The 52,971-nt window shown below is 64.1% G+C and carries 37 protein-coding genes (1 of these 37 cut by a window edge); 24 read left to right on the top strand and 13 right to left on the bottom strand.

Annotated elements, in window-relative coordinates:
- Positions 1–626 precede the first annotated feature (626 nt).
- The 4 genes from H8S62_RS15260 to H8S62_RS15245 are packed head-to-tail and all read right to left on the bottom strand — an operon-like array spanning position 627 to position 5,475.
- On the bottom strand, positions 627–2,045 hold the full coding sequence (locus H8S62_RS15260) for a hypothetical protein (RefSeq protein WP_207723573.1): 1,419 nt from the start codon (positions 2,043–2,045) through the stop codon (positions 627–629).
- Positions 2,046–2,055: 10 nt separating this feature from the next.
- On the bottom strand, positions 2,056–3,438 hold the full coding sequence (locus H8S62_RS15255; RefSeq protein WP_186920160.1) for an MBOAT family O-acyltransferase: 1,383 nt from the start codon (positions 3,436–3,438) through the stop codon (positions 2,056–2,058).
- Positions 3,435–3,689, bottom strand: coding sequence for a hypothetical protein (locus tag H8S62_RS15250; protein WP_186920158.1), 255 nt, complete (start codon positions 3,687–3,689; stop codon positions 3,435–3,437). The genes H8S62_RS15255 and H8S62_RS15250 overlap by 4 nt, the downstream gene beginning before the upstream one ends.
- Positions 3,682–5,475, bottom strand: coding sequence for a leucine-rich repeat protein (locus tag H8S62_RS15245; protein ID WP_186920156.1), 1,794 nt, complete (start codon positions 5,473–5,475; stop codon positions 3,682–3,684). Before H8S62_RS15245 ends, H8S62_RS15250 begins: the two co-directional genes overlap by 8 nt.
- A 149-nt stretch (positions 5,476–5,624) precedes the next feature.
- Between H8S62_RS15245 and H8S62_RS15240 the strand changes: the two genes are divergently transcribed.
- Positions 5,625–6,329, top strand: a complete 705-nt coding sequence (locus H8S62_RS15240) for a LytTR family transcriptional regulator DNA-binding domain-containing protein (RefSeq protein ID WP_186920155.1) — start codon at positions 5,625–5,627, stop codon at positions 6,327–6,329.
- Positions 6,330–6,505: 176 nt separating this feature from the next.
- Here H8S62_RS15240 and H8S62_RS15235 read toward each other — a convergent pair whose 3' ends face one another.
- Positions 6,506–8,347 (bottom strand): sensor histidine kinase, encoded by a 1,842-nt coding sequence (locus H8S62_RS15235; RefSeq protein WP_155152342.1) that lies wholly within the window; start codon positions 8,345–8,347, stop codon positions 6,506–6,508.
- Here H8S62_RS15235 and H8S62_RS15230 point away from each other — a divergent pair.
- The 5 genes from H8S62_RS15230 (at position 8,333) to H8S62_RS15210 (ending at position 23,956) form a co-directional block, all read left to right on the top strand.
- Positions 8,333–10,327, top strand: a complete 1,995-nt coding sequence (locus tag H8S62_RS15230; protein WP_186920153.1) for a hypothetical protein — start codon at positions 8,333–8,335, stop codon at positions 10,325–10,327. The two genes, H8S62_RS15235 and H8S62_RS15230, sit on opposite strands and share 15 nt — an antisense overlap.
- Positions 10,328–10,600: 273 nt before the next feature.
- Complete coding sequence (locus H8S62_RS15225; RefSeq protein ID WP_173023909.1) at positions 10,601–11,335, top strand: response regulator; 735 nt, start codon at positions 10,601–10,603, stop codon at positions 11,333–11,335.
- Positions 11,336–11,353: 18 nt separating this feature from the next.
- Positions 11,354–12,658 (top strand): sensor histidine kinase, encoded by a 1,305-nt coding sequence (locus H8S62_RS18190; protein WP_243255746.1) that lies wholly within the window; start codon positions 11,354–11,356, stop codon positions 12,656–12,658.
- A 71-nt stretch (positions 12,659–12,729) separates the two neighbouring features.
- On the top strand, positions 12,730–12,993 hold the full coding sequence (locus H8S62_RS15215) for a hypothetical protein (protein ID WP_155146196.1): 264 nt from the start codon (positions 12,730–12,732) through the stop codon (positions 12,991–12,993).
- Entirely contained in the window at positions 12,986–23,956 is a 10,971-nt protein-coding gene (locus H8S62_RS15210) for an InlB B-repeat-containing protein (protein ID WP_186920151.1), read from the top strand. Before H8S62_RS15215 ends, H8S62_RS15210 begins: the two co-directional genes overlap by 8 nt.
- A 157-nt stretch (positions 23,957–24,113) precedes the next feature.
- On the opposite strand, the gene H8S62_RS15205 is transcribed toward H8S62_RS15210, so the two are convergent.
- Entirely contained in the window at positions 24,114–26,504 is a 2,391-nt protein-coding gene (locus H8S62_RS15205) for a PAS domain-containing hybrid sensor histidine kinase/response regulator (RefSeq protein WP_186920150.1), read from the bottom strand.
- A 160-nt stretch (positions 26,505–26,664) separates the two neighbouring features.
- Between H8S62_RS15205 and H8S62_RS15200 the strand changes: the two genes are divergently transcribed.
- From H8S62_RS15200 to H8S62_RS15190, 3 genes are all read left to right on the top strand, one after another.
- A complete protein-coding gene (locus tag H8S62_RS15200) occupies positions 26,665–28,119 on the top strand; it encodes a GntR family transcriptional regulator (protein WP_173023647.1) in 1,455 nt (484 codons plus the stop codon).
- A gap of 111 nt (positions 28,120–28,230) precedes the next feature.
- Positions 28,231–29,106, top strand: a complete 876-nt coding sequence (locus H8S62_RS15195) for a polysaccharide deacetylase family protein (RefSeq protein ID WP_155146187.1) — start codon at positions 28,231–28,233, stop codon at positions 29,104–29,106.
- Positions 29,107–29,231: 125 nt separating this feature from the next.
- Entirely contained in the window at positions 29,232–29,945 is a 714-nt protein-coding gene (locus H8S62_RS15190; RefSeq protein WP_155146185.1) for a YesL family protein, read from the top strand.
- Between the two features lie 208 nt (positions 29,946–30,153).
- Here H8S62_RS15190 and H8S62_RS15185 read toward each other — a convergent pair whose 3' ends face one another.
- On the bottom strand, positions 30,154–30,840 hold the full coding sequence (locus H8S62_RS15185) for a GDSL-type esterase/lipase family protein (RefSeq protein ID WP_186920148.1): 687 nt from the start codon (positions 30,838–30,840) through the stop codon (positions 30,154–30,156).
- A gap of 184 nt (positions 30,841–31,024) precedes the next feature.
- On the opposite strand from H8S62_RS15185, the gene H8S62_RS15180 reads away from it, so the two are divergent.
- From H8S62_RS15180 to H8S62_RS15135, 10 genes are all read left to right on the top strand, one after another.
- Entirely contained in the window at positions 31,025–31,723 is a 699-nt protein-coding gene (locus H8S62_RS15180; protein WP_155146181.1) for an N-acetylmannosamine-6-phosphate 2-epimerase, read from the top strand.
- Complete coding sequence (locus H8S62_RS15175; RefSeq protein WP_186920146.1) at positions 31,720–32,604, top strand: ROK family protein; 885 nt, start codon at positions 31,720–31,722, stop codon at positions 32,602–32,604. The genes H8S62_RS15180 and H8S62_RS15175 overlap by 4 nt, the downstream gene beginning before the upstream one ends.
- A 39-nt stretch (positions 32,605–32,643) precedes the next feature.
- Positions 32,644–33,507 (top strand): MurR/RpiR family transcriptional regulator, encoded by an 864-nt coding sequence (locus H8S62_RS15170; RefSeq protein WP_186920144.1) that lies wholly within the window; start codon positions 32,644–32,646, stop codon positions 33,505–33,507.
- 292 nt (positions 33,508–33,799) lie between these two features.
- Positions 33,800–35,197, top strand: a complete 1,398-nt coding sequence (locus H8S62_RS15165; RefSeq protein ID WP_186920142.1) for an ABC transporter substrate-binding protein — start codon at positions 33,800–33,802, stop codon at positions 35,195–35,197.
- 172 nt (positions 35,198–35,369) lie between these two features.
- Positions 35,370–36,257 (top strand): carbohydrate ABC transporter permease, encoded by an 888-nt coding sequence (locus H8S62_RS15160; RefSeq protein WP_186920167.1) that lies wholly within the window; start codon positions 35,370–35,372, stop codon positions 36,255–36,257.
- Positions 36,258–36,269: 12 nt separating this feature from the next.
- The gene (locus H8S62_RS15155; RefSeq protein WP_186920141.1) at positions 36,270–37,154 is read left to right on the top strand and encodes a carbohydrate ABC transporter permease; all 885 of its coding nucleotides are present in this window, start codon (positions 36,270–36,272) and stop codon (positions 37,152–37,154) included.
- Positions 37,155–37,328: 174 nt separating this feature from the next.
- Positions 37,329–38,243, top strand: coding sequence for a dihydrodipicolinate synthase family protein (locus H8S62_RS15150; RefSeq protein WP_186920139.1), 915 nt, complete (start codon positions 37,329–37,331; stop codon positions 38,241–38,243).
- Positions 38,244–38,423: 180 nt separating this feature from the next.
- A complete protein-coding gene (nagB, locus tag H8S62_RS15145) occupies positions 38,424–39,149 on the top strand; it encodes a glucosamine-6-phosphate deaminase (RefSeq protein WP_186920137.1) in 726 nt (241 codons plus the stop codon).
- Positions 39,150–39,229: 80 nt separating this feature from the next.
- Positions 39,230–40,348: an N-acetylglucosamine-6-phosphate deacetylase gene (gene nagA, locus H8S62_RS15140; RefSeq protein WP_155146167.1), complete on the top strand. Its 1,119-nt coding sequence runs from the start codon at positions 39,230–39,232 to the stop codon at positions 40,346–40,348.
- A 184-nt stretch (positions 40,349–40,532) separates the two neighbouring features.
- Complete coding sequence (locus H8S62_RS15135) at positions 40,533–41,327, top strand: MerR family transcriptional regulator (protein WP_186920136.1); 795 nt, start codon at positions 40,533–40,535, stop codon at positions 41,325–41,327.
- 45 nt (positions 41,328–41,372) lie between these two features.
- On the opposite strand, the gene H8S62_RS15130 is transcribed toward H8S62_RS15135, so the two are convergent.
- The 4 genes from H8S62_RS15130 to H8S62_RS15115 form a co-directional block, all read right to left on the bottom strand.
- Positions 41,373–42,167 carry an ABC transporter permease gene (locus tag H8S62_RS15130; protein WP_155146163.1) on the bottom strand — a complete coding sequence of 265 codons (795 nt, stop codon included), beginning with the start codon at positions 42,165–42,167 and terminating at the stop codon, positions 41,373–41,375.
- Complete coding sequence (locus tag H8S62_RS15125; protein WP_155146161.1) at positions 42,164–42,796, bottom strand: ABC transporter ATP-binding protein; 633 nt, start codon at positions 42,794–42,796, stop codon at positions 42,164–42,166. Before H8S62_RS15125 ends, H8S62_RS15130 begins: the two co-directional genes overlap by 4 nt.
- Before the next feature lie 40 nt (positions 42,797–42,836).
- Positions 42,837–43,964: an SLC13 family permease gene (locus tag H8S62_RS15120; RefSeq protein ID WP_186920134.1), complete on the bottom strand. Its 1,128-nt coding sequence runs from the start codon at positions 43,962–43,964 to the stop codon at positions 42,837–42,839.
- Positions 43,965–44,050: 86 nt separating this feature from the next.
- Positions 44,051–44,299, bottom strand: coding sequence for a TIGR03905 family TSCPD domain-containing protein (locus H8S62_RS15115; RefSeq protein WP_155146158.1), 249 nt, complete (start codon positions 44,297–44,299; stop codon positions 44,051–44,053).
- A 135-nt stretch (positions 44,300–44,434) separates the two neighbouring features.
- Between H8S62_RS15115 and H8S62_RS15110 the strand changes: the two genes are divergently transcribed.
- Positions 44,435–44,989 carry a TetR/AcrR family transcriptional regulator gene (locus H8S62_RS15110; protein ID WP_155146155.1) on the top strand — a complete coding sequence of 185 codons (555 nt, stop codon included), beginning with the start codon at positions 44,435–44,437 and terminating at the stop codon, positions 44,987–44,989.
- 197 nt (positions 44,990–45,186) lie between these two features.
- Here the strand turns inward: H8S62_RS15110 and H8S62_RS15105 are convergent, their stop codons facing one another.
- Positions 45,187–46,326: an Mbeg1-like protein gene (locus H8S62_RS15105; RefSeq protein ID WP_186920132.1), complete on the bottom strand. Its 1,140-nt coding sequence runs from the start codon at positions 46,324–46,326 to the stop codon at positions 45,187–45,189.
- A 178-nt stretch (positions 46,327–46,504) separates the two neighbouring features.
- Here H8S62_RS15105 and H8S62_RS15100 point away from each other — a divergent pair, with 178 nt between their 5' ends.
- From H8S62_RS15100 to H8S62_RS15085, 4 genes are all read left to right on the top strand, one after another.
- Positions 46,505–48,241 carry an ABC transporter ATP-binding protein gene (locus H8S62_RS15100; RefSeq protein WP_186920130.1) on the top strand — a complete coding sequence of 579 codons (1,737 nt, stop codon included), beginning with the start codon at positions 46,505–46,507 and terminating at the stop codon, positions 48,239–48,241.
- 87 nt (positions 48,242–48,328) lie between these two features.
- Positions 48,329–50,185 (top strand): ABC transporter ATP-binding protein, encoded by a 1,857-nt coding sequence (locus H8S62_RS15095; protein ID WP_186920128.1) that lies wholly within the window; start codon positions 48,329–48,331, stop codon positions 50,183–50,185.
- A gap of 67 nt (positions 50,186–50,252) precedes the next feature.
- A complete protein-coding gene (locus H8S62_RS18410; protein WP_173023570.1) occupies positions 50,253–50,696 on the top strand; it encodes a MarR family winged helix-turn-helix transcriptional regulator in 444 nt (147 codons plus the stop codon).
- 150 nt (positions 50,697–50,846) lie between these two features.
- On the top strand, positions 50,847–52,691 hold the full coding sequence (locus H8S62_RS15085) for a family 10 glycosylhydrolase (RefSeq protein WP_186920127.1): 1,845 nt from the start codon (positions 50,847–50,849) through the stop codon (positions 52,689–52,691).
- A gap of 57 nt (positions 52,692–52,748) precedes the next feature.
- Here the strand turns inward: H8S62_RS15085 and H8S62_RS15080 are convergent, their stop codons facing one another.
- A protein-coding gene (locus H8S62_RS15080) for an LrgB family protein (protein WP_173023918.1) crosses the window boundary here: on the bottom strand, positions 52,749–52,971 show its 3' portion. The gene runs 458 nt beyond the window's last position; the window shows 223 of its 681 coding nt (coding positions 459–681); its start codon lies beyond the right edge, outside the window — the gene reads right to left on this strand; it ends in the stop codon at positions 52,749–52,751.

The following is a 52,971-nucleotide window of genomic DNA, read 5'->3' as shown; positions in this document are numbered from 1 at the left end:
GGTGCTGGCGGACGGCGACGCGTCCGGCGTCTTGCTGGGTGACGGGCTGCCGCCCGCGGGCTTGTCGCCGCAGCCGGCCAGTGCGGTCATCAGAAGCGCGCCGCTGAGTGCAAGAGCAAGAAGGTTTTTCTTCAATTTAATTCCCCCTACGTTAGATTGCAGATTACTGGAAACGTTTCATTGGAAACGTTTCCAGTAATCTATACTATTATTTTACTGCGCGGTTATTTATAATACAAGATGAAATGTCGTCAAATGTCGAATTTTGTCTAAAAGCGGCAAAGCGGTTTGTGAATTTTTATACAAAGTGCCGATGCACACACCAGTACTGATGGGATGGACTGCCCTCAGTCAGGGATAAAACCGTCCAATTACATGCGCGTGAGAAATGACGCTTCTTATGGCGGATGGGGCGGCTTTTTCCCTGGAAATCGAGCCTCATCCGCCATACAGCCTGCCGTCAAAGAAGCCACGAGGGGCTTCTTTGACAGGCTAAGGCCGCGTATCGAAATTCGATACGCGGCCTTTTTGACGGCTGGAGCGCCGGACGCGGCAAAAGAGCGGCAGGGCTGATACGATTCCCGCTGGAAATCCGTAGCATCCCGACTTGCCGGCTCATCCCCGCTTCAGGGTGCGTCCGGCAGAACCCTCTGCCCCCAGACGGACCAGAAATAGTCGGTCCGGTAGTCGGATAGGGCATCCGCGGGCACATAGACCGCCGCATCGGTCCCCTCCAGGAGGCCCTGCCCGACCCGGCACCCGGCGGGGGAGCCGGTCCGTATGCGAATCCGATCCAGGGCGGGGCAGCCGGAGAAGGCTCCGTCTGCGATCTGGGTGATATTCTGCTGAACGACTACCTCGCGCAGACGGGCCCCGCCGGCAAAGGCCCCGCCGCCGATAGCGGTGACGGGGAGGCCGTTCCACGCCGAGGGGACGGTCAGCGCTTCCCGCGCCAGCCCCCCCGCCGAGAGGCCCACCACCGTGAGAAGCCCGTCCGCCTCACGGTACAGGAAGCAGTCCGCGTCACGGTCGTCCCCGCTCCAGGTATCGGCGCCGGCCGGCGCCGGCTGCCGGGGGAGCGCAATTTCCGTGGGGCTGCTGTCACCCAGCACTGCCTTGATGTTTCGGACCAAAAGCCGGGTATACACGATTTTACCGCTGGCGTTGAGATGAAAATTGGTGTCGTAAAACCAGCCGGACTCCAGGATGCTCTGATTCGGGTCCCCGATGACGGGAAAGCGAAGGGCTGCCTGCAGCGCGTCGTAAAATTCATCCGGCCCCGCGTCTCCTACCACAGCCGCGGCGTTCATGGGACAGAAGGCGTACCACATCGTCGCACCCCGCTCCTCCACGGACCGGGCGTAGGCGTTGACCCGCGTCAGGAAAGCATCTGTGACCAGCGCGCTGTCGAAGCGGATGGGGGTGTTGGGGTCGTATCCGCCGGACATGATATTGCGCGAGCACAGACCGGAGACCACATCCCCGGCGGCGTTGAAGGAGGCGCGGCTGTATACCCCCCGGGGCCGGGGGGTCCGGCCCTGCAGAAGGTCCGCGTATTTCTGCGCCGCAAAATAGGGAAACTGCCCCGCCAGAGCGGACCGGTACGTCCCAGGCAGCCTGCCCAGCAGGGGAAAGGCCCCGTCCAGGGCCTGCCACATGACCGCGGGGTCGAAGAAGTCCGAAAGGGTCTGTTCCTGCTGCTCGGGGATGAGAATCACAATGTCGCCCGGGCGGATGAGGTCCTCCGACAGGTCCAGCATCACCGTGGTCCCCAGCGCGGCGTACATACCGAAGTTTACTACGGTGTAGTCGGGCAGCTCCCGCTCCATCAGCGCACTGTCCACCCCGAAGGCAACGCCGCTGCCGCCCACGAGGACGATGCGCGGCCCCTGGGCCTCCTCCAGATACTGAACCTTGTATTTCAGCTCCCCCAGGAAGGTGTCGCCGTACTGTGGGGGCAGGAGAAAGCCCCACCCCAGCAGCACGGCGGGGATGGACAGCAGCAGCAGCGCGGCGGTGACAACGGTTAAAACTCTCTTTTTCATACTCACCGGCCTAAAATTGAAAATAGATGAAGGCGTTTGTACCGCTGGAGGCCAGGGAGATCCACCAGCCCAGGCCGATGGCCAAAAGGCAGGAGAAAACGGTCATATCCCTGGCTGCGTCCCGCCCCTGTGTCCCGGGCGGCAGGCGGTCCAGGCGGGAGAGGCACACCAGCATCAGCAGGGGCGGCAGCAGGGCGGGCGCGGCGGCGCCCAGCAGCGCCGGGAGGGTCGTCCACCCGGTCCCCAGGCGGGAGAGGAGGGTCAGAGCGTCCGCCACGGTCTCCGCCCGGAAGAAGACCCACGCAAAGGTGACCAGCGCGAAGGTCCGCAGCCGCTGCAGGGCCGCCGTCCACCGCCCGTCCGGGAGCCGCGCGGGACAGCAGCGCTCATACAGGATACCGCCGATTTGGTAGAGTCCGTGGACGCCGCCCCAGAGGACAAAGGTCCAGTCCGCGCCGTGCCACAGGCCGCTCAGAAGGAAGACCGCCATAATATTCAGGCAGCGACGGGCCGTGCCCCGGCGGCTTCCCCCCAGGGGGATGTAGACATAGTCGGTGAACCAGCTCGTCAGGCTGATGTGCCAGCGCCGCCAGAAGTCCCGGATGGTCCGGGCGGAATAGGGCGCGTGGAAATTCTCCATGAGGTCGATGCCCAGGAGCTTTGCGGCGCCCCGCGCAATGTCCGTGTAACCGGAGAAATCACAGTAGATTTGAATGCCGAACAGAACCGTGGCCGCGGCGATCTGCGGGCCCAGGGCGGCCCCGGGGCCTGCGTAGACGCGGTCCACCAGCGGAGCCAGAAGATCCGCGACGACCAGCTTTTTGAAGTAACCGGTCAGGAGCAGCCAGCCGCCGGAGGACAGGTCACGGACAGAGAACCGCCGTTCCCGGCGCAGCTGAGGCAGCAGATGCTCCGGCCGCTCGATGGGGCCCGCAACCAGCTGGGGAAAAAATGAGACAAAGAGGGCGTAGTAGCCGAAATGCCGCTCGGGCTCGGTTTTCCCCCGGTATACGTCCAGCACGTAGGAGAGGGTCTGAAAGGTATAGAAGGAGATACCCACCGGGAGAATGAGCCGAAGGGAAAGCTGTGCGCCTGCGATGGAGGCAAAGAAACCGGCGTATTTGAAGAGCGCCAGGCAGCCCAGAGGCACCGCCAGGGCCGTGAGCAGACAGAACCGCCGCACCCGGCCCCTCTGCCCGTGGACGCCCAGTGCGCACAGCCAGGAGACCAGGGTCGTGCCCACCAGCAGCAGCCCGGCCCAGGGCGCCCACCAGAAGTAGAAGAGCCAGCTGGCGAGCAGCAGCAGCGGCCAGCGGAAGCGGTGGGGGAGACTCCAGTGGAGGAGAAACACCGCCGGGAAAAACAACAGAAATTCCAGCGTTTGAAAGCTCATGCCCCGCGGCCCCCCTCTCCGCGCGTCAGTCCGATAAGAGAGACTGCGGCGACCGCCAGCACCACGGTCAGCGCCTGCTCCAGGGTTTTGCCCCGGGCCAGCGCGTCCAGAACGGCGGCGGCCGTGCACAGGCCTGCCGGAAGGGCCCAGTGCAGCGGCCGCGTCCTTCCAAATGCCGCCAGCCCGGCAAAGAGGAGCGCGCCGGCGATCAGCGCCCACTGGAGCGCCGGTGAGAGCAGTATATCAGCCATCATATCCCACCAATCCGTCCTTTTCCATCTGGGCCCTGAGCAGCGGTATGATCCGCCGGGTGTGGAGCGTGGCCCCCTCCGTGGAGAGGTGGTTGTCCGTGCCGTAGAGGTAGACGCCGCTCCAGAGCGAGTCCTCCAGCGCGGAGATCACCGGCGCATGGAGGGCCTCTCTCAGGCAGGCGTCCAGGCCGGCGCGCGCCTGGGGCGTGCTGTCCTCGGAGACCGCCAGGGCGTTCCGGGGAGCGTAGGAGAAGTACACCCTCACGCCCCGCTGTGCGAACCTGTCGTACATCCGGTTCAAGGGGTCGATATACCGCTCCTTCGGGAACGCAGCCGCCGTATACTCCACGGGCAGGCCGTAGACAGGCGTCTCGGAGTCGGCGTTGGGCCGGTAGACCACATAGTCCCCATAGGCGTTGTAGCTGGGACTGTCCACGGGATAGCCGTCCTCGTCAAAATCCGCCGGGGACAGGGCGTAGCTCTTTTTGGTCATACCGTCCCGGATGGTCAGATAGCGCTCCAGGGCGCCGAAGACGTTGGTACAGCGCCGCAGGTCGAGCAGAGCCAGGGTGTCGTAATTGGATTCCATCATGCTGTAGAAGTGCTCGTCCAAATCGGTGGTGGTGCAGAATTGCCGCTTGGCCGCGTCGAATTCAGGACAGTGGAGCAGAATATCCCCCGGCTGCATGCACGGGAGGATCAGCTCCATCTGGGGCAGGGCGTTGGTGTAGGCGAAGACCCCCATGTTGACGATTTCATAGTCCGGGAAGGCCGCGTCCAGCGCGGCGCAGTCAAAGCCGAAGCGGGTTGACGAGCCGGAAAAGAGGACGATTTTCCTCCGGCTCTTCAGCGAGAGCAGGCGGTCGAATTTGTCCTGAAAGGTGTCGTAATAGGTACCGCTGTAGACCGGCCGCTCCGCCGCGTTCAGATGGAGCGTGGCCAGATTCCCGCAGCCGGAGAAGGCGCTGTTGCCGATGTGCCGGATATTATCAAAGAGATAGAGCGTGGAGAGCGCGGCGTCGGAGAACGCCCCGTCCTCAACGGTGTCCACGGTGTCGGGCAGGATGACGGTATCGCACCCGGCTTCCTGAAAGGCGCCCGCCGCGACGACACGTACGGGCAGACCGCCCAGCTCGCCGGGGACGGTGACGACGGCCTCATCCCCGCAGTATCCGGTGATGACTGCGCCGTCCTGCCCCGCCTCCCACCGGAACAGCCCGGACGGGGACCACCGGCTCCACTGGGCGTAGAGCGTCGTGCCCTCCTCCGGCGCCGCCCGGCTGCCCAGGCCCACGGCGGTGCCGGAGCCGTCAGGGCGGGTGTTCCAGCCCAATTGGGTGTGCCCCTCCCGATCAAAAAGGTCCGTGGCGGTGTTCCAGCGCAGGTGGGAGGGCGTCACCGGCACCGGGACGGGGGCGCGGCCCGAGCCGTCGTTGGGTTCGTAGAGCAGGCGGGCGTCGCTCTTCTCCACGGTCAGGGAGACGACGGTGGAGTAGCGTACCGCGGGCACGGTCAGCAGGACGCCGCCGCCCTGGCCGGGAGCCAGAGCGGCGTTTTCGTAGTCGGCGCCGACGATTTCGTAGCCGTCGGCGCAATTCAGGTAGAAGACGGCGTCGCCTCCACGGGAGACGGACTGGGTGTAGTCGGCGCAGGTGAAGCCCTCGCCCTCCTCCAGAACCACGCTGCACAGCCTGGCACCCTGCTCCGGCACGGCGGAGCAGGCGCACAGGCACAGCAGGCAGAACAGAAAGGGGAGGCTCTGAAAGGGAAACCGCTCGTGCTGCATCCTCGGCGCGCTCCTTTCCTGCATATACGGGATATAAAAATTTAGCTCCATTATAATAAAGAGCCCGGGGTATTGCAAGAAATATGCCCCTTGAAGCCGGCGGTCCCCCTGTGGTAAAATGAGCGAAACATGCGGGGAGGCGAGGGGCTGTGTATCATCTTGCGGTGTGCGACGATGTGGAGCAGGATCTGGCCGATGCGGTGGCGGTGGCCGCCTCACTCCTGAAGGAGCGCGGCGTGGCGTACGAGCTCCAGCGTTTCCGCACTCCGGCGGCGCTGTCGGCGGCGCGGGAGCGGGGCGCCGCCTGGGACCTCATTCTGCTGGATATTATGATGGACGGGCAGGACGGCATTGAACTGGCCGAGGCCCTGCGCGAGGCCGGGGACGAGACCGACCTGGTGTTCATCACCAGCAGCCCGGAGTACGCCCTGGCGGGCTACCGCAGCTACCCGGTGAGCTACCTGCTCAAACCCCTCACCCGGGAGAAGCTGGGCCCGGTGCTGGAGCGCTGTCTGGAGCGGCGGCAGAAGCTGCCCTCCCTGGTGCTGGACGCTCTGGAGGGCGGAAAAATAACCGCCCCCCAGGGGGACATCCGTTACATCGAGGTCTTCCGGCGGGAGCTGGTGGTCCACTGCGGGGACAGAAGCCTCTCCTGCGCCGGGACGCTGAGCGCAGCGCTGGACACCCTGCCGGCGGAGGGCTTTTACCGCTGCCACCGCAGCTTTGTGGTGCATCTGGCCTATGTGAGCGGAATTCAGAAATACCGCTTCCTCCTCCGCGGCGGGGGGGAGGTCCCCATCGCCATGCGGCACTACCAGGAGGCCCAGGAGCGCTGGCTGGCATATTTAAAATGAAGCGGAAGGAGCGGGCTGCGGCGAATAGGCGTGATGCCCTGCGGCGCGGGACGGGCGCCCGCACTGGGGCCGCCGCTGCAAACCGGCGCGTGTGCCGGCGCGCAGGCCGCATTCTCAGCTCAAACACAGCGGGAAACCGATGGGGCCGATTTGCACAGGCAAATCGGCCCCATCGGTTATTCTGACGGCTGAGGGACGCGGAGGGCGGCCCGAAGGGTGAATACGCCGCCCTCCTGCCTAAGCTCCAGCGCGCCGTCGCAGCGCTCCGCCACCCGCCGCATGGCCGGAATGCCCAACCCGTGGCTCTCAGAGTCTGCCTTGGCGGTGGCGAAGGGTGCGCCCGCCTCCGGCCGGGGCGGGGCGGAGTTGACACAGGTGATGAGCAGCAGCTCCCGCTTGACCTCCAGGGACAGGGAGATGAAGCGGTCCGCCCCCGGGGGCAGGCGCTCGCAGGCCTCCACGGCGTTGTCCAGGAGATTGGTCAGCAGGATGCACAGGTCGCTGTCGGCGATGGGCAGGCGCTCCGGAACCGCCGCGGCGCACTCCACCCTGATGCCCCGCTCCCTGGCCGGTCCAAGCCGCCCGGCCAGAAGGGCGTTGACCAGGAAGTTCTCCGCGTAGTAGAGGGGCGGCAGCGCTTCCGTCTCGCCGCTCAGCCGGGCCAGGTAGGCGCCCAGACGCTCGTCGTCCCCGGCGGCGTGGAGGGCCCCCAGCGTCTCCACATGGTGGCGCAGCTCGTGCTTGAGCCCCCGGACCTGGGTGATGGAGGCGCGCATCTGGGCGGCGCTCTCGGCGGCAAAGCGGTTTTGCAGCTTCACGGACTGCAGCTCCGCGTTCTGGCGCAGCAGAAGACCGTTGCGCCGGACCATCAGAGCGCCGAAGAGGAGCACCAGGGCGAAGCCCGCGTACTCGTTCTGCCAGGCGCCGCAGATGGGCTCGTAGGCGTTGGAATCCCCGATGCCCGCCGCCAGGCTGACCCCCAGCACGCCGCAGGCGGCGAGGACGAAGAAGGCCGTCCACCCCGCGCGCCGGGCCAGTCCCAGCCCGGCGCAGAGGGCCAGCCACGCCCAGACCGCCAATTTATAACAGTCAATAACCGCCCCATAAAAATTGACGAAATTACCCGCATTTGGTATGATGAACAGAACCGAAACTGTGCAGAAGAGGCAGAGAAGGAGCGTGGCCGGGCGGAGCAGCCGCCGGTACCAGCTCTTTTGCTCCAGCCCCGCGCACAGCGCGGCCAGCGCGGCCGCCTGGGCCAGCACCAGCAGCCAGGAGGCGTCCTCCACGGCGTACCAGAGCCTGGAGTATCCCCAGAGCTTCCACACAAAGGGGTGCGCGCAGTGGACGGCGAAGGCCAGACAGAGCAGACCGAACTGGCGGAAGAGGGCGTCCCGCGCCCGGGAGACCCACAGCACCAGGGAGAAGAGGGCCAGCGTCAGAGCCGCGGCGCACAGCGCCGCGTAGACCAGCGTGCGGACGGAGAAGAGCCGGTCCATCACCGCCGCCGTGCCCAGGGCGGGGGGATAGGTGAGTCCGCTGTAGTAGTGGGAGCGGTTGACGGTATGAAGCTCCAGCACCGTATCGCCCTCCCCCACGCTGACGACTGCCGTGCCGCCGCCGCCCGTCTCAGCCGCTGCCGCGCCGTCTACATAGAGGATGTACTCCGTAAAGACGGGCGGAATCTCCAGCAGGAGGGTCGTGGGCGCGCCGCTGTAGCGCAGGGTGAGGCGGTAATTCCCCTCCCCGAAGGGGGAGGTCCCGCCGCTTAGGTGGGAAAAATTGGAGTACTGGCCGATGAAGACCTCCCGGCCGTTCAGGAGCCAGCCGTCGATGAGAAAGAGGGGGCGGTCCAAATCGGCCTCGGTAAAGGCGAACACGCCGCCCTCCCCGTAGGGGGGGCCGGCGGTATATTTGTTGTCAAAGCGGTACGTGAGCGCCAGGAGCACGGAGAAGGCCGCCAGCACGGACAGCGTAAACACAACGGGTAGGAGACTGTTTTTATGAAGCTTTTTCAACAGGTGTGCCTCCTTTCTGCCTGTGCGGCGCTGCTGCTGGGCCTTGCGGGGACTGCCTGCGGAGAGGAGGGGCCATCGGGCCGCGTCTATACGGTGGGGTCCAATGGGGAAATCCCCGGCGTGCTGTTCCCGCGGGAGGTGGATTATGAGGAATTTCTCGCCCAGTGCGGCAGCCAGGAGCTGTACTGGAGCGAATGGGACAGCGACGTCTTCGCCATCGAGTGGAACCGGGAGGCGTTTGACTCCGCCGTCAGCGGCGGCAAGACGGAATTTTCAATGGAGGGGACCTATGCGCTGCCCGGGGACTGCCCGGAGGAGCTGAGAGAGCTCTGGGACGCCGGGCTGGTGACGATGCCGGAGCCTCCTGAGACCACGGTCTGGGTCAGGCCCAGGGATTTTGTGACGACCTATTTTCAGGAGCCCGAGGACCTGCCCGCCGTTGAGGTCTACCGGGGCGCCGGCTTTGAGGAGGCGGTGCGCTTTGCAGGCATGGTGGAGCTCAGGCAGGGGGAGGAGGAGAAGGTCTACGACCCGGTCACGGCCTGGTTTCGGGTCTCCTGGTCCCGGGAGGACTATGAGCTGGGCATGGCGGACGGCGAAAAGACCTCTTTTGAAATCAGCGGCAGCTATCTCGGGCCGGACGACACGCGGCTGGAGGGATGGGTGCAGGCCGCGGGCGCGCCCAGGCTGGTGGTGAACGTCAAGCAGCCGCCCGCCGAGGCGGAGGTCTATTACGATCCCGCCTATGGCGGGGCGGGCGCGGCCGTCCGTACGCTTTACGTCACCCCGGACGCCGATTTTGACGCGCTGGCCCTTCCGGATGAGGTGACGCTGATGCGCCTGGGGCAGAACGGAAACTACCGCGATTTTGCCGTGACCTGGAACCGGGACGAATTTGAAGACGGACTGGCCTCGGGCGCGGACAGCTTTGCGGTCTCCGGGGCCTACGGCCCCGGGGCATCGTGGCCGCAGGAGGAGCTGGACTGGTGGGGCAGCCTGATTCTCCTGGATGAGGGCACGCCGGACCCGCAATTGACCGTCCATGTGGTGCAGGAGAAGAAGTACCCCTTTACCGCCGATATCGTGAACGAGGGGGATCTGGTGCCCCTCTTTACCTTCCCGTGGCTCAACGGGGCGGAGGAGGTGGCCTGCGCCTTTTCCCTGGACGATGAGACCTGGTATCAGGAGGCCACGGACTGGGCGTGGAGCGGAGATCCGGCCACGGGCCGGGTGGCGTTCACCGTGAGAATTTACGACGATGACTACGATATCCTCCCCATACCGCCGGACGCAGCGGTGTATGTCAAGCTGATTGTGACAGGCTCCGCCCTGGCGGGGGAGACCGACGTCTTCGTCCTCAAGCCGCCTGCGGACGGGGGAGGCAGCTGGGACATGACCCCCTATGACGATCAGGGCGGCGACCACGGCGGCGGCGGCCAGGGCGAGCACGACCGGCCCGGACGGGAGGACGGCGGCTCTGGCGCTGCCTCCGGGCTGACCTTCCGGGAACTGCTGGAGATGGTGAAGCGGCTGCTGCCGGCCCCTGCGCCTGTGCAGCCGCTGAGCCCGCCGGAGGTCCTTGAGCCCAGTTACAGCGCCGCGCCTGCGCCGGAGCCGGAGGAGCGCCCCGCTCCGTCTAAGGCGCCGGAGCCGGCGGACAGCGCGGCCCCCGCGCCTGCCGGGCGGCCGCAGAAGGAGGACGGAGGACAGGCCGCCCGGCTTCCCGCGGAGGTGCGGCAGCCGGAAGCGGAGCAGGCGCTGGCGGCCGCACCCGAGGAAGGCCCGCAGGCCGTGCCGCCGACGGACGCCTCCCCCGAGGCGGCGCCGCCTGCGCCCGCGCCCGGTCCGGAGGCCGCTCCCGAGCCGGTGGCAGTGCAGGAGGGCGTCGCAATTCCCGGCTACGCGGTGGCCGTCGCGGCCACCGCGGCGCTGATTCTGGGCGGCGCGGCGCTGTTTTGCCGCCGGGACAAGGGCAAATAATGCTTCCACAGGCGTCCCCTCTCCTTTCAGGAGAGGGGACGCTGTTTTACTGCCTATACCGTATCACGGAAGCGCGCCGCCCGTCAACCGCCCTGCGCTGCATTCGTACCGTATATGGTGCATTGGTGCAAAAACGCTCTCTTCGGCGCGGTCCTCTGATATGATGTCGACGAAAATGAGTCAAATATCCCGAAAAACCCGTCGAATGTCCCCTGTGACGCGGGGGGGGGCCGGCGCAGTGCTAAAATACCGGAGGGAAAAGGAGGGATGGGCGTGCTCCGCATCGCAATCTGCGACGATCAGCCATCAGAGCGTGAACTGCTGGGCCGTTTTTTGCGGGCCTATTTCGCGGCCCATCCCTATGAGTACGAGCTGACCGAGTACGCCGGCGGCGAGCCCCTGGTGGACGACTATGAGGACGGCTGCGCCTGTTTCGACCTCATCTTCCTGGACATCTTTCTGGACGGCATCCTGGGCATGGAGGCCGCCCGGAGCCTGCGGCGGTTCGCCCCCCGGGTGCCCATCATCTTTCTTACCGCCAGCCCTGACTATGCGCTGGAGAGCTACGACGTGCGGGCCTACGGCTACCTGGTCAAACCCCTGGACGCCGGACGGGCGGGCGCACTGCTGGAGCGCTTTCTCCGGGAGGAGTACGACGGCCGCCAGAAGACCCTGCTCCTCCGGGAGGGGGGCCGGGGGCGCCGTATCGCCTACCGGGAGATTGAGTGCATTGAGAGCCGCCGCAATGTGCTTCTGGTCCGGCTGGACAACGGCGAGGAGCACCGGGTGTACGCCAGGCTGGACGATGTGGAGCGGGAGCTGGAGGGACACGGCTTTATCCGCTGCCACCAGAGCTACATCGTCAATATGGACCGGGTGCGGACGGTGGAGGACGACTTCCTGATGGCCTCCGGCGAACGGGTTCCCATCCGCCAGCGGGGGGCCAAAACCATCCGCAGCGCCTACTTTGAGTATCTGCTGAGTCAGGCGGAGCTGACGCGCATTTGACCGGAAGGGGGGTATGCTATGCTGGGCGTCGCCGCAGCCTCCGTGGTGGGGGCCGCCATGATGTGCTTCTCCGTGTGCATGGCCCATATCTTCTGCCGCTCCAGGCGCAGGCGCTGGCAGACCGTTCTGGCCTGGATGCTCTGCGCCCTGGTCTGCATCCCTTTGGGAGAGGCTCTTCGGCCCGTCGTCGGCAACTGCTCGGGCCAGTTCACCGGCTTTCTGGCCGTGTTCGTGTATCTCTATCTCTTCGATGTGCCGGTCAAGCAGCGGTTTTTCACCTACTTCTTTGTGGACAGCTCCATGTACCTCACGGCGGTGCTCGCCCGGTACACGGTGCTGCTCTTCCACGGCCTGCGGCCGGACTTCAACCCCCGGATTGCCTTTGTGGCGGTCTATTTCGTCCTCACAGCCGCCTATGTCCTCCTGTTCTTCCGTGTCCTCAGGGACCTGATGGTGGAGCGGCTGGCCCAGTTTGAGGAGCATCTGGGCAGCCTCGCCGCCTTCGCCTGCGTGGGCTATGTGCTCATGCTGCTCCTCTTCGACGCCTGGCAGATCCGCGACGCCGTGTCCCCGGGGGAGTATCTGCGGCTGCTGCTCTATGTGGTGCTGCTCTCCTGCGGCTACTGGCTGTCCTTCTATACCATGACGGCGGTGAAGGAGGGTGTCCTGGCCCAGGCCCAGGTGCGGGAGCTGACGGCCCAGGTGCGGCAGTCGGAGCAGTATTACGTCACCCTCACCAGCCATATCCAGGAGGTGCGGCAGATTCAGCACGACAGCCGCCACCATCTCCGGGTGCTGGACGGCTACCTGCGGGACGGCGAGTACGGCCGCCTGCGGGGATATCTCGCCGAGCTGATGGAGCAGGCGCCCGACACGGGCAGCCTCATTTACTGCGCCAACTATACGGCCAATATCCTGCTGGGGTTCTACGGCGAGCAGGCCCGGAGCGATGGGATCGACTTCCGCTGCGACGCGCAGATTCCGGCGGAGCTCTGCTGCTCCCCGGTGGATATCTGCGCGGTGCTGGGCAACGCCCTGCAAAACGCGCTGGACGCCTGCGTCCGGCAGGCCCCCGGGGAGGCGCGGTATCTCTCTCTCCTGGCGCGGATGGTGGGGCCGAACCTGACCCTGGAAATCAAAAACAGCTACGACGGCGTGGCGGTGGAGGCGGGCGGAAAGCTTCTCACCCGGAAGGACGAGCCCGGCCACGGCCTGGGCTTGGCCAGCATCGAGCGGGTGGCGGCACAGTACCACGGCTACTGCAGCGCCACCCGGACGGAGCGGGAATTCACCCTGCGGGTGGTCCTAACCATGGGTACATAAAGATACGCAGCGCGGCGGGTGGTATGGTAGGTCCGAACGTATAGAAGCGGGGGAAGGAGGCGTATGCGTCAATGAAGGAGGAACGGGCCCGCGGCATGGTGGTCGGCGTCACGGACGAGGGCTGTCCCATCGTGACGGAGGACTACAGCTGTCCCAGCTGGACGGGGTCCGGCCGGGGGTTGTCCGCCGTGCGGGAGTGCTGGTACTGCAAGTACGCGGACTTTCGAAAACGGACGGATGTGACCCTCTCCGTAAGCATCTGCCGCTGCCCGGTCAACCGGGCGGCGATCCTGCGCGACAGTGAAAACGAGAAACAGGAGGTACGTTATGTTTGAGCAATGGTACGCCCGGCTGACAGGAATGATGGAGACGCACCCGGGGCTGCACCGGCTTGCGGCGGCGCTGCTTGCAGCGCTGTCTGCCGGGGCGGCGCTTTGGAGGTGCGCAGGGCGTCTGGCCCGCCGGGCCGCGCCTTGTGTGCGGGCTTTCGGCGGGGAGCTGGCCGCCCTGGGGCGGGAAGCGGCTGAGCACCTGCGGGAGACCGGGACGATGCTCGCCGGGCTGGCCCGGCGGCTGATGGGGCTGTACCGGGCGCACTGGTTGCCCTTGGTCATGACCAAGGGCCGCGCGGTATTCCATTGCCGCGCGGTATTCCATACCGCGCGGCAATGGACGCCTGAGCGCATCCCGGCGGTAAGAGAGGCCGCCCCGCTGTGCCGGGCGTGGCCGGTCCGTGCGGCGGGTATCTCCGCGCGCCGGGCCACGGCCCTGGGGCTGACGCTGTGCATGGTGCTGTCCCTGCTGCCCGTAAGCGCCCTGGGGGCCGATGCGCCCGCCTGCAGCCATGTCCATGACGACAATTGCGGCTATGTGGAGACCCCATGCGACAAGGGCTGTGCGGATACGAACGGAGACGGGGCCGCCGGCCACGCGCCAGACTGCGGCCATGTCCCGGCGACGGGGGGCGCGTCCTGCGCCCACGTCCACGACGGGGACTGCGGCGGCCTGCCGTCCGAGACGGCGGAGGAGAGCGCGGCATGTGAGACCTGCGGCGGGGAGCACGCCCCGGCGGTCTGCCCCGTGGAGCATGTGCGCGGGCTGATGTCCGCCCTGCCCGACCCGGCGGAAGCGGCGGCGCGGATGGCCGATGAAAACGCCGATTGGGATCAGATTGCCGCCTGGGCCGCCCAGGCCCAGACCGCCCAGGACGCCTATGACGCCCTGACCCTGGAGCAGCAGGCCCTCCTGCCGGAGGCACAGGAGATTTTCGCCGCCCTGACGTCTGCCTTCCGGGGAGACGCGGCAACGCTGGCGAGCACTTCGGGCACCTCGGAGAGCGACCCTATTATAATTAGCGACAAATACCAATTGGAGGCCTTCCGGGATAGGGTCAACAGCGGCGACAATCAGATCTACGGCAAGCTGACGGATGACATCAATCTGGGAAACGAGGACTGGACTCCGATTGGGTACTATATCCTCATGTCTGCGAAGGATCTCTACCCCTTTAAGGGCGGCTTTGACGGGAACGGCTATACGATTTCCGGATTGAATGTCAGCTGTGGCAACGCGGGCCTGTTCGGCACCATTGCCAAGGGCGGCGTGGTAAAAAATCTGGCCGTGGAGGGCGCCGTATACGTTAACTATGGCACTTATTCCGACGGCGGCGGTATCGCTGGCGTCAATCATGGCACCATTGAGGGCTGCATCAACCTGGCCGACATCACAAATAAAGCCGGCGCAAATTCCGAAACCCCCTGCCTGGGCGGCATCGTGGGTAATTGTAATTACGACGGCATCATAAAAAACTGCTATAACGGCGGCAGCGTCACCGGAGTCGGCTTCACCTATGCCGGCGGGATCGTGGGGTTCCTGGGGGGCGGTGAGACGCTCCAATGCTTCAGCACAGGCACGGTAACAGGAGGATTTCAGGATGCTGGTGACCCGGGGAAGGGGGTCGGAGGCATCTCCGGATCGCAATATGATGATACCGCCAGCGAACTTTCGGACTGCTACTATCTGCAGGGCTCTGTCGCCGGCGATGGCAATGGGATTCCCGCGCTCACGCTGGAGCAGATGACCGGCCCCAACGCCATGGGCACAGGCAATATGGAAGACTTGAACTATGACAATAAACACCCAACCAGCTTCAAATGGCTGGCGGGCGACTACGCGGGCCAGGTGCCCATGGGCGAGGTTTTTAACGGCAAGCGCGCCTACTACAGCCCGGTACACAGCCACAGGGCCTGCGGGAACTATGTCTGCTCCCACAGCGGTCACAGCGGCAATATCACCTACGAGATCTGGGACGGCACCTCCGTCGCCCTGAGCGCGGGCAATTACTACCTGAAGAACAACGTGACGCTCTCGGGGGATCTCACCATCACGGGCGAGGTGAACCTGTGCCTGAACGGCAAGACCCTTACCCTGGGCGCCGGGTCCATCAAGCCCGAAGCGAACGCTGTCCTCAACCTGTGCGACTGCGGCAAAAACGGCAAGGTCACCTCCACCGGCAGCACCGTTTCCTTTACCAATGCCAGCGCCCAGGTGAACCTGTACGGCGGCACGGTGGCCGGCACAAGCGGAGCCGACACCGTCACCGACACCGCCGAGGGCTGCGCGTTCACCCTCTACGGCGGCGCAGTGAGCAACACCAATCTGGGCTGCGCCATCAAGGCGAACCGGCTCACAGTCACGCTTTGGGCCGGCACGGTGAGCGCCCACTCTGAGGACGGCGTGGCCCTCACGGAGGACAGCAAACTCAACCTCTGGGGGAGCGCCGCCATCACGGGCGGCGCATATGACGGAGCCTCCATTCGGACCCCGGGCACCGGTAGGATCGACATGAACGGCCACACCGGACCGGCGGTGACCATCAAGTTTACCAAGGCAAATCCCCAAGACGGCGACATCGTGGTCACCCATGGCACAACAAAAATGGCCAAACTTTACTCCGACTATAGTACAGACCCAAATCAAACGCTTCGCCAGGACGCCGACGGCAATCTGCTGTACCATCTGCACAACTACACCTACGCCGCAAGCGGCACAGTCATCACCGAGCGCTGCACCTGCGGCCATGAGGAGACCGCCACCCTCAAACTGGACGGCGGCCCCTATTACTATACCGGGAGCCCCGTCACCCCGGCCAAGGTCGGGTATACCTCCGGCTGGCTGGGCGGCGACCTGACCGTCGGCTATCAAAACAACACCGCCCCCGGCACCGCCGCCGCCTCCATCACCAAGGACAATGCGACAGCCAGCCTGAATTTTACCATTGCGGCGGGCTGCACCGTCAAGTATCACCTCAACGGCGTAAACGCATGGAACTATGGGTCCAGTGGGATCCCTTCGACGCTGATCAAGCAGGTGGCCCAGGGCGCGGCGCTGACCGCGCCGGCCGAACCCAAAGCCGACGACTACGAGTTCGCCGGCTGGTATAAAGACGCTGATTGTACCGCTGGGCAGGAGTGGAACTTTGCCGCCGACACAGTGACAAGCAATGAGACGATCCTCTATGCCAAGTGGACGCCCAAGCCCGCCATCGCGCCGACCATCACCAAACAGCCCCAGAGCCTGGACCTTGCCTATGGCGCCGGCGGTTCCCTCAGAGTTACGGTTGGCGACACGCCCTACAGCCACACCAGAAGCATCCAGTGGTATCAAAACACGCAAAACAGCACCAGCGGCGGCACGCCGATCTCCGGAGCCACGGATCCCTGGTACGACATCTCAGAAAAGCTTGCGTCGGGCACCTACTACTATTACTGTGTGATCACCTATACCCGCGATGAAACCAAGCTGGCCGCCTCCGCCACCAGCGATGTGGCTGTCGTGACCATCAGCAAGGGCGGACAGACCGCTCCGGCGGAAAACGAGGGCTACGCCATCAGCTGTGCGGACGAGACCATCACCGTCACGGAGAGCTACGAGGTCTATACCGCCCAGACCGGCGGAACCAAAGTGGAAAGCGGCGGTCAAATTACCCCCGGCGCGACCTATTACATTCGCAAAACGGAGACCGGCACGCAGGCCCCCTCCGACTGGATGGCAATCACGGTGCCGCCCCGCCCCGCCGCCCCCGGCGGCGCCGTCGCCGTCACGGATGAGACCATCAAGGGCAGGAAGGACGGCAAGATCACGATCCCAGCGGGGATGGAGTACCAGGCGCAGAGCGGCAATTGGTTTTCAGACAAAACTGAAATGAGGGGCCTTACCGGCAATGATCAGGTCAAAATCCGTGTCGCGGCCACCGCCGGCGCCTTCCACGGAGAGGAGCAGACTTACACCGTGAACGCCGGGAGAACCCTCTCCGTGACCTTCGACGCCAACGGCGGGTCGCCCGCCCCGAATCAAATCACCGGTCTTTCCTATCAAGAGAAGATTACCGCGCCGGAGGAGCCAGCCAGACCGGGCTATACGTTTGAAGGCTGGTATCTGCAAAATGTTGCAAAATGGGACTTTGAACAAAACCTGGTCGCGGACGATATCACCCTCGCCGCCAGGTGGACGCCCGGCAGCTATACCGTGACCTTCGACCTGAACGGCGAGGACGCCGCGGTGAGTCCCGTCTCGATGCTGGTCGCCTACGGCGGGACCTACGGCACCCTTCCCACCCCTGCCGGAGCTGAAAAGAAGTTTGTCGGCTGGTTCACGGCGGCGGACGGCGGCGCGGAGGTGAAGACGGGGGATACGGTGACCATCACAGGAAACGCCGTCCTCTATGCCCACTGGACGGAGAAGGTGGCCATCACTCTGGATTTGACGGGCCAGACCGTACCCTACAGCGGCGCGGCGCAGTCCTTCCAGCTCCGGGGCGCGGACAGCGGACTCACCGGCTTTGCGGTGGCTTACGCCAGAAACGGCGCGGCTGTGACCGGCCCCGCCGACGCAGGAGTCTATACGGTTACCATCACACGGCCCGCCGACGGGGACCACCAGCCCTACAGCGCGGCCACAACCCTGTCCATCACCCGAAAGCCGCTGGCAGAGGCCATGCTCACCGTCACCGGCGAATATACATACGACGGCACAAAGCAGACAATCCAATACACCGTGGATGACGGCGGCGCGCTGAAAGCGGCCGACTATACCGCCGAGGTCACCGGCAATCAAGACGCCGGAACCGACACCGGCAGGATAACCGTCACCGCCACGGAAAGCGGAAACTACTCGGGTACTATCTCCAAGGCCTTCTCCATCGCTCCCAGACCCTATGGCGACGGCAAGGGCTTTTCCATCGCGGACATCCCCGACCAGTCCTACTCGGGGGCGGCCGTCACCCCGGAGCCGGAGGTCAGGTACGGCGAGACCATGTTGGTCAAGGGGACAGACTTTACGTACACCTATCAAAATAATATAGAGGTGGGGACCGCTGCAATTCAGATCAGCTTCCAGGGCAATTTCTCCGGTACGGCCAGCAGGGCGTTCTCCATTCAAAACGCCGTTCTGCCGGACGGTATTTCCCAGGATGACATCTTCGCCATAACGGGCGCAGAATTGATGACTTGGCACAGGGACAATATCACCCTGTCCGCCAAGGACGGCTGGACGGTGGGGACCGCCCCGGACGCCCTGGGCGTATCTGTCACCCTGAGCGGCGAGAGCGCCCGAAACGCCCAGGGGGAGATTGTCCCCAGCAGCGCCGCGCTGTATGTAAAAACCGGCAATACGATCTATGTGACCACCGTGACCTATCTGCTGGATAAGACCGCCCCGACCGTCTCCTACCGATCGGGCAACCCCTCCGCGTGGACCAATCAAAATGCCGAAATTACCTTCGTCACCGACGACGGACTCTCCGGCGTGGCGGACGTTCAGGTAACGCGGGACGGAACGGTGGATTATCCCGTCAGGGAGAACAGTTTTACCGCAGACCAAAACGGCGCTTATCTCATTGCCGTTACCGACAAGGCGGGCAACACGGGGACCGTGGCCGTCGCCGTGGAAAAAATCGACAAGACCAACCCGGCGGTGGCGCTGACGCCCGGCGGGACAATGGGGGAGAACGGCTGGTACACCTCCGCCGTGACGGTGGCTGTCTCCATCGAAGAGGCGCACCCCGGCAGGTGGGAGTACACCCTGGACGGCGAGACGTGGACCCCGGGTACGGCCGACGGCTTTACCCTCTCCGCCAGCGGCGACTATACGGGCAAAATAGGGGTCAGGGCCGTCGATCTGGCCGGAAATACAGGGGAGGCCGAACTGCCGGAAATCAGGGTGGACCGGGAAAAACCCGCCGCGCCCGCCGTCTCCGCCCTGTCCGGGGGTAAGGCGTACCAGTCCGGCCAGTGGACGGCCCAGGATGTGGTATTCACCCTCTCCGGCGACCCCACCGCCTCCGGCCTCCAGAAATATCAGTACTCCGTGGACGGCGGCGCTTGGCGGGATGTGACCGGGAATCCGCCGACCCACAGCGGCATGGCGGCCGGCGAGACCGCGGTTTACCGCTTCCGGGCCGTCAACAACGCGGGTACGCCCGGCGCTGAGGGCGCGGAATTCACCGTCAGGTACCGCCGCCTGAGCGGCGGTACCGCCGACAGCCCGGAGAACAAGTACAGCGAGGCCGATGTGACCATCTCCGCCGACGGCGGACAGGGCGGCTGGCACACCGCGGACGTGACCGTCACGGTGGAGAAAAAGACGGTCATCGCCGACGGAGGGAAGCGCTACGACGCGGATACCTACTATCAGGTTGACGGCGGCGGCAGCGTGAAGCTGGAGGGGACGGAGATTCTCCTCACCGCCGACGGCGTGCATACCCTGGAGCTCTGGACCCGGGACGAGGCGGGCAACGAGACCACCCGCCTGGAGCTGACCATCCGCATCGACAAGGCCGGGCCGGTCATCAAGGTTGACTCCCTGGTGGAAAGCTGGACGGCGGAGCGGGATTACACCTTCGGCGTGGCGGACGCCCTCTCCGGCGTAAGCTACCTCAGCATCGTCGGCGAGCGGGAGACCGAGCCCACCGTGCTGGAGGTGCGAGCCGACGGGCGGTACACCCACAGGGTCCTCGCCAACGACACCTATACCATCACCACGAGCGACACGGCGGGCAACAGCAGCTCCGTCTTCTTCACTGTGCAGAAGATAGACACCGCCGCGCCCACGGCAGCCTTCGGTGCCATTGAGGGTGAAGAGGGAACAAACGGCTGGTTTACCGGCAAGGTCACGGTGGAAGTCCTGCTGGACGACCCAGAGACCACCCGGGACGACCCCGATACCTCGGCCGTCAATGAGTCCGACAAATCCGGACTACGGGGCTGGCAGTACTCCCTGGACGGCGGCGAGACCTGGAGCGCCGAGCAGGGTCCAAAGGCAGCTGCCTTCACCATCTCGGCCGACGGCGACTATTCCGGCAAGGTAAAGCTGCGCGCCTTCGACAATGCGGGCAACCGTTCCGGCGAGGCCACAGCCTCGGTGAAGCTGGACCAGACCCGGCCCGTGCCGGCCCTCAGGGGGAGCGCAGGCGGCGCCGGGTACGACGGCACGGAGTGGACGGCGGAGGACGTGGTGCTCACGCCTTCCAACACGGCGGAGAACCCCTCCGGCGCGGTCTTCTACTGCTACGACGAGAAGACGGATACCTGGACGGCGCTGACGGACGGAAGCTTCACCGTAGACTGGAACTGTGATGCGACCTTCCGCTTCAAGGCGATCTCCGGCGCGGGTCTGGAGTCCGAGGAGAGGCGCGCCGCCGTTAGGCGCAGCAGAATCACCCCTGCGGAGCTGGCCGAGACCGAGTACGGCCAGGACGACGTTGCAGCCGCCCCGGACAGGACCGGCGAGTGGTACACCAGCGCGCCCACCGTTACCGTGGAAAAAAAGCCCACCGTGGGCACGGGGGGCCTTCCCGCCACCACATACTATGAGCTCTGGAAGGCGCCGGCGGAGAGCGGAGTCAAGACCGAGCTCACCGGCAGCACCATCCGGCCCGAAGGCGACGGCGAGTGGACCCTGAAGCTCTGGACCGGGGATGCGGCGGGCAACGAGACCGAGCCCTATGTCGCCACCCTCCTGGTGGATACCACCGCCCCCGTCGTCTCTTACGTGTCGGGCAACCCGGCGGTGTGGACCAGTCAGGACGCCGCCATCATCTTTACCGCCGCCGACGCCACCTCCGGCGTGGCGGGGGTGGCGGTCCTGCGGGACGGCGCGGCAGCCTATCCCGCCGAAACCGGCAGCTTCACCGCCGACCGGAACGGCACATATACCGTCGCCGTCACCGACCGGGCGGGAAACGCCGCCTCCATGGAGGTGGAGGTCTCTAAAATTGACAAGACCGCTCCCGCCATCGCCTGGGACGCCGCCACTGACGGGCTGGACGCGGCAAAGTGGTACGGCAAAACCCGGCTGGGCGTCGCGGCCAGCGACGACAGCGGCGAGGCTCCCGCCGTGACCTACACCGCCAACGGCCTGCCCCTGGCCGGCGGGCTGCTGGACAGAAGCGGCGTCTTCACCGTGACGGCCACGGCAGTGGACGGCGCGGGCAACCGGAGCAGCGTGGGCAGAAGCCTGCGCATTGAGACCAGGATTGACGACTTCGTCGATATGGTGGACCGCCTGGACCAGAGCAGCCCCGCCGCAGACGTGACCCAGGCGAAGGATTGGTACGACGCCCTGACCGGCGCGGAGAAGGACCGCCTGAGCAAGAACGGCGATGCAGCGGCGGCCAGGGAGAAGCTGGACCGTCTGGTGGAGCAGAAGGCCGGAGAGATTGCCGAAAGCGTGGCGGAGGATATCCGGAGCGCCGACACGGTGGAGGAGATTCTCAGCGCCAAGGATCGCTTCGATCACCTCGCCGAAGACGCAAAGAACCGGGTCTCCGACGAGGACCGGGAGACCCTGCGGAGGAAGGTGGAAGACGCGGAGGCGGCGCGGAAGGCCGCCGAGCAGCTCGCCGCCGCAGACAGGCCCGGCGCATCCTATGAGGAGAAGACCGCCGCCAGGGAGGCGTACGACAAGCTGACCGGGGAGCGGAAGGACCTGGCCGACAAGGTGAGCGGCACGGAGGAGTATTACAAAAGCGTCTGCGCCGATCTCTCCGCCATCGACGCCGTGCTGGACCTGCTGGAGAAGATCAGGAGACCCTATACCCCCGCGGACAAGGACCGGATTGAGGCCGCCGGGGAGGCGTACGACAAACTGAAGCCGCAGCAGAAGAACGCCTTCCCCGGAGTGGAGAGGGACCGCCTGGACGTCCTGGAGGCCATGCGCGGGAAGGCCCAGGCCGTGGAGGATGGAATGAAAGCCCTGGGCTCACCCCCGGCCCAGGAGGCCCTTCGTAAGGCAAAGGCCGATTACGCCACCCTGACCGCCGACGAGAAAAACATGGTGGACGGGGCGCTGAAGGACAGTCTGGAGCAGAAATACAAGGAGATGCTGGACGGACTGACCGCCGATGAAAAGGCCGCCGCCGAGTTCGCCGCCAGGGTTGAGGAGACAAAGAACGCCCCTACCGTGGAGAAGATTGAGCAGCTCATCAAGGACCATGACGCGCTGAGCGGCCCGGCGGAGGCGCACCTGTCCCAGTCCACCAGAGACGACTACCGGAAGCTTGCGGACGACCTTGAAAAGGCCCGGGAGGTCATCGACAAGCTGGACGGCATTGATCTGGATCAGCTGACGCCCGAGGACATGGAAAAGGTGCAGGACGCTCTGGGCAAGGGCGACGCCGACGGCTATGACGACTTGACCGAGGACCAGAAAAAGCTGGTGGACGAGGCTACCGACGGCAAGCCCGGCATTCTTAAAGAGGCCACAGCCGGCGTGGAGGAGGTCGTGGACAAGATTGAGCACATCCCCGGCCACGGCGGCGGCAGCACAAAGCCGGACGGCAGCCCCGACCTGGACGACTGCGTCAACCCCGACAACTCCAATGCGGACAACTCCGCCTCCGGCGGCCACAGCTATGAGGACCACAAGACAGCCATTGAGCAGGCCAAGCTGGCCTATGAAAAGCTCACCGATGCCGCTCGCAGACTGATCAGCGCAGCAGCCGTGGAGAAGCTCAACCTGGAATACGCTGCTCTGATGGCCTATCTGGAGTACGTCAACACCGCCAGCACGGCGGGCGCCAGTGTGGAGGTGGTGGGCCTGGCGGAGAAGGTTGCCCTGCCCGCCGACTCGGTGATGGCCCCCAAGACGGTCGTCTGCGTGGTCATGGAGGAGAGCAGGAGCGCGGCAACGCCGCCCGCCCCCGCCGGCAAGACCGAGGCCCTGAGCGTGGACGTCAAGCTGGTGGCGGACATCTACGGCGCTGCGGACGACGAGATCCCCGTGGCCCGGGAGCCGGTGCAGCCCAAGGAGAACGAGCGGGTGCTGGTCAAGCTGAAGGTGCCCTCCGGCTACCGGAACGACACCCTGGAGATCTGGCACGTGAAAGATAACGGCGCCCGCAGCCGGATTTCCGACTTCTGGCTGGTGACCGAGGCCGACGGCGCCTACGCGGTGTTCGAGGTTTCCTCGTTCAGCCACTTCGTGCTCTTCGCGCAGTCCGTTTACAGCGGCGGGGAAGGCACAACGCCGCCCAAGCCGTCGATCTCCGACTCCGATCACGGCTCCGCCGCCGTCAGTCCCGCGCGGCCCAGGCCGGGCGATACCGTCACCATCACCCCCGCCCCCGACGAGGGCTACGAGGTGGGCGGCGTGGTCGTTACCGACCAGGGCGGCAGACAGGTGAGCGTCAATGATAACGCCGACGGCACCTGGACCTTCATCCAGCCGGAGGGCAGGGTCACGATTTCCGTCACGTTCCGGCCCGCGTGGCCCTTTACCGACGTGGCGGAGGGCGACTGGTGCTATGAGAGCGTACGGTACGTCTACGGGAAGGGCCTGATGCTCGGCACGGCGGACGACAGGTTCAGCCCCTATCTCACCGCCAGCCGCGGCATGGTGGTCACCATCCTCTGGCGGCTGAAGGGGGAGAACACCCCCGCAGGAACGGTCTTCTTTGACGACGTGGCGGAGGGTCAATACTATACCGACGCGGTGGCCTGGGCCGCCGGGACGGATATCGTAAAGGGCTATGATAACGGCTGCTTCGGCCCGGAGGACCCCGTCACCCGGGAGCAGCTCGCCGCAATCCTGTACCGCTATACCCGGTACCGGGGCGGTGATACCGCTGCGGCAGGCGACCTGTCCCGCTTCGCCGACCAGCCCTCGGACTGGGCGGCGGAGGCGGTGCGCTGGGCGGCAGGCGCCGGCATTATCACCGGCAAGGGCGGCGGCAGCCTGGACCCCAGGGGCGCCGCCACCCGCGCTGAGACGGCGCAGATGCTCCGCGGCCTGCTTGATTGAGAGCAGCCCCAAAATATAAAGAGGAGGGAGCGGGAGGCCATTCGGCCTCCCGCTCCCTCCTCTCAGCTTGTCAAAGAAGCGCCTCAGGGCTTCCTTGACAGAAGGCTGCATAACGGATGGGAGTCGATTTCTTGGGAAAAAGCCGCCCCATCCGCCCCTACTGGAGATACCCCTCCATCAACCGGTAGAGCTGCGCCACGTCGATGGGCTTGGCGATATGGTCGTCCATGCCCGCCTGCTTCGCGGCGGCCACGTCCTCGGCAAAGGCGTCGGCGGTCATGGCCACAATGGGCACTGAGGCGGCGTCCGCTTTGGGCAGTGCGCGGATGGTCCTGGCGGCCGTGAGCCCGTCCATCACGGGCATCTGAATGTCCATCAGAATGAGGTCGTAATACCCCGCGGGGGAGCCCTGGAACCGCTCCACCCCCTGGGCGCCGTTGTTGGCGGTGTCCACCTGGGCGCCCGTCTCCTGGAGAATCTCCAGCGCGATCTCCCGGTTGAGCTCGTTGTCCTCCACCAGGAGCAGCCGCTTTCCGGAAAAATGATAGGTGGGCGTCTCCTGCTTCACGGCCGCCCTGCCCAGTACGAATTTCTGTATTCCATAGCAGAGGGTGGAGCGGAAGATGGGCTTTTGAAGGAAGCCGCTGATGCCCGCGCTCCGGGCCGGGGCCTCGATCTCGCTCCAGTCGTAGGCCGACATGATGAGGATGGGCAGCGCCCCGTCCACCTGCTCACGGAGGAGCCGGGCGGTCTGGAGACCGTCCATACCGGGCATCTTCCAGTCCAGGATAACGGCGTCGTAATCCCGCCCCGCCAGGTGGGCCGCCCGGGCCATCGCCACCGCGCCGGCGCCGCTGTCGGCGCAGTCGGCATTGAGGCCGATGTCCCGGAGGGCGTTGTCCATGTACTCCCGGGTGACAGCGCCGTCATCCACCACCAGGATGTGCAGATCGGGGAAGTGGTAGGGCTGGGACGGCGTGTCGTCGATCTGCATGGGGAGGATAACCGTAAAGGTACTGCCCTCGCCTACCCGGCTGTCCACCTCAATGCTGCCGCCCAGCAGCTCCACCAGCCGTCTGGTGATGGCCATGCCCAGTCCGCTGCCCTCGGTCTTGTCCACACGGCTGTCCTGCTCCCGGGAGAAGGGCTCGAAGATGTGGGCCAGATAGGCCGTGCTCATGCCGATTCCGGTGTCCGAGATGACGATGCGCAGCTCCGCGGCGGAGCCGTCCATGCCGCTGCGCTCCTCAATATCCATCCTCACCGAGCCGCCGGCCGGGGTGAACTTGGAGGCGTTGGAGAGGAGGTTGATCAAAATCTGCCGCAGGCGGAGCGCGTCGGAGCGAAACCGCTCGTGCCGGATGCCGTGCAGGCGCACGGAGAACTCCTGGCAGTTGACCTTAATGTTGGGCTGGATGATGGTCACCACGTTTTCCAGCAGCTCCGGCAGGGAGACCGGCGCGGTGTTGATCATGATGTTCCCGTTCTCAATCTTGCTCATATCCAGCACGTCGTTGATGAGCCCCAGCAGGTGGCGGCTGGAGAGGGTGATTTTGTTCAGGCAGTCCAGCACCTTGTCCGGGTCGTCCAGATGGACCTTGGCGATGTCGGTCATGCCCACAATGGCGTTCATGGGCGTGCGGATGTCGTGGGACATATGGGAGAGGAAATCGGACTTGGCCCGGTTGGCACGCTCCGCCAGGCTGAGGGCATCCTTCAGCTCACGGGCCTGCCGCTCCAGGGCCTCCCGCATCTGCCGCAGCTCGGTCTCGTTGGTGATGTCGATGAAGATCGCCAGATAGACCGGCTCGCCGCTCTGCCGGTCCGTGCAGGCCGCGTTGACCTGGAGCCAGGCGTCCTGCCCGTGCCGGTCCACCGCCCGGAGCACAAAGTGCACCGGCTCACCGGCGCTGAACTGGCTGCGAAAGCCCCCGAGCACGTCGGCGTTGCGGCGGAGATTTTCCTGGAACAGGGACTCGCCGCCGCACCCGGATTCCGGGGCCGACCCGAAAAACTCGTTGAACCGTTCATTGGCGTCCAAAAGGGCGAACTGCGGGCCGGGCGCCACCCGGAACTTGGCCACAAAGCCGGGCAGATTGTCGTAGGTGACCGACTGGTCAATCTGCTGCTGCATGGTCTCCGTCACATCGGTCATGACCGTGTAGGAGACCTGACAGCCGTCGATGTACTCATCCACAAAGGTGGCCGTCATCTGAACCCAGATATAGCTGCCGTCCCTGCGGCGCATCCGGGCCGTACGGTTATACCCCGGCTTTCCCTCCGCGATGGCCTTCATCACCACCGCACCCATCTTGTTCCACTCCTCCTCGTCGTGAAAACCGAGGGCGGGATTGGTGTAGTAGGTGTCGCACTGGTTGTGGAAAATTGCCTCGTACTCGTCCTTGCCGTAGCCGATGAGGTCGTAGTAAAACTCGTTGGCCCATACCAGCGTAAAATGCGCATCCAGCAGATGCTTGCTGACGCTGACGTGCAGCATATTCATCAGCGTGGCATACTCATATTCCCTGCCCGGGAGCATCCTGTCCATTCCCATCCGCCTCGCTCTTCAACGTGCGGCCGATGCCGCTCCGCTTCTTTCCTGATTTAGCTACAGGTACAGTGTATGCCATCTACGCAAAATAAGCAAGTATTCTGTTCTCCGTTTATCTATGTTATACTGAAATTACGATATGGAAGGGGGGCGGCCCATGCGGGGAGAGAGCGTCCTTTATGAGGCCATTTACGAATCCATACTCACCCAGCTCTACAGCGGCGTGCTCCGCTGCGGACAGGCGCTGCCCTCCCAGCAGGAGCTGTGCCGCAGGTATCATGTGGGCATCACGACCATCCGGAGGGTGGTCCGCATGCTGGAGCGGGACGGGGTCATCGATACGGCCTCCGGCAGGCGGGCCGTGGTCCGCCTGGATGTTCACGACGAATTATGTGTCAACGCGCTCCTGAGCAGAAAGGAGAGCATACTGGACATTTACGGCGGGCTGGAGCTGCTGATGCCGGCCCTGTATGCGCAGGGCGCGCGGCGCTGTGTCGATCTGCCGGCTTTGTACATCCATTTGGAAGCGGTCCGGGGCGGGGCCGAACAGGTTGAGGTGTACGACCAGGCCGTCCGGTTCTTCACGGAACTGCTCGTGACCTACCGGAATCCCGTCATTCTGGATCTGCAGTCCGGGATGGAGCACTACTCGCGCATCCCCCACATCGTCTGCTCCGGCCTGGAGGACCCCTATGCCATTACGGCGGACTTTGTCAAAAGCAAGCTGAGGGATATGTACGAGCTGATTGCGCAGGGCCGGACCGATGAGCTGATCTGCCGCCTTGAACAGATGTACCGGGACATCAAGAGCCGCGCGAAATGCTATCTGAAGGGGCTGGAGGAGCGCTGGCCGCCCGCTTCGGTCCATATTCCGTACCAGTGGTACTCCGGGAAGGGCCGGACGCATCTCTACACGGTGGTGGCCCGCAAGCTCTACCGCCGAATTGAGGCCGGGGAGTTTGTGGGCCGGACGTACCTGCCCTCCGTCCCCGAGATAATGCGGACCTACAGCGTCTCCAAGGACACCGCCTGCAGCGCCGTGGCGCTCCTCAGCGACATCGGCCTGGTCCGCACGCTGGACAAGCGGGGGATGGTGCTGCGGGAGGGGGACGGGCTGCCGCCCCTGCGGCTTGAGGAGAACGTCATCGGCGAGCACCTGGTCCTCTGTGTGGACGCCATGCAGATTCTCGCCGTCTGCGCCGGGCGGCTGGCCTTCGCGGCGGCAACCTGCCTGCCTCGCGATGCCGCAAGGTCGGCTGCGCAGGCGTGGGAGCCGATTCCACGCCCCGGGTCCGCCCGTATCGTCCAGCTTCTGCTTGACTTTCTGCAGCGCTTCACGCCCTGCCGCTGCCTCAGGACCATTCTGGAGCAGTTTGACGATCTGCTGATTTGGGGCCACTACCTGAACCGCCTGGACTGGGACGCTGATAAGGCTGCCGCCCAGGAGGCGGAGTGCCGGGGGTACTTCGACCAGCTGCGCGGGGCCCTCGCCCGTGGGGATGCGGAGCGATTCTCCGCCGGAGTTCAGGATGTTTTCCGGGCGGCATACGATATGGCCCTTACCCAGGCGTCGCGCTGCGTACCCGCCGGAAGGCTGCCGACAGCCCTGTAGGCTCTCCGGGTAAACTGAAAAAATTTGCGGGGATGATGGAAATGCGTCTGGTTTTTTGTCTCCGCTTGGTCTACAATGGAGCGGAATATGACAACCGGGAGAACTGAGCGCATGAATGTCTCAAGCGAACGCCTTTTCAAGCGTATTATCATCGCCATACTGTCCCTGCTGTGCGCCGTGCTCATCCTCCTGTGCGTGATTCTGGGCGTCCAGAATCAGCGCTGCCGGGAGAGGCTGGGCGGATCGGCGGCCGACCCGGCCTTGGCGGACAGCTCCGCCCAGCCGCTGCCGCCCGAGGTCCCCGTCTGGCAGGCTCTTTACCCGGAACTCTATGCCGACGATACGGGCCGCTCCACGGTGAATACGGACAAGGTGGTTTACCTCACCTTTGACGACGGCCCCTCGGCCCGGACCCCGGAGGTCCTGGAGATTCTGGAGCGGTACGGCGTCAAGGCCACCTTCTTTGTCGCAGGCAGGGGGGACGCTCAGTCCATGGAGTGGCTGCGGGCGATTGCACAGGCCGGGCACACGCTGGGCCTGCACAGCTACAGCCACGATTATGGACAGGTGTACGCCTCTGTGGAGGACTACCTGGCCGACTGCGACGCCCTCAATACGCTCATTTACGACGCCGCCGGGACCCGGCCCCAGGTTCTGCGCTTTCCGGGGGGCAGCATCAACCCCTATAATGCCGCCATCTATCCAGAGCTGACCGCCGAGATGCTCCGCCGCGGCTTCGCCTATTTTGACTGGAACGTCTCAGGCATGGATACGGCGGTGGGCGGAGCCTCTGCGGAGGAGATCCGGGAGGCCGCGCTCCGAGGCCTGGAGGAGCGCCGGGTCTTCCTCCTCCTGCACGACAGCGCCGGGAAGCAGACCACCGTGGAGGCCCTGCCCGGCATTATCGAGGCATACCGGGCGGCGGGCTTCTCCTTCGACCGCCTGACGGTGGAGGTGACCCCGGTGGTCTTCGGATATGTGGAGTAGAGATGGTCAAAGGGAGGGGGAAGCCCTCCCTTTGCGTTTTCCGCCGGGCTATGTTATGATAAAAAATGACAGGCGTACGCCCGTGTCCACAGATATCCCGGCGCGCCGCGCGAAAGGAGCAGGCCATGTTCCAGCGAATTTTCAACCCGAACAATCTGTTTTTCCAGGGGTGCAGCAAAATTTTTGATCTGGTGGTCCTCAGCGCCCTTTGGCTGGCGCTGTGCCTTCCGGTTGTCACCATCGGTCCGGCCACCGCCGCGCTCTATTACACGGTGGTTAAATGCATCCGCCGGGGGGAGGCGGAGCCCTACAAAAACTTCTTCCGATCCTTCCGGGACAATTTCAAGGTGGGGGCCGTCTCCGGCGTCATCGCCGCGGCGGTGGGTGTGGTTCTCTGGCTGGGGTGGATGATGTTCAACCTGGCCAATCCGGAGGATGCCGGCGTGGCGTTCATGCGCACCGTCTACACCGTGGTCCTGGTCATACCGTTGGGCGTCGCCGTCTATCTCTTCCCGGCGCTCTCCCGGTTCACCTTCGGGGTGGGTGGACTCTACGCCGCCTCCTTCAAGCTGGCCTTCAGGCATCTGCCCTCCACCGTCGTCGTGGTGCTGCTCAATGTGGAGATGGTGAGCCTGAGCCTGAAGTACATGGCGCCGCTGTTCGTGACTCCGGCGCTGACCGCCCTGCTGACCTCTCTCTTCCTCGAGCGCATCTTCAAGAAGTATACGCCCGGCCAGGAGGCGCCCCGGCCGGAGGAACCCCTGTCGGCCCACCCATCCATGGAGGATCTGCCCGCGCAGCCGGACGGCGGGGAGGAGCCGCCCTGGTACCTGAAATAAGGGTTCGCGGGACTGCGCCCGCACCTGCGGGAGGGGCGGCCGATGGATGCCCGTGCGCCTCTACTTGAGCTCTGCTGCAAACAGAATTTTCTGAAGTTCACTTATAAAGAATTGCGGAGAACTGCCACAACCGGCAATTCTCCGCAATTCTTTCATGTATTACTTTGGGCCTTTGGCCTCAGAATCACATTTTGCAACAGGCACTTATCTATGATTGTTCATCGCAGAATTCGCAGTCCCGTATCAATCCGGGCACGGCCTCCGCCAGCAGAGCCGCCAATTGTGCGTGGCCCTTTCTGGTCAGGTGCATATAGTCCACCTGGTTGAATTCGCACCCCTCCGCGCTGAGGAAGTGACAGAGCGTCAGCCTGGCGGAGTTCTCCAGCAGGGGCGGGAGGAGGCGGGACTTCTCGGCGCAGCCCGCGCCCATGGTCCCCCCCACGGGGGACTGCTCCATCCTGGGGTCGATGACCGGGGGACTGATCACGAGGATGTTGGGCGTGCCCCCCGGCCCCCAGCAGTCCACGGCCTTCGCCTTCTTCACCAGCCGCTCCATACCCAGAGCGATGCAGTGGGCATTGGCGGAAAAACGCTCCTTGGTGTCGTTGGTGCCCAGCATGATGATAAGCAGGGCCACCGGCTCGTGGCTCTTGAGACAGGGGTGGATATAGTCGATGGCGGCCAGCCCCTCGTAGAGCGGGTCACGGAAGACGGTGGTACGGCCGGAAAGTCCCTCCTCCAGCACCAGATAGTCCTCTCCCAGGGCGGCCTGGAGCCGCCGGGTCCAGCGCTCGTCCTCGTTGAAACGCTGCAGAGCGCCGTCGGCACAGTCACTGGGGTCGGCGCAGTAGCCGTGGGTGTTGGAGTCGCCCAGGCAGACGATATGCTTCTTCATGACAGACCTCCCCGGCGCCCCGCAGGCGCCTTTTGATTGCCTTCAATATAACACGCCGGCAGGGGCAAGGCAAGAGGAAAAAATATTTTTTCCTATGTGAAGAAATGCATTGAAAAAAACTTCTTCCAGTGCTATACTGACACTGACATAGTGACCAAAAAACTAGCGTTGTGAGGTGTAAGCAATGGGTGTAATGAATAAGGAAGCATTCTATGAACAGGTCAGAGGAAGGTTGATTGTCTCCTGCCAGGCCCTGCCCGAGGAGCCGCTGCACAGCTCCTACATTATGTCCCGCATGGCCTATGCCGCCTATCTGGGCGGCGCGGCGGGCATCCGGGCCAACACGGTGGAGGACATCACGGAGATCCGCAAGACCACCCCGCTGCCGGTGATCGGCATTATCAAGAGAGTCTACGACGAGCGGCCCGACGTGTATATCACCCCCACCGCCGCCGAGGTGGAGGCCCTGGTGAAGTGCGGGGTGGAGGTCATCGCCATGGACGCCACCAGGCGTCCCCGCCCCGCCGGGGAGAGCCTGGACAGCTTCTTCCAGAAGGTGCGCGTGGAGTACCCCGACCAGCTCTTCATGGCCGACTGCTCCAATGTGGAGGAGGGCCTCCACGCCGCCGAGCTGGGCTTCGATCTCATCGGCACCACCATGGCCAGCTATACCCCCTATACCGCCGGCTGCTCCCTGCCCCCCTTCGAGATGATTGAGCGTCTGGTGAAGGAGAGCGGAAAGCCTGTGGTGGCCGAGGGCAATATCATTACCCCCGACGACCTGCGCCATGCCATGGACCTTGGCATCCTGACGGCGGTGGTGGGCAGCGCCATCACCCGCCCGCTGGAAATTACCAAGCGCTTCGTGGCCGCGCTGAAATGAGCGCGCGCCGGGTTGCCGCCCTGGACATCGGCGGCACCAGGATGAAGTCCTGCCTCTTTGACGGCGGCGTGCCGGTTCGCAGGGGGGAGACGGACACCCAGGCGAGGCAGGGCGGCGCCCACGTGATGGCCCGGGCGATCTCCGCCCTGGAGGCACTGGGGGAATTCGACGCAGTCGGCGTCTCCACCGCCGGGCAGGTGGACCCGGACAGCGGGACAATCCGCTACGCCAATGAGAACATCCCCGGCTATACCGGCACCGACGTGCGGGGCATCCTCTCCGCCCGCTTCGGCGTGGGCGTGGCCGTGGTGAACGACGTGTACGCCGCCGCCCTGGGCGAGGGGGTCTGCGGCGGGGGCAGGGGGGAGTCGGACTACCTCTGCCTGACCTACGGCACCGGCATCGGCGGCGGGGTGGTCCTGGGCGGCAGGCCCTACTATGGCGCGGGCCCCTCCGCCGGGGTGATGCTGGGCGGCATCGTCACCCACCCGGAGCAGCTCAGCGGCGCCGATCCCTTTGCCGGCACCTATGAGCGCTCCGCCTCCGCCACCGCCCTGGTGGCCATGGCCCGGGCCCTGGACCCCGCGCTGGAGAGCGGCCGCGCCATCTTCTCCCGGCTGGGGGAGCGCGCCGTGAAGACGGTGGTGGACCGCTGGCTGGACGAGGTGGCAGCGGGGGTGTGCACCCTCATACACGCCTACAACGTCCCCTGCGTGCTGCTGGGGGGCGGCGTCATGGAGCAGCCCTACGCCATCGAGGGCGCCCGCGCGCGGGTGGAGGCGTCCATCATTCCCGGCTTCCGGGGCGTCCGGGTCCGGGCGGCGGAGCTGGGCAACATGGCGGGGCTCTACGGGGCGCTGTCCCTGGCGGAGCAATTATAAATACAACAACGGATGAGCGACCGTACAGGAGGAATTACCATGGCCGATACCCAGGCGGATTTCATTGGAAAGATACGCTCGGCATATAATCAGTTTACCAGAGCGGAGAAGAAGGTGGCGGACTATATCACCGAGCACCCCCGTGAGATGCTCTTCATGTCCATCACCGAGCTGGCGGATGCCTGCGGCGTGGGGGAGACCAGCGTCTTCCGCTTCTGCCGCACCGTGGGCCTGGGGGGCTATCAGGAGTTTAAGATGCAGCTCTCCCTCAGCATGCGGGATACCGACGGGGAGGCAGGGGCCCTTACCGGGGCGATTCTGCTCGAGGATGATCTGGCCGCCGTGGTGCAGAAGGTCCTCCAGGTGAATCAGCGCGCCCTGAGCGAGACCGCCGCCCTCCTGGACGTGGACGCCTTGGCCAAGGCCGTGGCGTTCATGAGCGCCGCCCGGCGCATCGCCTTCTTCGGCGTGGGGGCCAGCCTGGTCGCCGCCCAGAAGGCGGCGGATAAATTCATGCGCATCGAGCCCAAGGTCCGCTGCGTCAACGACGCCCACGCCCAGGCCATGGTGGCCTCCACCCTGGGACCCGAGGACGTGGCGGTGGTGATCTCCTATTCCGGGTCCACCAAGGACACCAACGCCGTGGCCCAGCTTGCCCAGGCCACCGGGGCGAAGGTCATCGCCATCACCCGCTTCCACAAGTCGCCCCTCACCGAGTTTACCGACGTGACCCTCCTCTGCGGGGCCAACGAGAGCCCCCTCCAGGGCGGGTCGTCCAGCGCTGACATCAGCCAGAGCTTCCTGTTCGATCTGCTGTATACCGAGTATTACCGCAAAAACTGGGAGAAGTGCAGCGAGATCAACCGCCGTACCTCCCAGTCCGTGCTGAATAAGCTCTATTAGTATATTCTGTCCTCAGGCAAGCTGCGGCGCAGGGGCGGCCCGCACGCTCCGCCTCCCGAAGCTGGGACGGCGGAGGAGAAATCCTCCGCCTGCCGCTCCCTTGTCCCACCCCTCCGTGCATGGGCACAGTTGGGCAATGTGTACACATTTTCGGAAAAAATTTTTTTATAAAAGAGAAAATAAAAAAATATTTCTAATATCTATTGACAAATGGAAAATGTGACTATACAATTTACACAGTGAACGACCCTTTGGCAATGAAAATTTTATTCAAAAAGAGGAGGATCACCCCATGAAGAAAGCGAAACGTCTGCTTGCTCTTGCTCTTGCGCTGGGCCTGTCGGTCTCCCTGGCGGCCTGCGGCCCCAAGGAACAGGGCGGCCAGCAGTCCGAATCCCCCAAGCCCTCCGCCTCCCAGCCCGTCGAAAGCCAGAAGCCGGTCGACAGCCAGGAGCCCGCCGACACCGGCAGCGACGTGGCCAAGGAGATCACCCTGTGGACCTATCCCATCGGCAACTGGGGCAAGGAGGCTGAGGTCAAGGCCCTCACCGACGCTTTCAAGGCCGACACCGGCATCACCGTCAATGTGGAGTACCTGGCCTACGCCGACGGCGACGACAAGGTCAACTCCGCCATCGCCGCCAAGAACGCCCCCGACCTGGTGATGGAAGGCCCCGAGCGTCTGGTTGCCAACTGGGGCGCCAGCGGCTACATGGTGGACCTCTCCGATATGCTGTCCGCCCAGGACCGCTCCGAGATCCAGGAGTCCGTGCTCAATGCCTGCACCGCAACTGACGGCGCCGTGTATGAGTATCCTCTGGTTATGACCGCCCACTGCATGGCCGTCAATCTGGACGCCTTCAAGGAGGCCGGTGCCGACCAGTATCTGGATCTCACCACTCACACCTGGACCACCGAGAACTTCATCAAGGCCGTCGAGGCCCTGTATGCCCACTATGGCGATACCGTCGCCGCCGTATACTGCGGCGGGCAGGGCGGTGACCAGGGCACACGCGCCCTGGTCAATAACCTCTATGGCGGGACCTTTACCGACGCGGCCCACACTACTTACACCTGGGACGATCCCCTGAACGTCAAGGCCATTGAGCAGCTCAAGGGCATGGACGGCATCGCCTTCGACGCCTCCCTCCAGGGCGGCGACGAGATCGCCAAGTTCTACCAGGGCGTTCTGAAGATGGCCTTCTGCTGGAACATCGCCCAGCAGCTCGATCCCAACTCCGCCGGCACCGGCTCCGGCAAGACCGTCACCGGCGAGGAGATCGCCTTCATGAGCTTCCCCTCCGAGGACGGCACCGCAGCCCTCCAGGGCGGCATCTGGGGCTTCGGCATCTTTGATAACGGCGACGCCTCCCGCATCGAGGCCTCCAAGCTGTTCATTAACTACATGGCCAACTCCGAGCACACCGTGGACGCCGTGCGCACCGCCAACTACTTCCCCGTGCGCTCCGCCGCCGGCGGCGTCGACCTGAGCACCATGTGGGCCGACAACGACATTATGAACGAGTATCAGGTTCTGATGCCTTTCCTGGGCGACTACTACCAGGTTACCAAGGGCTGGGCCCAGGCCCGTACCTCCTGGTGGAACATGCTCCAGAAGGTGGGCGAGGGTGCCGACGTCGCCTCCACTGTGGCCACCTATGCTGCCGAGGCCAACGCGGCCGCGAAATAATCGCCCCATTCAATACCTGACGGTTGAGGGGAATTGCGCGCCCCTTCCCCGCGCACAGCGGGGAAGGGGCATCCCCTATTTCAGAGATAAGAGAGGGGTGCTCAGTTTGGCAAAACAGACTCAGGTCGCCGAGAGCCGGACGCCGCGGCGGCGCGAACAAAAGCAGAGCAACATGAGCCGTGTGCTGCAGCGCAGGGAGAATATCAACGGCTACCTGTTCATGCTGCCCAGCCTCATTTTCTTCGTGGGCTTTGTCATCATCCCAATGTTTATCTGCATCTTCTACAGCGTTACCGACGCCAATATGCGCGATACCGCGGTACACTTTGTCGGCTTTTCCAACTTCATCGATCTCTGGCAGGACCCGGTCTTCCTGGAGGCGCTGAAGAACACCTTCCTCATCGTGGTGGTCAGCGTGCCCACCGTCTGCGCCTTCTCCCTGTGGGTGGGCTCGGCGATCTATAAGCTCAAGGGGCCCCTGCTCTCCGCCTTCCGGTGCATCTTCTACCTGCCGGTGGTCACCGGCTCGGTGGCGGTCACGGTGGTCTGGAAGTGGATGTTCGACAACTATACCGGCATCTTCAACTCCGTCCTCAAAGGGGTCGGCCTCATCGACAAGAACGTCAACTTCCTGGGCGACTCCCGCTTCGCCATCTGGTGCATCATCCTCATTCTGTTCACCACCTCCGTGGGACAGCCCATCGTGCTCTACGTCTCCGCCCTGGGCAACGTGGACCACTCTCTGGTGGAGGCATCCCAGGTGGACGGCGCCACCGATTTCCAGGTCTTCTGGAAGGTCAAATGGCCCCAGATGATGCCCACCACCCTGTACATCCTGGTCATCACCACCATCAACTCCTTCCAGTGCTTCGCCCTCATCCAGCTGCTGACCCAGGGCGGGTCGGGCACAAACACGGTGATGTACTATATCTACTGGACCGCGTTCAAGCTGACCGAAAAGGCCGGACACTTCGGCTACGCCAATGCCATGGGCGTGATGCTGGCCATCTTCATCGCCATCCTGTCTGCTGTGCAGTTCCGGCTGGCGAAAGAAAAGTAGGGGGGTGGAGAGATGAAGAGCGAAAATGTACGGGGCAGAGTCTATAAGATCGTCTCCATCGTCATGTTGGCCATCCTGGCAATCCTGTTCCTCTTCCCCCTCTACTGGATTGTCACCGGCGCGTTCAAGCCGTCGGCCGACATCTACGCCCAAAAGCCGGTCTGGCTGCCCACCGAGTGGGTGGTCACCAACTTCCAGAAGCTGTTCGACAGGCGCACGGCCCCCCTCTTTGAGATCTTCGGGCTGGTGGGCCCCACCGTGCCCGCCGTCTTCCGCTGGCTGGTCAACACCGTGTTCATGGCTGTGGCGGCCATGGTCCTCACCTGCCTCACCGCCGCCATGGCGGGCTACGCCCTGGCCAAGAAGCGGTTCCGCGGCCGTGCCATCGTCTTCGGCCTCATCGTGTGCGCCATGGCCCTCCCCAAGCAGGTCATCCTCATCCCCCTGCTGCGTGAGATGTCCGCCCTGAACCTGTACGGCACGCTGTGGGCCGTCATCTTCCCCACCGTGGGCTGGCCCTTCGGCGTGTTCCTGATGAAGCAGTTTTCCGAGAGCATCCCCGGCGAGATTCTGGAGGCCGCCCGGGTGGACGGCTCCAGTGAGCTGCGCACCTTCATCACCATCGTGTTTCCCATGGTGAAGCCGGGCGTGGGCGCGCTGGCCATCTTCACCTTCATCAGCGCCTGGAACGACTACTTCATGCAGCTCATTATGCTGGACAGCAATAATTTCTACACCATCGCCCTGGGCATCTCCACCCTCCAGTCCGAGACCTCGATTGATATGGGGATTCTCATGGCCGGCGCGGCCCTGGCATCGGTGCCCATTATCGTGGTTTTCCTCTGTTTCCAGAAATATTTTACCCAGGGAATCACAATGGGCGCAGTAAAAGGATAATATTCCGCAAGAATAGACCTTGCCAATCACGCCCGTCGGAGCTAAAATGATGTCACGGACATTCAAATAGTTCCGGCGGGCGTAATTCATGAAGCGGAGGCCCCACAGTCCGCAATGCGGACGCCTCCCCCGTGAGGGGAGCGGCAGGGGAGCTCCGAAAGGAGTTTAATGACTATGACCGATATCAAGAAATATCAGGGCGTTATTCCCGCCTTCTATGCCTGCTATGACGAAAAGGGTGAAATCAGCCCCGAGGGTGTCCGTATGTTCACCAGGCACCTCATCAACAAGGGTGTGAAGGGTCTCTATGTGGGCGGCTCCTCCGGCGAGTGCATTTACCACAGCGTTGCCGAGCGGAAGCTGGTCCTGGAGAATGTAATGGCCGAGGCCAAGGGCTGTCTCACCATCATCGCCCATGTGGCCTGCAACAGCACCCGCGACAGCCGGGAGCTGGCGGCCCACGCCGAGAGCCTGGGGGTGGACGCCATCGCCTCCATTCCGCCCATCTACTTCCATCTGCCGCCCTACGGCATCGCAGCGTACTGGAACGATATCTCCGCCGCCGCCCCCAATACCGACTTCATTATCTACAACATCCCCCAGCTGGCCGGCGTGGCCCTCACCATCCCGCTGCTGCGGGAGATGCGGAAAAACCCCCGCGTCATCGGGGTGAAGAACTCCTCCATGCCCACCCAGGACATCCAGATGTGGAAGGATGAGGGCGGGGAGGACTTCGTGGTGATGAACGGGCCGGACGAGCAGTTCATCTCCGGCCTCGCCATGGGGGCCACGGGCGGTATCGGCGGGACCTATGCCGTCATGCCGGAGCTCTTCCTCAAGGCCTACGAGCTGATGGAAGCGGGCGAGGTGGCGCAGGCCCGTGCAATCCAGAACGATATCTGCCGCATTATCTACAAGCTGTGCGAGGCCCACGGCAACCTCTACGCCGTGATGAAGGCTGTGCTCAGGGGCAAGGGCCTGGAGCTGGGCGGTGTGCGCGAGCCCCTGCCCGGCCTGGGCGAGGGGGACGAGGACATTGCGGCCCAGGCGTCCGCCATGATCGACGCCGCCATCGCCAAATACTGCTGATTCCGGAGCACGGGCGGCCAGCGGCCGCCCGTGCTTCCCGCGCATTCTCCGGCCGCGTCTGCCGGTGCTTCTCCCGCCCCGCGGCTCCAGGCCTGCCGCTCCGCCCATCCCTTACCGTGTAGGGCGGGGGTCCGCCCCCGCCGTTCACCATACTATTAAACAGCAAGGGAGTTATTTTTTATGAGAATCTATGTGACCGAAGACTACGCCTCCATGAGCCGTAAGGCGGCGGCCATCATTGCCGCCCAGGTGGTCTCCAAGCCGGACAGCGTTCTGGGGCTGGCCACCGGCTCCACCCCCATCGGCGCCTACAAGCAGCTGGTGGAGTGGCACAGGCAGGGCGATCTCTCCTTTAACGAGGTGACCACCGTCAACCTGGACGAGTACAAGGGCCTGCCCCCCACCCACGATCAGAGCTACCGTTATTTTATGAACGACAACCTCTTCAACCATGTGGACGTCTGCAAGGACCGCACCTTCGTGCCCGACGGCCTGGCCGCCGACGCAGAGGCCGAGTGCGCGGCTTATGACGAGAAGGTGAAGGCCCTGGGCTATGCCGACATTCAGCTTTTGGGCATCGGCCACAACGGACACATCGGCTTCAATGAGCCGGACGAGAGCTTTATCGTCCCCACCCATGTGGTGGACCTGACCGAGAGCACCATCAAGGCCAACGCCCGCTTCTTTGCCTCCGCCGACGAGGTGCCCCGCCAGGCCCTGACCATGGGCATCGGCGTGATTATGAACGCCAAGCGGGTCCTGGTGGTGGCCAGCGGCGCGGACAAGGCCGACGCCGTGTACGGCATGGTGAAGGGTCCCGTGCGCCCCGGCATGCCCGCCTCCATTCTCCAGCTCCATCCCGACGTGACCGTAGTCGTCGACAAGGCCGCGGCCGCCAAGCTGTAACCGAATTGATTCATTGCAGGACACGGCAGGCCGTGTCCGCGTCCCATATCGTTTCGCACGATGCGAAGGAGGAATCCCATATGAAAATCACCGGCGCGCAGGTCTTTGAGGCCAGAGGCGCTTTTGTGGAGCGCGACCTCTATCTGGACGGCGCGATCCTGACCGACCATGACTGCGGCGGCGAGGTCCTCGACGCTGCGGGCTGCTTTGCAATCCCCGGCCTCACCGACGTCCACTTCCACGGGGCCAAGGGCTTCGACTTCTCCGACGGGGACGCCGACGGCCTGGCCGCCATCGCGGAGTACGAGCTCTCCCGGGGCGTCACCCAGATCTGCCCTGCGGGCATGACCCTGCTGCCCGAGCAGCTTGAGAAAATCTGCGCCGTGGCCGCCGCCCACAGGGCGGCGAAACGGGGCGGGGCCGACCTGAGCGGCATCAACCTGGAGGGGCCCTTCCTCTCCATGGGCAAAAAGGGCGCTCAGAACGGCGACTGGCTCCAGGCACCCGACGTGGCGTTGCTGCGGCGGCTGGAGGAGATCTCCGGCGGGCTGGTGAAGCTGGTCTCCGTCGCCCCGGAGCTGCCCGGCGCGTTGGAGTTCATCCAGGCCGCGGCCGATGAGGTCACCGTCTCCGTCGCCCATACCGAGGCCGATTACGACACCGCCATGGCGGCCTTCGCCGCCGGCGCGGGCCAGGTGACCCACCTCTATAACGCCATGAAGCCCTTTACCCACCGCGCCCCCGGCGTGGTGGGGGCCGCGTTCGACACCCCGGACTGCCGGGTGGAGCTGATCTGCGACGGCGTGCATATCCACCCCGCCGTGGTCCGCGCCACCTTCAAGCTCTTCGGCGCCGACCGGGTCATCCTCATCAGCGACACCATGCGGGCCGCCGGGATGGAGGACGGGGAGTATACCCTGGGCGGACAGGCCGTCACCAAGCGGGGCAAGCACGCCACCCTGGCCGACGGCACTTTGGCCGGGTCGGTCACCGACCTGATGGGCTGCCTGAAGACCGCCGTGTCCTTCGGCGTCCCCCTGGCAGACGCCGTCCGCGCGGCGGCGGTGAACCCCGCCCGGGCCATCGGTATCTACAGCCGCTGCGGCAGCCTGGACAGCGGCAAGCGGGCCAATGTGGTCCTGCTGGACCGGGATCTGAACATCAGGCACGTCATCTTCCGGGGCGAAGTCGTCTCTTAACGGCGCATGGAAAAGCGGCGGCAAGCAATGCTTGCCGCCGCTTTTCCATGCGGAGGTTTCAGTCAGCGCCCGCCGTCCCCGCTGTCAAATGAAGAAAATGAAAAAACCTCTTGACCTTCTCAATGTGTCAGGGTGTAGGATATCTTCAGGGACCGGTCCCCAATTCAATTTGAGGAGGATGCCCATGTACACCATCGGCGCCTTTTCCAAGCTCAGCCATGTCTCCGCCCGGATGCTGCGCCATTACGACGCCATCGGCCTCCTGCGCCCCGCCCATGTGGACCCGGACACCGCCTACCGCTACTATGACGAGGCACAGCTCTCCACCCTGATCCAGATTGAGACCCTGAAGAGCTACGGCTTCTCCCTGTCCCAGGTGGCCCAGCTTCTGCCCCTGGGACAGCAGGAGCTCTCGCGGCGGATTCAGCGGCGGCGGGTGGAGGCCCACCGGGAGTTGGAGGAGCTGCGGAAAAGCCTGCGCCGGATGGAGGAGGACATCCTCCGTATGGAGGGAACCGGCATGTTAAAAGACCAGTACCATGTCATTGAGATGGAAGCGCCCGCCATGCGGGTGCTGGGCCTGCGCAGGACCATCTCCATCGGCCAGACCCACGAGCTGTTCCAGGCGCTCTACCGTGAGATGGAGGCCCGGGGCCTCCGGCGGGCTGGGGCGGCACAGCTGCTCTTCCTGGGGGAGGAGTTCAACTACGAGTCCATGGATGTGGAGGCCCAGGTGGCGGTCTCCGGGGACCACCCGGATGTAAAGGAATTCCCGGCGGGCAAATTCGCCGCTGTGACCCATGTGGGCCCCTACGAGACGGTGCGGTACGCCTACGACGCACTCTGCGCCTGGCTGGCGGCACACCCGGAGTACAAGGTCTGCGGCGGCGCGGTGGAGCGCTACCTGAAGGACGAGGCGCAGGCCGCAAGCCCCGAGGAGCTGGAGACCGGGGTGCTCTTCCCCATCGCAAACGCATGAAAAAGCTCCCCCGGCCCAGGTTCAGCCCGTGGACCGGGGGAGCTTTCAGTGCTCCAAATCTCTCAACGCCGCGTATTTTGTAAAGAAGGTCTTGTACCCCAGGGTGACGAAAATCACCACCGTCAGCGCCGTGCAGCCCAGAATCGCCAGCATGATGCCGATTTGGTATTTGATGGCCGTGAGGGGAAAGGTGCCGGAGAGAATCTGCCCGGTCATCATCCCCGGCAGGGAGACGATGCCCATGGTCAGCATATTGTTCATGGTGGGCAGGATGGCGCTGTCGAAGGCATCGTTGACCACGCCCCGGGCCGCCGCCGCCGGGGTGGCCCCCAGCATGAGGGAGTTTTCCACCAGCTCGCGCCGCTCCCGCATCCCGCTGCACAGCTTGTTGGCGCCCAGGGCGATGCCCGTCATGGAGTTGCCCACAATCATACCTGAGATAGGGATGCAGTACTGGGGGTCAAACCAGGGGTTGATCCGCAGTACGACGAAGAGAAATACCGCCGCCGTGACGGTATACCCCGCCGCCATGGAGAGGCAGACCAGGCGCTTGAGCTCTTTCGACATCTCCACCTTCACCCGCTTGACGGCGTTGTACATGGCGAAGGAGAGCATCACCGCCAGCATGAGCAGCGTGAGCCACCAGCTCGGATTTTCAAACACAAACATGAGGATATACCCCATGACGGTGAGCTGGATGGTCATGCGTGTGGCGGCAATGAGAATCTGCCTTTCCCGCCGGATGCCCCTGGCCTTGAAAATCAGAAGGAGGAGGAGCACGAAGACATAGGCGATGGCGAGATTGAGGATGGGCAGGTCCATGACCGAGCTGTTGTTCATCCCTCGTATCCTCCCGTCTGTCCGGCCTGGATCCGCACCATATCCCCCGGAAACCGGGCGGATACCTGCTCTGAGTGGGTGACGATGACCAGACGCTTCCCGTTTTTCCGCGCGTGCTCCGCCAGATGGCCGATGACAAAGTCCTCCGTGGACTTGTCCAGGGCGGCCGACGGCTCGTCCAGCAGGTAGGTCTCCGGGTCCATCAGGAGCACCCGGGCCAGGCAGAGCCGCTGCTTCTCCCCGCCGGAGAGCTTGTCGCACCAGTCCTCCGGCGACTTGCCAAGGCCCACCTGCTCCAGGGCGGCGCGCAGCTCCCGGTCCGGAGCGGGGAGGCGCTGGGCAAATTTCAGGCCGATTTGGAGGTTGTCCCCCACGGTGCCGTCGTAGAGCACCGGAGTCTGTCCCAGCATGACCACACGCCGCCGCAGCTCCACCGGGTCCATGGCGGCCAGATCCTCGCCGTCGTAGCGGATACGTCCCGCATCCGGCGCGTACAGCCGGTTCAGGTGCCGCAGCAGGGTGGTCTTCCCGCTGCCCGACGCGCCCACGATGCAGGTGATGGGGTGGTCCAGCACCAGATGCGGAATGTCCAGAACGTGCTTGTATTTCAGCCCTTCAATTTCAAACATACGCCCGCCCCCAAACTTCACAATAGTTTGCCCGTCCGGCCTAAAGGATAAAGAGGAAAGAAACGCCAATTAAAACCGCGAGACCCACGATATTCACCAGGGTGAACACGCCCAGGTAGCGCAGGGGCTTCGCCCCCTCGGACCGCAGATAGAGCCGGAAGGAGATGAGGCTCGCCAGGGAGGCGATGAGCGTGCCCAGAGCGCCCACGTCGGTCCCCAGCAGGAGCCCCCTCCAGTCCGCCGTGAAGCCGGAGAGGAGCACCGCCGCGGGCACGTTGCTGATGAGCTGGCTGGCGCCCAGGGCGGTGAGGAATCCATTCGCCGCCATCAGGTCGGAGAGCAGCGCCTTTACCGCCGGGATGTTCCCGATGTTCCCCGCGAAGATGAAAAAACACACGAAGGTGAAGAGCAGTCCGTAGTCCACCCGCGCCAGGAGCCGGCGGGCGAACAAAATCAGGCAGAAAAGGACCACGGCCAGCAGCACCGCGTAGTGGAGGGCGTGGAAGACGGAGAGGAGGCACAGGGCAAAGAGCAGCCCCATCATCCCCAGCTGCCGGGGCTTACGCAGGCGCTGCCGCTCGGGGAAGCGGACCTCAATGCCCTCGGGCCTGACGCAGACGGCGGCGGCCGCCAGCCCGATAAGGCTCACCAGGGTCAGGGGCAGCGTGGCGGCGAAGAAGTCCCAGGCGGGGATTTGAAAGGCCGAGTAGAGGTAGAGATTCTGTGGATTGCCCACCGGCGTGGCCATGCTGCCCAGATTGGCGGCCACGGTCTGGAGGGCGACGAGGTAGACCGCCCGCTCCATCCGCCCCACCAGCCCCAGCACCAGCAGCGTGAAGGGCACGAAGGTGATCAGGGCCACATCGTTGGTGATGAGCATGGAGGTGAAGAAGGGCAGCAGCACCAGCACCAGGGAGATGAACCGCATCCGCCGCCGCCCGGAGAGGAGCTTCTGGGCCAGGACTGCGAAGACGCCGCAGTCCTGCAGCCCCGCCACCACCGCCATCAGACAGAATAGGAGGGCCAGCACGCGAAAGTCGATATAGCTTACATAGTCCGCGTTTGGGGGCACAAAAACCATGGAGATCAGCGCGCAGGCCAGCGCAATGCAGGAGACGGCCTCTTGTTTCATCACAGCCGCGCATTTTTGCAGGAAAGTACGCTCCATATGGGATTCTCCTCGCAGAAAACGGCCCCATCGGCGCAAACAACCGCCGTTGGAGCCGCCTTTTCTCTTTTTTGCAAAAACTTAATTTATGGGTATAGGGACTGCTTGAGGGCTTTGGCAAGCTGGTCGGGGCAGGAGGTGGGTTTGCCGCCGCAGCTGATGCCCTCCAGCCGGGCAATGACGTCCTCCACCCTCATCCCCGCCACCAGACGGGAGAGACCCTGGAGATTGCCGTCGCAGCCGTTGGAGACGTCCAAGGACTGAATGACGCCGTCCTCCACTTCAATGCGCATCCGGGTGGAGCAGGTGCCCCTGGTCTTGTAGTCGATGGTCATAGCGTGACCCTCCCTTCATTCAGGCGCCATTATACAGGAAAACGCCTGAAAACGCAATGGGTTGCCTGGAAAAAAGGTTTGTGGTACAATATGTATCAATCAGACTGCAGCATGCCATTCCCAGGAGGTGATTTCATGGCTCAGACCACCAAACGCGCACTGGCAGCCTCCCTGAAAAAGCTGCTCAAGGAGCGTCCCCTGGACAATATTACCGTAAAGGATATTGTGGAGGACTGCGAGGTCAACCGCCAGACCTTTTATTATCATTTCCAGGACATTTACGATCTGCTCCTCTGGGTGTTTACCACCGAGGCCGAGGCGGTCATCGCCGACAACAAGCACGCCGGAACCTGGAGGGAGGGCTTTCTCAATACCTTCCGCTATGTGAAGGAAAACCGGGGCATGATTCTTCACATCTTCCGCAGCAATGGCCGGGAACACCTGGACCGCTACCTCTACAGCATGGTCCAGCAGTTCCTCGCCGACGTGCTGGAGGAGAACGACAAGGGTCTCAATGTGTCCGACGGGGATAAGGCGTTCATCGCGGATTTTTTCAAATATGCTTTTGTGGGCATTATGCTGGACTGGATCTCCAGCGACATGAAGGAGGACCCGGAGACCATTGTGGACCGGGTGGCCAGGCTTTTGGAGGGCGAGTTCCGCCATGCGCTGGAGAAATTCTCAAAATAAGCAAAAACACGCGGACGGCAATGCCGTCCGCGTGTTTTTGCTCTCGGATGATTCGGCGTCAATATTCGTTTGGCGCGAGAGGCTGGATGGAGGGCATTGAGGGCTGCGCCCGCAGCTGCGTTTCCGCAGCGCCCAATGGCCGCCGCCGGCGCGGAGGGGGCCATTCTGCGGGGCCTGCAGGAATGTCCGAGTGCGGCCTACGGGCGCTTACCCAGGCGGGGCAGGGGCGGAGATTTGGGCAGGAGCTCCGGCATGGTCTGCCGGACCGCGTCCACCAGGAGGCCGAAGGTCTCCGTGAGTGCCCGGCGGGTCTCGTCGTCCAGGTCCTTGAGGGCGGCGAGGACCGCCCCGGCGCTCTCCCACCAGCGCTCAGACAGCTCCTCCAGGGTGCCGGCGCTGGTGGCCCCCAGCACGTCGAAAAGGGCGTCCACAAAGGTCTCCCGGACGGTGGGCTCCATGGCCGCCACCCACCGCTTCATGGTGAGGCTGAAGAATTTGCTGCCGCCTGTGACGGTGTCCAGGCAGACAAAGCCGGGGCCCAGCACCTGCCAGGAGTAGGGGTCGTGCTGGAGCAGGCCCGTCTGGGTGGAGTGGACCACGGTGTAGCTCTCCTCGTGGTCCAGCAGCATGCCCACAACGGAGGACTGGGGGACAAAGGTGTGCACCCGATTCCGGACGGACAGGTACTCGGGGCAGGAGAGCACGTCGGTATGGAAGCCGGGGCCGTCGTTATTGTAGACGGCGAGAAGCCTGCGCTGCATGGCCCTGCCGCAGCGGGTGGCGGCGTATACCGCCAGATTGCCCCCCTTGGAGTGGCCCCCCAGGCGGAGTCTCCTAAAGTCCTTCCCCACCTGGGCCAGGTACTCCGCCGCCGAGCGCTGGGAGGGGATGAAGGGCAGGAAGGCCATGTTGAAATCCTCCTTCCAGCCCACCAGGCTGCTGTCCGTCCCGCGGAAGGCCAGATACCCCTCGCCGCCCCCCAAATCCACGGCCAGGGCGGCGAACTGCTCCTCGGCGGCGGTATCGTGGCGGCTCACGTAGCCCGAGAGGGGGAGGTCCATGAACCGGGGCGTGCGGGAGAGGGCGTCCAGCAGGAGGAGGTTGTGCTGATCGAAGTCCCTGGTGCCGGCGTCCGGCAGGGGTTCGGTGCGGGCGGCGAAGAGGCGCTCCGCCGCCCGGGCCACCGTCACGTTCCCCGGTTCGCCGGGTGCGGGGACCAGGCCGTCCAGACGGACATAGCACAATGCGCAGAGAATGAGGCTGTCCACATCGTTGAAGGGGGCGGCGGAGAGGGGCAGATCCCCCCTCCAGGACAGGTAGTCGAAGAGGTTTGGCATGGAATCAGGACCTTTCATGGAGGGATGAGGGGCGCGAACGGCTTTAAAAGCACCTAATATGATACCACGGCGCGGGGCGGAATTCAGCACTTTTCCGGTTGACTTTCTGTAATCGTGCGCATACAATGGTTGCAAAGACAATTATTGCGCAAGCAATAAGACCGGGAGGCATCGGACCATGCTGATACGCGTTTTTTCCTATATGAAGCCCTATCGCAAATACGCATTCCTGGCGGGGCTGTGCGTGGCGGTGGAGTGTATGTTCGAGCTCATCATCCCCGTACTCATGGCCAACATCGTGGATGTGGGCGTAAAAAATGGGGACACGGGATACATCTTCACCCAGGGGGCGCTGATGTGCCTTTGTGCCGTCATCGCCCTGTTTTTGGGGGCGGGGAGCGCCAAGTTTGCCGCCGTATGCGGCCAGGGGCTGGGCGCGGAGCTGCGGCGGGAGGAGTACAAAAAGATCCAGGCCTTTTCGTTCGCCAACACGGACCGCTTTCAGACCTCGTCGCTGGTGACCCGTCTCACCAGCGACGTGACCGCCGTCCAGAACGCGGTGGCCACCGGCCTGCGGCCCGCCGTCCGCTCGCCGGTGATGATGATCACGGCGCTGGTCATCTCCTTCACCATCAACGCCAAGCTGGCCATCGTATTCGTGGTGGCCGCGCCGCTGCTGGGCTTCCTCCTGTGGCAGATTGTGAGCCGGGTGCGGCCTATGTACGGGAAGATGCAGGCCGCCATCGACATGGTCAACCGCATCATCCAGGAGAATCTGACCGCCATCCGGGTGGTGAAGGCCTACGTCCGGGGGGACTATGAAAACGAGAAATTCAAAGAGGTGAACACCAATCTCCAGTCCACCGCGGAGAAGGCCTTCCGGCTGGCCGCCCTCAATATGCCGGCCATGCAGCTTGTGATGTACGCCACCATCGTCGCCATCCTCTGGTTCGGCGGGAAGCTGACCATGGTGGGCGGCATGGAGGTGGGGGCGCTCACCGGCTTTTTAAGCTACGTGCTCCAGGTGCTCAACTCCCTGATGATGATCTCCGCCGTGTTTTTGATGCTCACCCGCTCCCTGGCCTCCTGCAAGCGCATTGTGGAGGTGCTGGATGAAAAGATCGACGTCACCGAGGAGGAGGGGGTCACCGACCCCGGCGCCGAGGTGGCTGCCGGGGACATCGTATTCGACCATGTGTCCTTCAAGTACAAGGCGGACGGAAAAGAGGATGTGCTCAGCGATGTATCCTTCCACATCAGAGCCGGGCAGACGGTGGGCATCCTGGGCCAGACCGGCGCGGCCAAGTCCACCCTGGTGCAGCTCATCCCCAGGCTCTACGACGTGACCGGGGGCGCGGTGTATGTGGACGGGCGGAACGTGAAGGAGTACCCCCTGCGCCATCTGCGGGACGCCATCGCCATGGTCCTGCAGAAGAACACCCTCTTTTCCGGCACGGTGAAGGAGAACCTGCGCTGGGGCAAGGAGGACGCCACCGACGAGGAGATTGAGGCCGCCTGCGCCATCGCCTGCGTGGACGAGTTCATTGACAGACTCCAGAACGGGTATGACACCGAGCTTGGCCAGGGGGGCGTGAACGTCTCCGGCGGGCAGAAGCAGCGGCTGTGCATCGCCCGGGCCGTCCTGAAGGCGCCCAAGGTGCTGATTCTGGACGACTCCACCTCCGCCGTGGATACTGCCACCGAGGGCAAAATCCGTCAGGGGCTGGCCCGGGGCCTGCCCGGCACCACGAAGATTATCATCGCCCAGCGGGTGACCTCCGTCCAGGACGCGGACCAGATCATCATTCTGGAGGACGGGAAGATCGACGCGGTGGGGACTCACGACGAGCTTCTGAAGACCAACGATTTTTACCGCGGCCTCTACGAGTCCCAGCAGAAGGGGGCGCTGGAGTAATTCCGTGGGTATTCAATCCATACTGGAAATTGACTTGATTTTCTTTCCGCCCGCGGCGGAAATTCTGCCAAGCTAGGAGGCACTCTTATGCCGAAAGCAATGACCTACAAGCGGCCCAAGAATACGAAAAAGACCCTCCGGCAGCTCATGGGCTACCTGGGGCGGCACAAGCTGGCCCTGGGCATCGTGGCGGTGCTGGTCTTTATCGGCAGCGGGGCCAACATCATGGGCACCTACCTCCTGAAGCCCGCCATCAACAATTACATCCTGCCCGGCGACGTGGGCGGGCTGCTGGTGATGCTGCTGGGCATGGGCGGCATGTACCTGGCGGGGGTGCTGGCCACCTGGGGCTATAACCAGCTCATGGCGCACACCGCCCAGAAGGTGGTGGCTGAGATCCGCGCCGACCTCTTCGCCCATGTGCAGACCCTGCCCCTCAAATACTTCGACGCCCACACTCATGGCGAGCTGATGAGCCGCTTCACCAACGACGTGGACACCCTCAACGACGCGCTCAACAACTCCTTCGCCATGATTATTCAAAGCGGCATCATGATCGTGGGCACCATTGCCATGCTGCTGGTGCTCAATATCCGGCTGTCCCTCATCGTCATCTTCTTCCTGGCGGCCATGGCCCTCTTCATCCAGTGGAACGGCAGGCGCAGCCGGAAGTACTACAACGAGCAGCAGGCCCGGCTGGGGAACCTGAACGGCTTCATCGAGGAGATGGTCACCGGGGCGAAGGTGGAAAAGGTCTTTAACCACGAGCCCCAGGACTATGACGAGTTCTGCGCGCGCAACGAGAACCTCCGCAGGGCGGCCACCAAGGCCATGACCTACTCGGGCATGACGGTGCCCACCATCGTGAGCCTCTCTTACTTCAACTACGCGGTCTCCGCCTGCGTGGGCGGGCTGTTCGTCCTCTCGGGCCTGATGGATTTGGGCGGGCTGTCCGCCTATCTGGTCTACGTCCGCCAGAGCGCCATGCCGATGAACCAGTTCACCAACCAGGTGAACTTTCTGCTGGCGGCCCTCTCCGGCGCGGAGCGCATCTTCGACATGATGGACGAGGAGCCGGAGACGGACGAGGGGAGCATCACCCTATGCAGGGTGGAGGAGAGCGCGGACGGCCTGCGGGAGTGCGGGGAGTACACCGGGAAGTTCGCCTGGAAGGTACCGCAGCCGGACGGGAGCACGTCACTGGTTCCCCTGAAGGGGGATGTGCGCTTCCAAAACGTGGTTTTCGGGTATAGCCCGGAGAAGACCATTCTCCACGGTATCGATCTCTTCGCCAAGCCCGGACAGAAGATCGCCTTCGTGGGCTCCACCGGCGCGGGGAAGACCACCATCATCAACCTCATCAACCGCTTCTACGAGCTGACCGACGGCACCATCACCTATGACGGCATCGATGTGAAGGATATTAAGAAGGACGCGCTGCGTCGGAGCATGTCCATGGTCATCCAGGACACCCACCTCTTCACCGGGACCATCGCGGACAATATCCGCTACGGGCGGCTGAACGCCACCGACGAGGACATCCGGGCTGCTGCCGGGCTGGCCAACGCCGACTCCTTCATCCGCCGCCTGCCCGACGGGTACGATACCATGCTCTACTCCGACGGCTCCAATCTGTCCCAGGGACAGAGGCAGCTGCTGGCCATCGCGCGGGCCGCCGTGGCGCGGCCGCCGGTGCTGGTGCTGGACGAGGCCACCAGCAGCGTGGATACCCGGACGGAGAAGCTCATCGAAAAGGGTATGGACGGCCTGATGGACGGGCGGACCGTCTTCGTCATCGCCCACAGGCTCTCCACGGTCCGCAATGCCAAGGCCATTCTGGTGCTTGAGCAGGGCCGGGTCATCGAGCGGGGGGATCACGAGGCGCTGCTGGAGCAGAGGGGACGGTATTATCAGCTCTATACGGGGCAGTTTGAGCTGGAGTAAGGTACCGCATGTGGCGGGCGTCTGCGTTGAGCGGCGAAAGCGATCGCATGCAAAGAGAGGCGAGCACATGGATAAGAGCGAAATCAGAAGCCTGCTGTTTCAGCTGGACCGTGCCCGGCGGCGGCTGATGCAGCCCTATTTTACCGCCCTGGGGCTGCCCCTGGGCCAGGGCCAGCCCCGTATCCTCACCCGCCTGCTGGAGGGGGACGGCCTCACCCAGAGGGCGCTGGCGCAGGCGTGCGGCCTGGACGCCGCCACCCTCTCCCGTGCCCTGGACCGGCTGGAGGAGGCGGGGCTTATCGCCCGGGAGAGCCACCCGGACAGCCGCAGGGCCTATCTGGTCCGTCTCACGGAGGCGGGCAGGGACAAGGCCGAGGCTGTCCGAAGCGGTTTCAAGGCCGTGGAGGACACCCTCTGCCGGGGGTTCAGCGACAGGGAGCTGGAGGACCTGGGGGAGGACCTTCGCCGGCTGCTGACCAACCTGGAGGGCTGCGAGGGGCTGGAGCTCTGACATGAAACCCAGCGGACCGCTCTTGGAGCGGTCCATTTTATTTTGCCAAAATTATGTCTACCACTTTGAGCCGCCATATGTTATAATCTCCCCATAATCGACAAAGAGATTGCTTTAAAAAGTCAGACTGAAAAGAACGGGGAGAATTTCATGCGCTTACATCGACGTCTCGCGGCCCTGGCACTGGCGGGGCTGCTCTTTACCACCGCACTGGCGGGCTGCGCGCCCGCGCCCAAGGGCGGGGATACGCCCCCCGAGGAATCGGCCCAGGCCGCGCCCCAGAAGGTGAACGCCCCCAGCGCCGCCAGGGACGGCTTCCGGGCGGTATGGGTCGCCACGGTCTACAATCTGGACTACCCCGATAAGGCCACCGCCGACGTGGCGGCGCTGAAGGCCCAGGCCGACGATATTCTGGAAAACAGCGCGGAGATGGGGATGAACGCCGTCATTCTCCAGGTGCGGCCCTCCTGCGACGCGCTGTACCCCTCGGAGCTGTTCCCGTGGAGCAGCTACCTCACCGGGGACCAGAACACCGCGCCGGCGGGCGGCTTCGATCCCCTGGAATACTGGGTGGAGAAGGCACACGCCCTGGGGCTGGAGCTCCACGCGTGGGTGAACCCCTTCCGGGTGACCAAGAGCGGGCAGACCGAGTTCGACGCCCTGGCGTCCTCCAACCCGGCAAAGCAGCACCCCGAGTGGGTGGTGGAGCACGAGGGTAACTTTTACCTGAATCCCGGCATCCCCGAGGTGCGGGAGCTGGTGGTCCAGGGCGCGGAGGAGCTGGCCCGCAATTACGACATCGACGGCATCCATCTGGACGACTACTTCTACCCCGGCAAGGATTTTGCGGACGAGGCCGCCTACGGGCAGTACGGCGGGGGCTTCTCCAACCTGGGGGACTGGCGCAGGGATAACGTCAACCGCCTCATAGAGGAGCTGGACGAGCGCATCCACGCCGTCGACCCCGAGCTCTCCTTCGGCGTGTCCCCCTCCGGCGTGTGGGCGGACAGCACCCACCAGAGCGCCGGGTCGGCCACCACGGGCAACTATGAGAGCTACTACGCAGCCTACGCCGACAGCCGCAAATGGGTTCAGGAGGGCTGGGTGGACTACATCTGTCCCCAGATTTACTGGCCCATCGGCCACGCCAAGCTGGACTACGAGACCATCGCCCGATGGTGGACCGACACCGTGGAGGGGACGGGCGTGAAGCTCTATATCGGCATGGCGGACTATCAGGCCGACAAGGACGACCCCGAGGACCCCTGGTACGGGCTGGACGCCATCAAGGCCCAGCTCAAGCTGAACCTGGAGCTGGGCGTGGCGGGCGAGGCCCACTTCCGCTACAAATTCCTGGCGGTGAACAGCCATATGCGGGACCTCTACATCGACTGGTACGCGCAGACGCCCGGGGGCGGGGAGGAGCCGGAGGTCTCCGGCTCCTTTCTCTCCCGCCTGAGCGAGGCGGACCGGAACCACTGGGCAGCGGCGTACTACGGGAAGCTGGGGGACATGGGCATCGTGACCGGCTATCCCGACGGCACCTACCGGCCCTATGAGGGTGTGGAGCGCAGCGCAATGGCGGCGCTGGTCTACAGGGCCATGCCCCTCATCAACGGTGTGACCCTGAGCGAGAGCCCCGGGGGAAGTCTGCTGCCCGACGTGGCGGAGACCTGGGCTGAGGGGTACATCGGCGCGCTCTGTGCCGCCGGGTATCTGGATGCCGCCGACTATCCGGACGGCTTTGGCCAGGAGCAGCCCATGACCCGCCTGGAGGTGGTCAAGCTGCTGGTGCGCGCGCTGGGATACGCCGACGACGGCAGCGTGACCGCCACCCGGTTTCCCGATGTGGCGGAGGACTACTACTACGTCGCCAAGGGGGAGGCGCTGGGCATCATTGAGGGGACCCCGGAGGGGCTTTTCCTCCCAAGTGACGGCGTGGACCGGGGGTCCGCCGCAGCCATGCTGTCCAGGGCCATGGAAATTGGACGGTAAGTGTTTTGAAAAAGACGCGGCCCCATGAGATATGGGGCCGCGTCTTTTTAACACAATTTACATCAAAGCAAGGGAGAGGAGAACGGTGAGGATGCCGCATACGCCGATGGCAAGTCCGCTCATGGCCCCCTCGGTCTCGCCCAGCTCCAGGGCCTTGGAGGTGCCCACCGCGTGGGAACAGGCGCCGATGGCGAGGCCCGCCTCCACCGGGTCCTCTACCCGGAAGAGCTTGATAAGGACCGGGGCCAGGATGCTGCCCAGGATGCCCGTGAGGATAACG

It is taken from the genome of Lawsonibacter faecis, assembly GCF_014287675.1.
In the GTDB taxonomy this organism is placed as follows: Bacteria; Bacillota; Clostridia; order Oscillospirales; family Oscillospiraceae; genus Pseudoflavonifractor; species Pseudoflavonifractor faecis.
Note: the sequence above shows the minus strand (reverse complement) of the source record. Positions and strands in the feature narration are given on the sequence as shown.

Coding starts and splice junctions, on each gene's coding strand:
- H8S62_RS15260 (WP_207723573.1), bottom strand. CDS start 2,045: ATGAAAAAGAGAGTTTTAACCGTTGTCACCGCCGCGCTGCTGCTGCTG.
- H8S62_RS15255 (WP_186920160.1), bottom strand. CDS start 3,438: ATGAGCTTTCAAACGCTGGAATTTCTGTTGTTTTTCCCGGCGGTGTTT.
- H8S62_RS15250 (WP_186920158.1), bottom strand. CDS start 3,689: ATGGCTGATATACTGCTCTCACCGGCGCTCCAGTGGGCGCTGATCGCC.
- H8S62_RS15245 (WP_186920156.1), bottom strand. CDS start 5,475: ATGCAGCACGAGCGGTTTCCCTTTCAGAGCCTCCCCTTTCTGTTCTGC.
- H8S62_RS15230 (WP_186920153.1), top strand. CDS start 8,333: ATGAAGCTTTTTCAACAGGTGTGCCTCCTTTCTGCCTGTGCGGCGCTG.
- H8S62_RS18190 (WP_243255746.1), top strand. CDS start 11,354: ATGCTGGGCGTCGCCGCAGCCTCCGTGGTGGGGGCCGCCATGATGTGC.
- H8S62_RS15215 (WP_155146196.1), top strand. CDS start 12,730: ATGAAGGAGGAACGGGCCCGCGGCATGGTGGTCGGCGTCACGGACGAG.
- H8S62_RS15210 (WP_186920151.1), top strand. CDS start 12,986: ATGTTTGAGCAATGGTACGCCCGGCTGACAGGAATGATGGAGACGCAC.
- H8S62_RS15205 (WP_186920150.1), bottom strand. CDS start 26,504: ATGGACAGGATGCTCCCGGGCAGGGAATATGAGTATGCCACGCTGATG.
- H8S62_RS15200 (WP_173023647.1), top strand. CDS start 26,665: ATGCGGGGAGAGAGCGTCCTTTATGAGGCCATTTACGAATCCATACTC.
- H8S62_RS15195 (WP_155146187.1), top strand. CDS start 28,231: ATGAATGTCTCAAGCGAACGCCTTTTCAAGCGTATTATCATCGCCATA.
- H8S62_RS15190 (WP_155146185.1), top strand. CDS start 29,232: ATGTTCCAGCGAATTTTCAACCCGAACAATCTGTTTTTCCAGGGGTGC.
- H8S62_RS15185 (WP_186920148.1), bottom strand. CDS start 30,840: ATGAAGAAGCATATCGTCTGCCTGGGCGACTCCAACACCCACGGCTAC.
- H8S62_RS15180 (WP_155146181.1), top strand. CDS start 31,025: ATGGGTGTAATGAATAAGGAAGCATTCTATGAACAGGTCAGAGGAAGG.
- H8S62_RS15175 (WP_186920146.1), top strand. CDS start 31,720: ATGAGCGCGCGCCGGGTTGCCGCCCTGGACATCGGCGGCACCAGGATG.
- H8S62_RS15170 (WP_186920144.1), top strand. CDS start 32,644: ATGGCCGATACCCAGGCGGATTTCATTGGAAAGATACGCTCGGCATAT.
- H8S62_RS15165 (WP_186920142.1), top strand. CDS start 33,800: ATGAAGAAAGCGAAACGTCTGCTTGCTCTTGCTCTTGCGCTGGGCCTG.
- H8S62_RS15160 (WP_186920167.1), top strand. CDS start 35,370: ATGAGCCGTGTGCTGCAGCGCAGGGAGAATATCAACGGCTACCTGTTC.
- H8S62_RS15155 (WP_186920141.1), top strand. CDS start 36,270: ATGAAGAGCGAAAATGTACGGGGCAGAGTCTATAAGATCGTCTCCATC.
- H8S62_RS15150 (WP_186920139.1), top strand. CDS start 37,329: ATGACCGATATCAAGAAATATCAGGGCGTTATTCCCGCCTTCTATGCC.
- nagB (WP_186920137.1), top strand. CDS start 38,424: ATGAGAATCTATGTGACCGAAGACTACGCCTCCATGAGCCGTAAGGCG.
- nagA (WP_155146167.1), top strand. CDS start 39,230: ATGAAAATCACCGGCGCGCAGGTCTTTGAGGCCAGAGGCGCTTTTGTG.
- H8S62_RS15135 (WP_186920136.1), top strand. CDS start 40,533: ATGTACACCATCGGCGCCTTTTCCAAGCTCAGCCATGTCTCCGCCCGG.
- H8S62_RS15130 (WP_155146163.1), bottom strand. CDS start 42,167: ATGAACAACAGCTCGGTCATGGACCTGCCCATCCTCAATCTCGCCATC.
- H8S62_RS15125 (WP_155146161.1), bottom strand. CDS start 42,796: ATGTTTGAAATTGAAGGGCTGAAATACAAGCACGTTCTGGACATTCCG.
- H8S62_RS15120 (WP_186920134.1), bottom strand. CDS start 43,964: ATGGAGCGTACTTTCCTGCAAAAATGCGCGGCTGTGATGAAACAAGAG.
- H8S62_RS15115 (WP_155146158.1), bottom strand. CDS start 44,299: ATGACCATCGACTACAAGACCAGGGGCACCTGCTCCACCCGGATGCGC.
- H8S62_RS15110 (WP_155146155.1), top strand. CDS start 44,435: ATGGCTCAGACCACCAAACGCGCACTGGCAGCCTCCCTGAAAAAGCTG.
- H8S62_RS15105 (WP_186920132.1), bottom strand. CDS start 46,326: ATGCCAAACCTCTTCGACTACCTGTCCTGGAGGGGGGATCTGCCCCTC.
- H8S62_RS15100 (WP_186920130.1), top strand. CDS start 46,505: ATGCTGATACGCGTTTTTTCCTATATGAAGCCCTATCGCAAATACGCA.
- H8S62_RS15095 (WP_186920128.1), top strand. CDS start 48,329: ATGCCGAAAGCAATGACCTACAAGCGGCCCAAGAATACGAAAAAGACC.
- H8S62_RS18410 (WP_173023570.1), top strand. CDS start 50,253: ATGGATAAGAGCGAAATCAGAAGCCTGCTGTTTCAGCTGGACCGTGCC.
- H8S62_RS15085 (WP_186920127.1), top strand. CDS start 50,847: ATGCGCTTACATCGACGTCTCGCGGCCCTGGCACTGGCGGGGCTGCTC.